General features: G+C 63.9%; 51 protein-coding genes and 1 other RNA gene (1 of these 52 only partly in view). 19 read left to right on the forward strand and 33 right to left on the reverse strand.

The window, feature by feature from the left end; translation table 11 throughout:
- Window positions 1-142 precede the first annotated feature (142 nt).
- Together ACCD07_RS00005 and ssrA are read right to left on the reverse strand one after the other, a co-directional pair.
- On the reverse strand, window positions 143-1,459 hold the full coding sequence (locus tag ACCD07_RS00005; RefSeq protein WP_353403653.1) for a hypothetical protein: 1,317 nt from the start codon (window positions 1,457-1,459) through the stop codon (window positions 143-145).
- Between the two features lie 181 nt (window positions 1,460-1,640).
- Window positions 1,641-1,968: a transfer-messenger RNA gene (gene ssrA / locus ACCD07_RS00010) on the reverse strand.
- Between the two features lie 113 nt (window positions 1,969-2,081).
- Between ssrA and ACCD07_RS00015 the strand changes: the two genes are divergently transcribed.
- Window positions 2,082-2,861 carry a hypothetical protein gene (locus ACCD07_RS00015; protein WP_413446108.1) on the forward strand — a complete coding sequence of 260 codons (780 nt, stop codon included), beginning with the start codon at window positions 2,082-2,084 and terminating at the stop codon, window positions 2,859-2,861.
- A gap of 266 nt (window positions 2,862-3,127) precedes the next feature.
- Complete coding sequence (locus ACCD07_RS00020) at window positions 3,128-6,358, forward strand: di-heme oxidoredictase family protein (RefSeq protein WP_413446109.1); 3,231 nt, start codon at window positions 3,128-3,130, stop codon at window positions 6,356-6,358.
- Window positions 6,359-6,408: 50 nt separating this feature from the next.
- On the opposite strand, the gene ACCD07_RS00025 is transcribed toward ACCD07_RS00020, so the two are convergent.
- The 9 genes from ACCD07_RS00025 to ACCD07_RS00065 form a co-directional block, all read right to left on the reverse strand.
- Complete coding sequence (locus ACCD07_RS00025) at window positions 6,409-9,543, reverse strand: efflux RND transporter permease subunit (protein WP_413446110.1); 3,135 nt, start codon at window positions 9,541-9,543, stop codon at window positions 6,409-6,411.
- Complete coding sequence (locus ACCD07_RS00030) at window positions 9,540-10,715, reverse strand: efflux RND transporter periplasmic adaptor subunit (RefSeq protein ID WP_413446111.1); 1,176 nt, start codon at window positions 10,713-10,715, stop codon at window positions 9,540-9,542. Before ACCD07_RS00030 ends, ACCD07_RS00025 begins: the two co-directional genes overlap by 4 nt.
- 95 nt (window positions 10,716-10,810) lie before the next feature.
- Window positions 10,811-12,097 carry a TolC family protein gene (locus ACCD07_RS00035; protein ID WP_413446112.1) on the reverse strand — a complete coding sequence of 429 codons (1,287 nt, stop codon included), beginning with the start codon at window positions 12,095-12,097 and terminating at the stop codon, window positions 10,811-10,813.
- 78 nt (window positions 12,098-12,175) lie between these two features.
- Entirely contained in the window at window positions 12,176-12,583 is a 408-nt protein-coding gene (locus ACCD07_RS00040) for a hypothetical protein (RefSeq protein WP_353403645.1), read from the reverse strand.
- 39 nt (window positions 12,584-12,622) lie between these two features.
- A complete protein-coding gene (locus tag ACCD07_RS00045) occupies window positions 12,623-13,552 on the reverse strand; it encodes a hypothetical protein (RefSeq protein WP_176650683.1) in 930 nt (309 codons plus the stop codon).
- An 82-nt stretch (window positions 13,553-13,634) separates the two neighbouring features.
- Complete coding sequence (locus tag ACCD07_RS00050; protein ID WP_413446113.1) at window positions 13,635-14,330, reverse strand: CPBP family intramembrane glutamic endopeptidase; 696 nt, start codon at window positions 14,328-14,330, stop codon at window positions 13,635-13,637.
- A 22-nt stretch (window positions 14,331-14,352) separates the two neighbouring features.
- On the reverse strand, window positions 14,353-15,744 hold the full coding sequence (locus ACCD07_RS00055) for a multicopper oxidase family protein (protein WP_413446114.1): 1,392 nt from the start codon (window positions 15,742-15,744) through the stop codon (window positions 14,353-14,355).
- Window positions 15,741-17,099, reverse strand: coding sequence for a TolC family protein (locus ACCD07_RS00060; RefSeq protein WP_413446115.1), 1,359 nt, complete (start codon window positions 17,097-17,099; stop codon window positions 15,741-15,743). The genes ACCD07_RS00055 and ACCD07_RS00060 overlap by 4 nt, the downstream gene beginning before the upstream one ends.
- Window positions 17,100-17,152: 53 nt before the next feature.
- Window positions 17,153-17,521 (reverse strand): hypothetical protein, encoded by a 369-nt coding sequence (locus ACCD07_RS00065; RefSeq protein WP_413446116.1) that lies wholly within the window; start codon window positions 17,519-17,521, stop codon window positions 17,153-17,155.
- A gap of 94 nt (window positions 17,522-17,615) precedes the next feature.
- Here ACCD07_RS00065 and ACCD07_RS00070 point away from each other — a divergent pair, with 94 nt between their 5' ends.
- On the forward strand, window positions 17,616-17,873 hold the full coding sequence (locus ACCD07_RS00070; protein ID WP_413446117.1) for a VOC family protein: 258 nt from the start codon (window positions 17,616-17,618) through the stop codon (window positions 17,871-17,873).
- On the opposite strand, the gene ACCD07_RS00075 is transcribed toward ACCD07_RS00070, so the two are convergent.
- Window positions 17,851-18,030, reverse strand: coding sequence for a hypothetical protein (locus tag ACCD07_RS00075; protein ID WP_353403638.1), 180 nt, complete (start codon window positions 18,028-18,030; stop codon window positions 17,851-17,853). The genes ACCD07_RS00070 and ACCD07_RS00075 overlap by 23 nt on opposite strands.
- On the reverse strand, window positions 18,027-19,121 hold the full coding sequence (locus tag ACCD07_RS00080; RefSeq protein ID WP_413446118.1) for a PepSY-associated TM helix domain-containing protein: 1,095 nt from the start codon (window positions 19,119-19,121) through the stop codon (window positions 18,027-18,029). Before ACCD07_RS00080 ends, ACCD07_RS00075 begins: the two co-directional genes overlap by 4 nt.
- A gap of 94 nt (window positions 19,122-19,215) precedes the next feature.
- Here ACCD07_RS00080 and ACCD07_RS00085 point away from each other — a divergent pair, with 94 nt between their 5' ends.
- Window positions 19,216-21,387, forward strand: coding sequence for a TonB-dependent receptor (locus tag ACCD07_RS00085; RefSeq protein WP_413446119.1), 2,172 nt, complete (start codon window positions 19,216-19,218; stop codon window positions 21,385-21,387).
- Between the two features lies 1 nt (window position 21,388).
- Here the strand turns inward: ACCD07_RS00085 and ACCD07_RS00090 are convergent, their stop codons facing one another.
- The 5 genes from ACCD07_RS00090 to ACCD07_RS00110 form a co-directional block, all read right to left on the reverse strand.
- On the reverse strand, window positions 21,389-21,892 hold the full coding sequence (locus ACCD07_RS00090) for a TPM domain-containing protein (protein WP_413446120.1): 504 nt from the start codon (window positions 21,890-21,892) through the stop codon (window positions 21,389-21,391).
- Window positions 21,893-21,894: 2 nt separating this feature from the next.
- Entirely contained in the window at window positions 21,895-22,743 is an 849-nt protein-coding gene (locus ACCD07_RS00095; RefSeq protein WP_413446121.1) for a TPM domain-containing protein, read from the reverse strand.
- Window positions 22,740-23,372 carry a LemA family protein gene (locus ACCD07_RS00100; RefSeq protein ID WP_413446122.1) on the reverse strand — a complete coding sequence of 211 codons (633 nt, stop codon included), beginning with the start codon at window positions 23,370-23,372 and terminating at the stop codon, window positions 22,740-22,742. Before ACCD07_RS00100 ends, ACCD07_RS00095 begins: the two co-directional genes overlap by 4 nt.
- A 113-nt stretch (window positions 23,373-23,485) precedes the next feature.
- Complete coding sequence (locus tag ACCD07_RS00105) at window positions 23,486-24,880, reverse strand: DUF2799 domain-containing protein (protein WP_413446123.1); 1,395 nt, start codon at window positions 24,878-24,880, stop codon at window positions 23,486-23,488.
- 79 nt (window positions 24,881-24,959) lie between these two features.
- On the reverse strand, window positions 24,960-26,627 hold the full coding sequence (locus ACCD07_RS00110) for a hypothetical protein (RefSeq protein WP_413446124.1): 1,668 nt from the start codon (window positions 26,625-26,627) through the stop codon (window positions 24,960-24,962).
- Between the two features lie 376 nt (window positions 26,628-27,003).
- Between ACCD07_RS00110 and ACCD07_RS00115 the strand changes: the two genes are divergently transcribed.
- A complete protein-coding gene (locus ACCD07_RS00115) occupies window positions 27,004-27,990 on the forward strand; it encodes a hypothetical protein (RefSeq protein ID WP_413446125.1) in 987 nt (328 codons plus the stop codon).
- A 38-nt stretch (window positions 27,991-28,028) separates the two neighbouring features.
- On the opposite strand, the gene ACCD07_RS00120 is transcribed toward ACCD07_RS00115, so the two are convergent.
- From ACCD07_RS00120 to ACCD07_RS00135, 4 genes are all read right to left on the reverse strand, one after another.
- Window positions 28,029-29,813 (reverse strand): EAL domain-containing protein, encoded by a 1,785-nt coding sequence (locus tag ACCD07_RS00120; RefSeq protein WP_413446126.1) that lies wholly within the window; start codon window positions 29,811-29,813, stop codon window positions 28,029-28,031.
- Between the two features lie 14 nt (window positions 29,814-29,827).
- Window positions 29,828-31,489, reverse strand: a complete 1,662-nt coding sequence (locus ACCD07_RS00125; RefSeq protein WP_413446127.1) for a methyl-accepting chemotaxis protein — start codon at window positions 31,487-31,489, stop codon at window positions 29,828-29,830.
- A gap of 189 nt (window positions 31,490-31,678) precedes the next feature.
- Window positions 31,679-33,049: an ATP-binding protein gene (locus tag ACCD07_RS00130; RefSeq protein ID WP_413446128.1), complete on the reverse strand. Its 1,371-nt coding sequence runs from the start codon at window positions 33,047-33,049 to the stop codon at window positions 31,679-31,681.
- A gap of 7 nt (window positions 33,050-33,056) precedes the next feature.
- Window positions 33,057-33,713 (reverse strand): response regulator transcription factor, encoded by a 657-nt coding sequence (locus tag ACCD07_RS00135; RefSeq protein WP_413446129.1) that lies wholly within the window; start codon window positions 33,711-33,713, stop codon window positions 33,057-33,059.
- Between the two features lie 178 nt (window positions 33,714-33,891).
- Here ACCD07_RS00135 and ACCD07_RS00140 point away from each other — a divergent pair, with 178 nt between their 5' ends.
- The 6 genes from ACCD07_RS00140 (at window position 33,892) to ACCD07_RS00165 (ending at window position 41,138) form a co-directional block, all read left to right on the forward strand.
- Window positions 33,892-36,639 (forward strand): TonB-dependent receptor, encoded by a 2,748-nt coding sequence (locus ACCD07_RS00140; RefSeq protein ID WP_413446130.1) that lies wholly within the window; start codon window positions 33,892-33,894, stop codon window positions 36,637-36,639.
- Complete coding sequence (locus tag ACCD07_RS00145; protein WP_413446131.1) at window positions 36,626-37,795, forward strand: DUF5009 domain-containing protein; 1,170 nt, start codon at window positions 36,626-36,628, stop codon at window positions 37,793-37,795. The genes ACCD07_RS00140 and ACCD07_RS00145 overlap by 14 nt, the downstream gene beginning before the upstream one ends.
- A 12-nt stretch (window positions 37,796-37,807) precedes the next feature.
- Window positions 37,808-38,869: an acyltransferase family protein gene (locus tag ACCD07_RS00150; protein ID WP_413446132.1), complete on the forward strand. Its 1,062-nt coding sequence runs from the start codon at window positions 37,808-37,810 to the stop codon at window positions 38,867-38,869.
- A 176-nt stretch (window positions 38,870-39,045) separates the two neighbouring features.
- A complete protein-coding gene (locus ACCD07_RS00155; protein WP_176650666.1) occupies window positions 39,046-39,768 on the forward strand; it encodes a PEP-CTERM sorting domain-containing protein in 723 nt (240 codons plus the stop codon).
- A 69-nt stretch (window positions 39,769-39,837) separates the two neighbouring features.
- A complete protein-coding gene (locus ACCD07_RS00160; protein ID WP_413446133.1) occupies window positions 39,838-40,650 on the forward strand; it encodes a sterol desaturase family protein in 813 nt (270 codons plus the stop codon).
- Window positions 40,647-41,138 carry a hypothetical protein gene (locus tag ACCD07_RS00165; protein ID WP_176650665.1) on the forward strand — a complete coding sequence of 164 codons (492 nt, stop codon included), beginning with the start codon at window positions 40,647-40,649 and terminating at the stop codon, window positions 41,136-41,138. The genes ACCD07_RS00160 and ACCD07_RS00165 overlap by 4 nt, the downstream gene beginning before the upstream one ends.
- Here ACCD07_RS00165 and fusA read toward each other — a convergent pair.
- Window positions 41,135-43,237 carry an elongation factor G gene (gene fusA, locus ACCD07_RS00170; RefSeq protein ID WP_176650664.1) on the reverse strand — a complete coding sequence of 701 codons (2,103 nt, stop codon included), beginning with the start codon at window positions 43,235-43,237 and terminating at the stop codon, window positions 41,135-41,137. The genes ACCD07_RS00165 and fusA overlap by 4 nt on opposite strands.
- A 155-nt stretch (window positions 43,238-43,392) precedes the next feature.
- Between fusA and ACCD07_RS00175 the strand changes: the two genes are divergently transcribed.
- Window positions 43,393-44,550: a phospholipase A gene (locus ACCD07_RS00175; protein WP_176650663.1), complete on the forward strand. Its 1,158-nt coding sequence runs from the start codon at window positions 43,393-43,395 to the stop codon at window positions 44,548-44,550.
- On the opposite strand, the gene ACCD07_RS00180 is transcribed toward ACCD07_RS00175, so the two are convergent.
- The 3 genes from ACCD07_RS00180 to ACCD07_RS00190 all read right to left on the reverse strand — a co-directional run bounded on the left by ACCD07_RS00180 (window position 44,547) and on the right by ACCD07_RS00190 (window position 46,106).
- Complete coding sequence (locus ACCD07_RS00180; protein ID WP_176650662.1) at window positions 44,547-44,744, reverse strand: hypothetical protein; 198 nt, start codon at window positions 44,742-44,744, stop codon at window positions 44,547-44,549. The genes ACCD07_RS00175 and ACCD07_RS00180 overlap by 4 nt on opposite strands.
- A 131-nt stretch (window positions 44,745-44,875) precedes the next feature.
- Entirely contained in the window at window positions 44,876-45,124 is a 249-nt protein-coding gene (locus tag ACCD07_RS00185; RefSeq protein WP_353403619.1) for a hypothetical protein, read from the reverse strand.
- Between the two features lie 58 nt (window positions 45,125-45,182).
- Window positions 45,183-46,106: a methyltransferase domain-containing protein gene (locus ACCD07_RS00190; protein WP_413446134.1), complete on the reverse strand. Its 924-nt coding sequence runs from the start codon at window positions 46,104-46,106 to the stop codon at window positions 45,183-45,185.
- Window positions 46,107-46,291: 185 nt separating this feature from the next.
- On the opposite strand from ACCD07_RS00190, the gene ACCD07_RS00195 reads away from it, so the two are divergent.
- Window positions 46,292-47,089 (forward strand): alpha/beta fold hydrolase, encoded by a 798-nt coding sequence (locus ACCD07_RS00195; RefSeq protein WP_353403617.1) that lies wholly within the window; start codon window positions 46,292-46,294, stop codon window positions 47,087-47,089.
- A gap of 11 nt (window positions 47,090-47,100) precedes the next feature.
- Here the strand turns inward: ACCD07_RS00195 and ACCD07_RS00200 are convergent, their stop codons facing one another.
- Both ACCD07_RS00200 and ACCD07_RS00205 read right to left on the reverse strand, forming a co-directional pair.
- Window positions 47,101-47,772 carry an ankyrin repeat domain-containing protein gene (locus ACCD07_RS00200; protein ID WP_413446135.1) on the reverse strand — a complete coding sequence of 224 codons (672 nt, stop codon included), beginning with the start codon at window positions 47,770-47,772 and terminating at the stop codon, window positions 47,101-47,103.
- A 7-nt stretch (window positions 47,773-47,779) separates the two neighbouring features.
- A complete protein-coding gene (locus ACCD07_RS00205; RefSeq protein WP_413446136.1) occupies window positions 47,780-48,559 on the reverse strand; it encodes a TatD family hydrolase in 780 nt (259 codons plus the stop codon).
- 66 nt (window positions 48,560-48,625) lie between these two features.
- Here ACCD07_RS00205 and ACCD07_RS00210 point away from each other — a divergent pair, with 66 nt between their 5' ends.
- Together ACCD07_RS00210 and ACCD07_RS00215 are read left to right on the forward strand one after the other, a co-directional pair.
- Window positions 48,626-49,642 (forward strand): alpha/beta fold hydrolase, encoded by a 1,017-nt coding sequence (locus ACCD07_RS00210; protein ID WP_413446137.1) that lies wholly within the window; start codon window positions 48,626-48,628, stop codon window positions 49,640-49,642.
- A gap of 65 nt (window positions 49,643-49,707) precedes the next feature.
- Window positions 49,708-50,298, forward strand: a complete 591-nt coding sequence (locus ACCD07_RS00215) for a DNA-binding protein (RefSeq protein ID WP_176650656.1) — start codon at window positions 49,708-49,710, stop codon at window positions 50,296-50,298.
- On the opposite strand, the gene ACCD07_RS00220 is transcribed toward ACCD07_RS00215, so the two are convergent.
- The 5 genes from ACCD07_RS00220 to mltG are packed head-to-tail and all read right to left on the reverse strand — an operon-like array spanning window position 50,273 to window position 53,887.
- Entirely contained in the window at window positions 50,273-50,788 is a 516-nt protein-coding gene (locus ACCD07_RS00220) for an N-acetyltransferase family protein (RefSeq protein WP_413446138.1), read from the reverse strand. The genes ACCD07_RS00215 and ACCD07_RS00220 overlap by 26 nt on opposite strands.
- A gap of 15 nt (window positions 50,789-50,803) precedes the next feature.
- Window positions 50,804-51,184: a PilZ domain-containing protein gene (locus ACCD07_RS00225; protein WP_176650654.1), complete on the reverse strand. Its 381-nt coding sequence runs from the start codon at window positions 51,182-51,184 to the stop codon at window positions 50,804-50,806.
- Between the two features lie 3 nt (window positions 51,185-51,187).
- Window positions 51,188-52,228, reverse strand: coding sequence for a DNA polymerase III subunit delta' (locus ACCD07_RS00230; protein ID WP_176650653.1), 1,041 nt, complete (start codon window positions 52,226-52,228; stop codon window positions 51,188-51,190).
- Between the two features lie 47 nt (window positions 52,229-52,275).
- Window positions 52,276-52,893, reverse strand: coding sequence for a dTMP kinase (tmk, locus tag ACCD07_RS00235; RefSeq protein ID WP_176650652.1), 618 nt, complete (start codon window positions 52,891-52,893; stop codon window positions 52,276-52,278).
- Window positions 52,894-52,897: 4 nt separating this feature from the next.
- A complete protein-coding gene (gene mltG, locus ACCD07_RS00240) occupies window positions 52,898-53,887 on the reverse strand; it encodes an endolytic transglycosylase MltG (protein ID WP_176650651.1) in 990 nt (329 codons plus the stop codon).
- 168 nt (window positions 53,888-54,055) lie between these two features.
- On the opposite strand from mltG, the gene ACCD07_RS00245 reads away from it, so the two are divergent.
- From ACCD07_RS00245 to ACCD07_RS00260, 4 genes are all read left to right on the forward strand, one after another.
- Window positions 54,056-55,066 carry a YgfZ/GcvT domain-containing protein gene (locus ACCD07_RS00245; protein ID WP_413446139.1) on the forward strand — a complete coding sequence of 337 codons (1,011 nt, stop codon included), beginning with the start codon at window positions 54,056-54,058 and terminating at the stop codon, window positions 55,064-55,066.
- 1 nt (window position 55,067) lies between these two features.
- The gene (locus ACCD07_RS00250) at window positions 55,068-55,355 is read left to right on the forward strand and encodes a DUF4936 family protein (protein ID WP_176650649.1); all 288 of its coding nucleotides are present in this window, start codon (window positions 55,068-55,070) and stop codon (window positions 55,353-55,355) included.
- Entirely contained in the window at window positions 55,346-56,089 is a 744-nt protein-coding gene (locus ACCD07_RS00255) for an NRDE family protein (protein ID WP_176650648.1), read from the forward strand. Before ACCD07_RS00250 ends, ACCD07_RS00255 begins: the two co-directional genes overlap by 10 nt.
- Before the next feature lie 73 nt (window positions 56,090-56,162).
- Window positions 56,163-56,487, forward strand: partial view of an inorganic phosphate transporter gene (locus ACCD07_RS00260; RefSeq protein ID WP_413446140.1) — the beginning only. 1,274 nt of this gene lie beyond the right edge of the window; 325 of the gene's 1,599 nt are visible here — the first part of the coding sequence; the start codon lies at window positions 56,163-56,165; its stop codon lies off the right edge, out of view.

A 56,487-nucleotide genomic window follows, 5' to 3' on the forward strand; every position in this document is an offset into this window, starting at 1 on the left:
CCCCCACACCCCGCCCCCCCCCGCCCCCGCGGGGCCCTAGCCCCCCCCGGTCCCCCAACACCAATAATATACCGCTGTCTAAAAAAAAACGGGGGGCCTGCACCTTCCAAAGTCCAGGCCGCCGTTGTGCTGGCGCGTTGAATCAGGCCTGTGTTGCGACGGGAGTCTCCTCACGCATCCGGCGTACCGCGTCGACCAGCTTCGCATCGACCGCAGGACCGAACGCGAGCACCGCGGTCCAGGCAGCGTTGATCGGCGACAGGCTGGCGGCGAACACCAATTCCTTGGCGGCGGCGACCGCCAGATCGGACGCTCCATGCTGCGTCATATAGGTGCCCAGCTGGTTCGAGGCAAAATTGCTGAGACCTATCCCGACGCTCCAGATGGCGGCGCTGGCCACGGTTGATGCCGGCTGGTCGCGCAGCTGGTGGACACCGTCGCGCAGGCCCTGCACCAGTTTTTCTCCAAAGTCGTTGCCTACCTGGCGCGCGCCGCCTGCCAGTGTCGCCGCCGTGCGGTCGCTCCACGCGGGCATATCGTGGCGCTGCCTGAGTTGCTCAAGCTGCGTTTCCCAGGTTTGACTGGCCAACAACAGCGCCGGACCGCTGCGGCTGTGTTTTTCCTCGACGGTCTTGTCGATGCCCGCCACCACCGAGCCGCCGATGAGAGCGGTCACCGGACCGCCGACGCTTTGCGCGATCATTCCCGCCCTTGGGCTGTGCACGTGCGCCAGGGTCGGCAATTCGCCCACCGTGGCGAACGACGCCGGGAAGCCCTGGAAGCTGGCCATTTCCTTGTATTTTTGTACCGAGCCGGGTTGCAGCCCGGCGACCGCCTCGGCCATGGCCGGATGCAGATCGGTCGGGTGCAGCCATGGCGTATGGGCCGTCGTCCGGCCATTGACGCCGCCGCCGACGTGCACCAGCAAATAGGTCAGGAAGCCGGACAGCAGGCCGACGTTGATGTCCCTGACCTTCGGCAGCCAGGTGGACAGCTGGCCGCCTACCGCGTTGGCTACGGCAAACGGCAATGCGCCACTGCCGCCGGCCGCCATGTGCGCGCTCAGGTCGATGGCGTGCGCGTAAGCAAACAAGCTCTGCAGATTTGCCACCGTCTCGCCATTGCCATGCAGCGCAGCGGCCCGGTTGGCGGCCAGTTCGTCGATGGCTGTATCGTTGGCGCCATTTTTATACGGTGCGAACAGCGCGTTGACATATTCGTGCATGGCACGTTGGGCGTCGGCCGCATGCGGCGTCACGCCGCTGATCGAGGCGGCGTCGGCCGACGATACCGATTGGCGCAAACGGTTTGCGATGGAGTTGTCGCGCGCGCTCGGCTGTGGCGGGGTGGACGGCGATGCCGGCAGCTGCGCTTCATTGGCAGGCAGCGGGGCCGGTTTGGCGTCGTCGTGAGACAGCGACGCCAGGGAAAAACTATTGGAGGGGGTTACAGCAGCCATGATCGTATACTTTCAATGTGGGTTATCGGGATTGCGGTCTCTTGCCGGCATGGAGGCGGCGCAGCGGCTGGCGCGTCGCCGAAAAAAACAGTGCGCCCAATGTACAGGTTGCGCCCTCTACGGCTGCCGACTATGGGAATGTCCGAAATTCCCGCTTGCGCACGGCATCTCTCGCTGCAAACGACAGAGTTGGTCCGGCCATTCTGTTCCCAAGCCTTCTTGCGAAGGGGCCGGTGTCTCGGCTTAACGGTGTTTAGGTGCCGTAAGCAAGAAATTGCGATTCATTTGCAATTATCGATTTGCGCTATTTACGTCAGACGCCTGACGTGATGTATCGCCGATTACTGGCCGCCCTGTCGAAACCTGTACACCCCCGTCAGATGCCGGCGCCTTCCGCCACGCGGAAGATCACCGGCATTTGGTGGAGGTGGGGGGAATCGAACCCCCGTCCAGCACGGTTTTGGCCTTTGAGTACGCGTTGTTCCGCACACACCAATACTGGTATGTGTAGGCTGCCGGTACCCAAGTTCCATGATTCGCAAGGCAGTCGTGGCGTGGAACCGTCGTCGATCCCGGGGTTACTCAAGGACACGTATGACGTCGTCTTCACGGGGAAGGATGCATGGGAATATTTGCGCGATTTGGCGTCTCCACGGATGCGTATGTCGCACCTGACCCGCTGTCCCCTGCTGCCCCGTCCAGATCAGGCGCGGCGCCCGCTGTCGTGCCGCCTTTGTCCGGGCACGTCTATGCGCAGGCATCCGCTCCCCCTAAAAAGAACGCCTTGCAAATCAAGCTGCTGGCAACGCTCAATCACACATCCTCGGCAGGCATTCGAAATCTTGATGCGGCAAGCGCCGCGAAGACGATGGTCCGCGAGGACTTTTACACGAAAGAAGGCAACTTCAAATCCGCCAACAAATACAGCGCGAAGAAGGCATGGAGCGAAGAGAAGACCCGGCTGCTCGCATCCAATAGCGCAGTCAAGCAAATCAGGGCGGTCAAGGGCGACCGGCCAGCGATGGTACGGGCCGCGCTGGCATCGAAGGGGCACAATTGCTTTGATCTGTCGCTCATTGCACAAGACTATTTGCGCAGCTCGGGCAAGCAGGCAATACTCGGCGGCACGCCCGATCACGTCTTTGTCGTGGTCGGCGCGATTGAGCCGGGCCCCATGCCGAAAGACATGACGAAATGGCCCAAAGACCTGGCCATTTGCGACCCCTGGGCCAATATTGCCTGCCTGGCCAAGGACTATCCGGAGAAATTTACCGAGAAGATGGGGAAATGGGACTCGAAAGAAAAGTTCATCCTGGATAAGGACGTTCAACATCTCAGTCCAACCTCCGATCAGTGGTTAAAGCGCCAGCTTGAAGGCGACAAAGACGTCGGTGATGCCTAGCCGATGCCGATGTGCGGGCGCCGGCGGATACGATATGTCACCATATCAAAAAATAAAATGTGCTGTTCTCCCGGCAAAATTCCGTAACATCGTGCTATTTGACGCTTACAAAGTTTCTTGGCGCGCACGCTTGACATGCGCGATAACGCAAGATATCTTCATCGCCATTGCCTCATTGAAAGTTTTATAAAACCTCAAGTCCGGGATGGAAACGTTTCCTATTATCGGAATGCTGCCGTAACAAACCACGTATAGGGTATAAAAAAATGAATACACCTCCGTATCGACAGCGCTTGCCGCTGCAACAGCTACGCAAGCTTCCCATCCAGGGCTTGCCACTGGCCCTGACCTTGCTGCTGGCCGCTTGCGGCGGCGGCAGCGCCGATTCCACCGCCAACGCGCCGCGCACCTTGAGCGCAATGAAAGTCCAGGGCGGCGCCGTGGCGTCGGCCGAGACCGCGTTGACGCCGGTCAGCGCCATCGCCAGCTCGTCCGAGCGCGGCGACCTGTCCGGAGCGGCAGCCATCGACCACAACGAAGGCACCCGCTGGAGCAGCGGCTTTAGCGACGACCAGTACCTGACGCTGGACTTCGGCAGCACGCAGACCATCACCCGCGTGCGTATCGACTGGGAAAACGCCCACGCAACCCAGTATCTACTGCAAGTGTCCGACGACAACTCGACCTGGACCACCATCAAGACCGTCGACAACAGCCAGGGCGGCACCGAGGACTTGACCGGACTGAACGGTCAAGGCCGCTACCTGCGCATGAAGGGCGTCAAGCGCTCGACCAATTACGGCTATTCGATCTTCGAGATCCAGGCCTTCACCGGCAGCCCTGCCACCACGCCGCCGCAGGACCCGATACCCGATCCGCCGCCGACGGTGCCGGTCGACGTGAGCAAGCCCGGCGTGGCCATCAAGCCGGTGGCGGCCACCTCGTCGGCCACGGAAAACGGCGGCCTGTCCGCCGCCATGGCGATCGACGGCCAGACCAACACCCGCTGGGCCAGCGCCTCCGAGGACGGCGCGTGGATACAGTTCGACTTCGGCGCCAAGGCCCAGGTCGGCTACATGAAGCTGCTGTGGGAGAATGCCTACGGCAAGCAATACAACCTGCTGGTGTCGGACGACGGCCAGAAATTTACGACCATCCGCACGGTGACCGCCGGCCAGGGCGGCACCGAGGAGTTCTTCAACCTCGGCGTCAACGCGCGCTACATCCGCCTGCAGGGCGTGGCCCGCGCGACGCAATACGGCTACTCGCTGTTCGAGGTCGAGTTCAAGACCCCGGGCAGCGACAACACCCTGTCCAGCGCCGCCACGTCGGCCTTCAAGTTCCCCGCCAGCGGCGCCGGCCTGGCGCCGCTGCCCGCTGCCGAAGCACTGGAGTCGCTGCAGTTCACGCTGCCCGACGGCACGCTGGTGACCCGCTTCGGCGCTCGCGGCCTGGCCCGCCACGGCCGCGAGCGCGGCGAGGAATGGAATGAAATCGGCTACGGCCCGAACGAGACCGTCGATCCGGTCACCGGCCTGCCGGTCGACAAGGGCCCGGGCAACTACCTGACCTTCGTGCCGCAATACTTCAAGAACCGCAGCTGGGGTGTCGAGGTCATCGACAACAGCCGCGTGGCCGGCGTCACCAAGCCCACGCTGACCGTCAACCAGTACACCACCGTCGACTTCCTCAAGGGCGGCGTGGCGTTCTTCCGCGCCATCGACCGGCCCGGCGTGACCGGCTACGGCTGGATGGCCCCGGGCCAGCTGGTCGACGACAACATCGCCATCTGCAAGCCGACCGCCTACCCGGCCAACAACCGCCTGACCAATGCCAACGGCATCAACGGGGGCTGCACCATCCAGGTCAGCAACTATCCCGGCATGACCGCGCTGGACGCCAACGGCTTCCCGAACGGCAAGGACATCCCTGCCCGGCCGCTGGTCGTCGGCGACGTGATCGAGGTGTCGCCGTCGATGTTCAGCACCACCGCGTCGATGACGGCCAAGGGCGACACCGGCGGCATCCGCTACTACTCGCAGGAATGGGTATACGTGGTCGGCTCCGGCCTGAAGCCGTGGTACGGCGTGCAGCCGCGCTTGAACTCGGTGCCGCTGCCGGATGAAACGCTGTCCGGCGGCCAGGGCTCGGTGTCCTACAACTACTCGGACAACGCGCTGTTCATGTTCCAGCAGCCGCACAACAACATCGGCATGCAGAACATGCAGCGCTTCGTCGAGGGACGCCGCCTGTTCCACACCAACTTCACCACCGGCGACCACAACGAGCCGGGCAACGACCGCTACGACGGCGCCGTCGGCCTGCAGGGACAGCGCTACAACCAGTCCTCGTGCTTCGCCTGCCACGTCAACAACGGCCGCAGCCCGGCGCCGACCGCGCTGAACCAGAAGCTCGACAGCATGTCGGTGCGGGTGGCGTCGATCGACGCCAGCGGCAACCAGCTGGCGCATCCGCAGTACGGCGCTGCCGTGCAGATGAACGCGGTCTCGCCGACCGGCGCGGCGCAGAACTGGGGCACCAACGTCAAGGTGGCCGCGTTTGAAACCAGCACGGTGACGCTGGCCGACGGCACCAAGGCCGAGCTGCGCAAGCCGACCTTGGCGTTCGAAGGCCCGGTGCCGGATGCGTATTCGCTGCGCGCCGCCCAGCCCATCATCGGCGCCGGCCTGCTGGAGGCGGTGCCGGAAGCCGACATCCTGGCGCGCGTGCGCAGCACGCCGGACGCCGACGGCGTCAAGGGCACGGCCAACTTCGTCTACGATCCGGAAAGCTCGGCCGTGCGCCTCGGCCGCTTCGGCTGGAAGGCGTCCAAGGCGACCTTGCGTCAACAGGCATCCGCCGCGCTGCTGCAGGACATGTCGGTGACCTCGCCGGTGTACCGCAACCGCAGCTGCGGCACCGATCCGGCCGGCTGCTCGACCGCCGTCGCGCAGAAGGGCATTTCGGAAGCGGACCTGCAATCGATCTCGCGCTACCTGGCGCTGGTGGCCGTGCCTGCGCAACGCAGCCTGGCCAGCGGCTTCCCGAAAGGCGTGGCGCCTATCGACGAGCTGAACGTCAATCCGGCGCTGGTGTCGGCCGGCGCCAAGGTGTTCCAGGGCATGCGCTGCGTGGCCTGCCACACGGCGGAGATGAAGACCGGATCGGGCCACCTGTTTGCCGAGCTGCGCAACCAGACCATCCGTCCGTACAGCGACCTGCTGCTGCACGACATGGGCACCGGCCTGGCCGACAAGCTGGTCGAAGGCCAGGCCAAGGGCGGCATGTGGCGTACCGCGCCGCTGTGGGGCATCGGCTACACCGACAAGGTGATGGGCAACAGCGCCAAGGTCGGCTACCTGCACGACGGCCGCGCCCGCAACCTGACGGAAGCCATCCTGTGGCACGGCGGCGAGGCGGACGTTGCCCGCCAACGCTTCGAGAAACTGTCGAAGGCCGACCGCGACAGCCTGCTGGCGTTCCTGAAGTCGCTGTAACGTAGCATTCGCCAGCCGCAGGACAGTCCAGCTGTCCGGCGGCTTTTTATTTACGCCGCCACTCGGATGGACCTGCGCCGCAACAACAGGAACACCGCCGGCACCACGAACATCGACAACAAGGGCGCGGTGATCATGCCGCCCACCATCGGCGCCGCGATGCGCTGCATGACCTCCGCCCCCGTGCCCGACCCGATCATGACCGGCACCAGGCCGGCGATGATGACGGCGACCGTCATCGCCTTCGGCCTGACGCGCAGCACGGCACCTTCGCGTATGGCGTCAAGCAGGTCCGCCTCGCCCGGAACGCCTTGCGCCAGCCGGGCTTCCCACGCGTGCTTCAGGTACAACAGCATGATGACGCCGAACTCGGCCGACACGCCCGCCAAGGCGATGAAGCCGACGCCGCTGGCGACCGAAAGGTTATGCCCCAGCGCCCACAGCAGCCAGATGCCCCCGGCCAGCGCGAACGGCAACGTCGCCATGATCAGCACCGCCTCGTCGACGCGCTTGAAGGTCAGGTACAGCAGCACGAAGATGATCAGCAAGGTCATCGGCACGACGAACTTGAGCTTGGCCGTCGCGCGCTCCAGGTATTCGAATTGTCCGGACCAGGACACCGAATAGCCGGCCGGCAGCACCACCTCCCTGGCGACGAGTTGCTGCATCTCATGCACCGCCGAGCTGAGATCCCGGCCCCGGATATCGACATACACCCAGCCCGACAGGCGCGCGTTCTCGCTCTTGAGCATGGGCGGACCGTCGTCGATGCGGATGGTGGCGACGTCGCCTAGCCGTATCTGCGCGCCGCGCTCGGTCTGCATCGGCAGCTCGCGCAATTTCTCGACCGAGTCGCGCACCTCGCGCGGATAGCGCACATTGATCGGAAAGCGCTGCAAGCCCTCGACCGTCTCGCCGATGTTGTCGCCGCCGATGGCGCTCGACACGACGCTCTGCACGTCGGCGATGTTCAGGCCATAGCGCGCCGCCGCGTCGCGGTCGATATCGATATCGACGTAGCGCCCGCCGTTGAGCCGCTCGGCAAGCGCCGACGACACGCCCGGCACGCGCTTGACGACCCGCTCGATCTCGCCGGTGATGCGGTCGATCTCCCGCAGGCTCGCGCCGGCCACCTTGACCCCGACCGGGCTCTTGATGCCGGTGGCCAGCATGTCGATGCGGTTGCGGATCGGCGGCACCCAGATATTGGACAGCCCCGGCACCTTGACGATGCGGTCGAGCTCGTCGACCAGCTTGTCGGTGGTCATGCCGGGCCGCCACTGATCGCGCGGCTTGAACTGTATCGTCGTCTCGAACATCTCCAGCGGCGCCGGATCGGTGGCGGACTCCGCCCGGCCGGCCTTGCCGAACACCGATTGCACTTCCGGCACGGTCTTGATCAGCCGGTCGGTCTGCTGCAGCAGCTGCGCCACCTTGCCGGCGCCGATGCCGGGCAAGGCGGACGGCATGTACAGCAAGTCGCCCTCGTCCAGCGGCGGCATGAATTCACCACCCAGGCGCGACATCGGCCAGATCGTCAGCAGCGCGATCACGCCGGCCGCCACCAGCGTGGCTTTGGGACGGCGCAGCACCACTTCCAGCAGCGGCCGATAGAGCGCGATCAGCCACCGGTTCAGCGGATTTTTTTGCTCGTCGGGGATGCGTCCACGGATCAGGTAACCCATCAGCACGGGGATCAGCGTGACCGCCAGGCCGGCCGCCGCCGCCATGGCGTAGGTCTTGGTGAAGGCCAGCGGCGCGAACAAGCGTCCCTCCTGCGCCTCCAGCGTGAACACCGGAATGAAGGACAGCACGATGATCAGCAGCGAGAAGAACAGCGCCGGGCCGACTTCGGCCGCGGCGTCGCCGATCACGGTCCACTGGGCCTCGCCTGCCAGCCTCCGGCCGGGGTGGGCGTGGTTCCATGCCTCGATATGCTTGTGGGCGTTCTCTATCATCACGACCGCCGCGTCGACCATGGCGCCGATGGCGATCGCGATGCCGCCCAGCGACATGATGTTGGCGTTCACGCCCTGGTAGGACATGACGATGTAGGCGATCAGTATGCCCAGTGGCAGCGAGACGATGGCCACCAGCGCCGAGCGGATGTGAAACAGGAAGATCGCGCAGACCACCGCGACGACGATGAATTCCTCGATCAGCTTGTGTTCGAGATTATCGACCGCGCGCTTGATCAGGTTGGAGCGGTCGTACACAGGAACGATCTCCACCCCGGGCGGCAGGCTGGCTTTCAGTTTGCCGAGCTTGGCCTTGACGGCCTCGATGGTTTCCAGCGCGTTCTTCCCGGAGCGCATGACGATCACGCCGCCGGCGACTTCGCCTTCCCCGTCGAGGTCGGCGATGCCGCGCCGCATCTCCGGCCCCAGCCCCACGCGCGCCACGTCGCCCAAACGCACGGACACCCCGGCATCGGTGGTCGCCAGCGGAATTTTCCGGAAGTCGTCGAGCGACTGCAAATAGCCGGACGCCCGCACCATGTACTCGGCCTCGCCCAGCTCCATCACCGAGCCGCCGGTTTCCTGATTGGCGCGCTGCACGGCCTCGATCACCTTGCCGTGCGGGATGGCATAGGCGCGCAGCTTGTCGGGATCGAGCACGATCTGGTATTGGCGCACCATGCCGCCGACGCTGGCCACTTCCGACACGTTCGGCACCGCCTTGAGCTCGGACTTCAGGAACCAGTCCTGCAGCGAGCGCAGCTGCGACAAGTCGAGTTTGCCGCTGCGGTCGACCAGCGCGTACTCGTAGATCCAGCCGACGCCGGTCGCATCCGGACCGAGCGCCGCCCGAGCCTGCGCGGGCAGACGGGATTGCACCTGGTTCAGGTATTCCAGCACGCGCGACCTGGCCCAGTAGGGATCGGTGCCGTCCTCGAACAAGATATAGACGAAAGAATCGCCGAAGAAGGAATAGCCACGCACGGTCTTCGCCCCCGGCACCGACAGCATGGTGGTGGTCAGCGGATACGTCACCTGGTTTTCGACGATTTGCGGCGCCTGTCCCGGATAGGTGGTGCGGATGATGACCTGCACGTCGGACAAATCCGGAATGGCGTCGAGCGGCGTGCGCGCCAGCGACCATACGCCCCAGGCGGCGATGAACACGGTCGCCAGCAGCACCAGAAAGCGGTTGACGATAGACCAGCGTATCAGTCTGGCGATCATTTGCTCGCTCCCGCCGGCGCCATGGGCATCGTCGCGTCGTCCATGCGGCTCGTGGTTCCCTTCAGGCTGGCCTCGGAATCGAGCAGGAACTGGCCCGACAGGACAATTTTCTGCCCCGCGGCCAAGCCCTTGCGGACTTCGGTCAAGCCACCGCCCTCGCCGCCCAGTTCCACATCGACCGGCTGGAATTTGCCGCCGTCCCGGGCCAGCACCACCACGCTGCGGGTGCCGGTCTGGATCACCGCCTCCGACGGCACCAGCAGGACATCGGCAGCGCGGTTGGACGCGAACGTGATCGTGGCGAACATACCGGGAACCAGTTGTCCGCCGGTGTTGGCCAGTTCGATACGCGCCTTGAGCGTGCGCGTCGCGGTGCTCACTTCCGGCAGAACCGCGCCGACCTTGCCCTTGAACAGGCTCCCCGGAAGCGCCGGCGCGCGCGCCTCGACGGTATCGCCGGTTCGCACTCTGGCCGCCATGTTCTCGGGCACGTCCGCGTTCACCCAGACGGTGGAAAGGCCGTTGATGCGGAACAGCTGCGCCCCCGGCGCCACGGTCATGCCTTCGCGGGCGCCAAGCTCCGTGACCACGCCGCCGGTGGGCGCGTAAATGGTGGTGCGCGGCTGAACCTTGCCGTTCGATTCGACCAGCCGGATCTGCCCGTCGGACATGCCGGCCAGCCGCATGCGCTGGCGCGCGCCATCGACCAGCGAGGCTGTGTCGCCGCCTTGCATGCGCCGGGCCGCCAGGTACTCCTCCTGCGCCGCGATCCAGTCAGGCACGTACAAGTCGGCCAGCGGCTGTCCCTGCCTGACAGGATCCAGCGGAGCGCGCACATACAGGCGCTCGACAAACCCGTTGCTGCGGGCCTGGACCAAGGCCACGTCGCGTTCGTTGTACGCGACGCTGCCGACCGCGACCACACCGGAGGGCAGCTTGCCCGCAGTGACTATCGCCGTCCGCACGCCCAGGTTTTGCTGGACCCTCGGGCTGATGGCGACGCCACCATCGTCGCTGTCGGCGCCGGCATAGACCGGCACCAGCTGCATGTCCATGAACGGCGACTTGCCCGGCTTGTCGAACTTTTGGCCGGGCACCATCGGGTCATGCCAGTAGAGCGGCTTCTTGCCGGTGGGCCCAGTGGCCGCCGTCGCTTCGTCATGTTTCGGCATGGCTTGCATGCCCTGATGCACGCCAAATTGATAGATGGCGTAACCGCCGGCGGCGACGGCGATCGCGATCAACAGCGCGAGCGTTTTCTTGTTCTTCATTTGGATTCCTGTGGAAAGAGGAAATTCAGTTGTGCCCACAGCCGCGCGGTATCGAGCTCAAGCTGCAGCGCCTGCATGCGGGTTTCCGATTCGTTGCGTCTTGCGGCCAGCACCTCGGCCAGCGTCGCCTTGCCGCCACGGTAGGCGGCCAGCACCGCCTGACTGCGTTCGCCGGCCAGTGGCAGCACTTCGCGCGCATACCTGGCAACCCGCTCCTTGCCGCTCTGCCACTCGACGATCATGGCGCGGGTCGCGGCGACATGGTCGCGCAGCATCTCGTCGCGCTCGGCCTTGGCCTGCTCGGCCAGGGCGAGCTTGGCGGCCAGGTCGCGGTCCTGCCGGTTCTTCCTGTCCCATTGCAGCGGCACCGAAATGCCGACCGACACCATGTTCGAATAGGCAGGGCCGCGCTGTTGGAACGCGACCTCCACGCTCCAGTCGGCGCGCCGGTTGGCCTGCGCCAGCTTGACGTCGGCTTGTGCGATGTCCTCCTGCCGGTTCAGCACCGCGATCTGCGAATGGTGAGCGAGGTCGCCGTCGAGCGAGGCCGGATCCAGACGGATGTTGTCGATGTCGGGCGCCCCGGCCACGGTGGTCTCGCCGCCGGTCCACCGGGCCAGCATGGTGCGCGCGACGCGAAGGCGGCGTCCAATTTCGCTGCCGCGGTCGTCGAGTATGAGCAAGGCGGAACGGGCCGCGAGGATGTCGGCCTGACTGCCGCGCCCGCCACGGTGGGCGGCCTCGGCGGCCTCGATCTCCTGGCGCGACAGGGCCGTCTGCTTGATAACGGCCTCGGCCATCTGTTCGGTGTAGAACACCTCCAGCCAGGAGATCGCGGTGTCGCGTTGAACGGCGGCCGTTGCGGCCTCTTTTTCGGCCTGCGCCTTGTCCGCTTCACGTTCAAGGCGCGCGGAACGCCAGTGCAATTTGTCGGCGCTCGTCAATTCCTGCGATACACCGACGCGCCGCATGGTCATGAAGTCATTGCCCAGACTGAACCGGTCGGCACCGCTGACCGGCAGATTATCGACGCCCAGCTTGAGCACGGGATCGGGCAGTTGGCCGGCCGCGACCGCCATCTCATGTGCGGCGGCCGCCGCCTGATCCTGCGCGCTCAGCTGGCGCGAGCGGGCGACTGCTTGTTGTTGGGCCTGGGCCAGCGTCAATGGCTGGGGCGCCGCCTGCGCAACGTGGGCGGCGGCGAGGAATACGAGCGCGGTCGTCGACGACAAGCGAAGACGGCCGGCGCGCGCATAAAAATGCACGAATAAGGGGGATGACATGGTAGCTCCAGAATGCGACGGACAACATCGCGCTCGCCGGTCCCGGCGACGCGATGACGAACTAGGCGGTCTGGAGTTTTAAATGCGGAAACAGCAGTTGCGGATGGCGACGGGCGGCGCCGTGCTTCGCGTCAGCGCGACCGGCGGATAGGGCTTTGCTTCAGGAATCAAGGCGGCAGCGAAAAACTGCAAATCCAGCACGAGCGCGGCCGGCACGAACGGCGGCACGTCGGGCGTTGGTGTTTTATCGAGCGACTGTTTGGACGGCTCGCCATGCGCGTACAGGTGGCAAAGCGCCGGCCGCGCAGCATCCATGCCTTGGCAGTTTGGCATGTCGGCCATGACGGCCTGCGCCGATGCCGCACTACCATTGCTTCCCGCCGGCATTCCCGGACACACGTACGATGCCACAGCAAACTGCATATACAGCATGCTGAGCATCGCGACGATGGCCGTCAGAAAGCGCGAGAAACGGGAAGTTTTCATTGATGAGAAGGCACTATTCGGATAATTATTTCAAGCCTATCATAGTTCGGGGCGGGGGCCATCAGGCCGCCTGCCCGCGCGCTTATCGACCGGCCTCTCCAGCCAGGACTCGCGCCAATAAAGATCGCTCGAGCGAGGACAATTTGCCACGCACGGACCGCCACACTGGATGCCTTTAAGGACCACGGTATTTGCGAGGGGGATCATCTTGCCGGTCTTTTCCAGTATCATTTTCCGGATCGGGAAGGCCACTTCGTACTGTTTGCCAATGGCAGGCAACATGGTCGGCACGAAGCCCAGGCCCTTGTTCTTACCTTGGGGATCGAGTTGCCGGGCGATCTCCGGAGCGGACTTGACGCGTACGATGTCGCCGGCCGCCAGGGCGAGGTCGCCCCTGGTGGGATGGGCGTTCTCGCCCAGGATGGCGTTGGGCTCCTCCCCATCCGACAAGCGTCGCCGCAGCGTTAGCCACACCAGAGTCAGGAAGTCCCTCAGCCGGACCTCGCCGGTCCACACGTCGCGGGCGAAGGCAGCGACTGCCCAGCGCGACAAGGGTTTGGTGGCCGCGAGCAGCTCGGTGGATTGGCAAATATAGCGCTCGCCGTCACGGGTGACGAAACGTTGGGCCGGGACGGCGGGCGGAGCATGGGCGGCTGCCGGCTTGGCCCCGGGAGCGGGTACCAGCCACCGTTCGTGCCAGAAAAGCAGGCAACGCCGTTCGCACCCGTCGTGAAACTCGCCGCCGCAACGGGACGCCTCCAGGAAGACGGCTTTGCCCAAGCGGCGCATGCCGTAGCCCTCCACACAGGTTTTGTCCGCGCGCCGATGCACATTCAGCACGGCGCCGCAGAAACGGACCATCTCCGGCATGAACAGGATGCCATCGCATTTACCCTTCCCGTCGAGCGTTGCCAATATCTCTTCGAGAGAACGTACTTGCACCGGCATACCATGCACCAACCGCTTCATGTTGCCTCCCCAGGCAAAGGTCCAGTGACGATTTTCGACCTTTCTCCGACAGAGGTTTTGACCTTGCGCATGCGACGCGTTTTCATGGTGGAGCGCCCCGTTCGCGCGCTCGCGCCAGTTGAGTGCGCATCCAGGTAAGCACCAGCGCGGCGCCCAGCAAGTGAAACGGAATGCGCAGGATATCCGGCGGAGGATGCGCCACGATCGGTCCCAGCGACCACATGGCGTCGTAAGCCGCATGCAGCGCTATCGGTGCCAATAGCGAGCCGGTCACGCTGTACATCACGCCCAAGACGCAGCCCATCGCAAACAGTTCAATAATTCCGCTTGCGGTGAATGGATGCACGCCGTAGTGATAAAGGACGAATGCCGCGTTCGAGACCAGCAAAGATACCAGCAAGCCAAATCGTCGCTCCAGAAGGCCCTGTATCACGCCCCGGTAAAACACTTCCTCCCGCATGGCCACCACGACGCTGGTCAACGCAAAGATGACGCGGTATGTGTAATCCGCGGGATAGCCGCCATGGAACAGCAGCGGCACCATGAATAGCAATGCAATCCCGCACCAGAGCAGCATCGTCGGACGCGATGCACGCTGAATGCCCGCCTGCGCAAGGAAACCCCGAAAAAGCAGCCAGTCCGCACACAACGATACGAGGCGACATGCCGTTACCCACATCTCAAGCTCGACGCCGGAAAAATGCGCGCGCAGCCAGGTTCGTGTGAAAACCAGATAAACGATTTCAACAGTGACGGCGGCCACCAGACGCAGGTACATATCTCAGGTCTCTTCCTGCGCTTTAGTGGCCGCTATGTCCGGTCGGCTTACGCACGGTCATTTCGACATCCGGCTGGTTCACGGCCGGCATCGACTGCCCGCCCGCGCTGTAGTTGCGCGCCGGTTCGGGCAGCGCGCCAGTCCATTCACGGGCCACCGTGCCGGGCGGATGCTTGTACCAGCCCGGATCGGTGTAGTCGCCCCGCTTCTGGTCCCCGCGCACCTTGACCACCGTGAACATGCCGCCCATCTCGACGCCGCCGAACGGTCCCTCGCCCATCATCATCGGCAGGGTGTTTTCCGGCAGCGGCATTTCCATGCCGCCCATCGAACCGCCCTTGTCGCCCATGGTCATGTAGGACGGGACGATCTTGTTGATCTTCTCGGCAATGCCGCTGTGGTCCACGCCTATCATGTTCGGCACGTTATGGCCCATCGCGTTCATCGTGTGGTGCGACTTGTGGCAGTGGAACGACCAGTCGCCCGGTTCGCTGGCGACGAACTCGATCGCGCGCATCTGGCCGACCGCGACGTCGGTGGTCACCTCGGGCCAGCGCGCCGCCGGTGGAATCCAGCCGCCGTCGGTGCCGGTCACCACGAACTCGTGGCCGTGCAGGTGGATCGGATGGTTCGTCATCGTCAGGTTGCCGACGCGGATGCGCACCTTGTCGCCCTGACGCACCGGCATCGAGGCGATGCCGGGGAACACGCGGCTGTTGAAGGTCCATAGGTTGAAGTCCAGCATCGTATTGGTCTTGGGCGTGTAGCTGCCCGGATCGATATCGTAGGCATTGAGCAGGAACACGAAGTCCCGGTCCACCGCGTGCAGCGTGTGGTCCTTCGGATGCGTGACCCAGAAGCCCATCATGCCCATCGCCATCTGCGTCATTTCGTCGGCGTGCGGGTGGTACATGAAGGTGCCGGGCCGCCTGGCGACGAACTCGTAGACAAAGGTCTTGCCCGGCGCGATGCCAGGCTGGGTCAGGCCGGTCACGCCGTCCATGCCGTTCGGCAGACGCTGGCCGTGCCAGTGCACGCTGGTGTGTTCGGGCAGCTTGTTGGTGACGAAGATGCGCACGCGGTCGCCCTCCACCACCTCGATCGTCGGTCCCGGCGACTGGCCGTTGTAGCCCCACAGATTGGCCTTCATGCCCGGCCCCATCTCGCGCACCACCGGTTCGGCGATCAGGTGGAATTCCTTGACGCCGTTATTCATGCGCCACGGCAGCGACCAGCCGTTGAGCGTGACCACCGGATTGAACGGACGGCCGTTCGGCGGCAGCGGCGGCACATGGGTGTCGGCGTTGTTCATCGTCACCGCCTCCGGCAAGGTGGCCGCGCCGGCCTTGCTGACGGCGGCCGCGCTGACGGCCACGGCGCCCGCGCCCTTAAAGAAATCTCTGCGTGAAATCATCGTGCGTTCCTTGTGTCGTTGTTGCCGCCGCCGTTGATGGCGCCTTGCAGTTGCGTTTCGGCGATCCAGAAATCGCGCTGGGTGTCGATGGCGGTGTTGACGCTGGCGAGCTGCTCGCGCGCATCGGTCAGCAGTTCGAACACGCTGGCCAGCATGCCGTTGTAGCGCAGCAGCACCTCGTCCGATATCTGCTTGCGCAGCGGCACCACTTCGTCGCGGTAGTGGCGCGCGATGTCGTACGTGGTGCGGTAGGCGGAATACGCCACCCGCACGTCGGAGCGGGCGCGCAATGCCGTGTCGGCGGTGCGGTGCACGGCCTGCATGTACTGCGCCTGGGCGCGGGCGACCTTGGCGCCGCCCCAATCGAACAGCGGCAGTTCCAGCGAGACCTGATAGCCGTTCTCGCGCGGCTTGCCGCTGGTGCTCTTGTTGGCGTAGCCGGCGTCGAACACGTTGATGAAGCCGGTGGCCCTGGTCAGGCCGAGGGCGTCGGCGGTGGCTTCGGTATCGCGCCGCGCGGCCAGCACATCAAGGCGCTGCGCCAAGGCCTGGGCTTCTGCGTTATTCATTTCCTGCGGCTGCGGCGGCAGGTCCGGCAAGCGATCGGGCAGCGTGAAGCTCTGCTGCTCGCTGGACAGGCCCAGCAGGCGGACCAGCTGTTCGCGCGAGGCCAGCGCTTCATGGCGCGCGCGCGCCAGCTGGGTCACCGCCTCCTGATGGAAGGCGCGCTCCCGGGCCTGATCGAGCTTGCTCCAGTTGCCGGCCTTGGCCATCTGGGCCGCCAGCTCGGACGAGGCTTCGGCGGCTGCCTGCACCTGCTCGGCAAACGCCGCCGATTGCGCGGCCGCCACCGCCGTGAACCAGGCGCGGCGGGTGTCGCCGGCCAGTTGCACCGCTTGCGCGGCGGCCTGCAGCTTGGCCTGCTCGAAGCGGCCGGCTTCGATGCGCGAGCGTGCCGGCAGCGTCAGCAGGCCGGCGATGTCGAACATGATGCCGCGGTCGATTTCGGTTTCGCCGCCGCCGCGTATGCGGCCAAAGCTCAGGCTGGGATTGCGCAGGCGGCCTGCCTGCACCAGGTCGGCCTCCGACGCGCCCAGCTCGGCAAACGAGGCTTTCAATGCCGGGCTGTTCATCAGCGCGATGCGCACGGCGCTGTCGGCCGTCAGCGGCTGGGCCAGCAGGAGTTGGACTTGTTGATCGTTGTTGGCGCCATCCCTGGCGAGGGCTGCGGGCTGCCCGATGCGCTCGGCCGTCAGGCGTGAAACGTCGTTCATGCCGCCGTCGGCGGACAAGCTGGCACAGCCGCCAAGCAGCAAGGCGCCGGCCGCCAGCAGCGGTAGTCGAAAATGAGTCATGTTGATTCCTGGAAAATGTCGAACAAACGGGCTAACCCGTGGCTACGGCAAGCTCAGGACAGGCGGGGAGGACGCTCGAGCGTAGCGGGAATGTAGGCGGTCATGGCCGGTTCTCCGGCGCTGATACCGCTGCCGGAATATACGGCCGGCAAGGTGACGGCCGGCACGCCCGGCGGCGCCGACGCACCGGCGCAGCAGCCGGCGCAATGATTGCATTTGCCATGCTCGACGGCGCTTGCCTTGCTCTTGCCGGCCTCGGCGGACGCGCAATGGCCGGCATGCGCCGCCGGCTGCGCCGCCACCGGCGCCGGCATCGTCAGCGCGGCGATGGGCATGACGGCCGCCGCCACGGCCTGCAAAGGCAAGGCGGCGATCAACATCCACAACAGGAACCGAACGAGTGTGCGCATAGTGGTCAGCATGGTACCGCAGTCACTCCGACCACGGCAAGTATGCAAGAATACACCTTCCTATTGCGGGAAGGTCAAGCGAAAGCGAGGAAATTATGAAACGCATATGGACTATCATCGGCGTTGCCAATGTCGCGCTGAGCTTCAGGTGGTACCAGTCGCTGTTCGGCTGCGGCTGTTCTTCCGCGTGGATGACTTCGATGAAGCCCTGCTGCGCGCAAGCACGCTGGCCCCAACACTGGAAGAAGAACCTCATCTAAACCCCGCCACGGGTACCCGGGAATTCGCACTCAGCGATCCCGACGGCTACTACGTCATGGTCAGCGCGCTCACCGCCTTCGTCACTTCGAGCGGCGGGTTCTGAGGCCGTACCAGGCGCCCGCCAGCACCGGTATGCCCAGGGCGACGGCGGACAGGTAGTCCCACACGCCGTCGCCGACCAGCGCCGAAATCAGGCCGATGATGGTGAGGACAGCCAGCACAATCGGCGCGCCCCACAGCCGCATGAAGGCGCCGTTCATCGCCCGCCTCCCTTTCTCTTCAACCACAGATACAGGCCGCTGCCCAGCACGATGATGGTGGCGATGTCCAGCATCGCCCACAGGAACTGCATCCATCCGCCACCGTAGTCGCCGAAGTGCAGCGGCTGCGAGATCAGCATGGCGGTCAGATACCACGGCAGCGCGCGGCGGTCGGTGACCTGGGTGGTTTGCGCGTCGATCAGCACCGGCTTGTACAGGCGCGAAGTCAGCGCCTCGTCGCCGCGCATGAAGACGCCGTAGTGATGCGGACTGGCGAACGGCGTGCCGGGGAAGGCGACGAAGCCTATCTTCATGCCCGGTTCGGCCGCGCGCGCGTTGACCAGGGACTTCTGCATCGAGCCCAGCTTGGCCGGCGGCGGCTGGCCTTTGTACGGCGCGATCATCTCGGCCATCTCGGTGAACTGCCAGTACTTCAGCAGCAGGTCGGCCCAGGTATTGATCATGCCGGTGGCGCCGACCACCAGCGCCCAGGTCAGCGTGACAACGCCCAGCAGGTTGTGCAGGTCCAGCCACTTCAGGCGCGGGCCGCGCTCGCGCCGCACCTCGCCGAAATCCAGCTTGCGCATGAACGGCGCATACAACACCACGCCGGAGACGATCGCGGCCACCAGCAGCAATCCCATCAAGCCGAGGAACAGCTTGCCCCACAAGCCGGCGTACAAATCCACGTGCAGGTGGAACATCACGCCGATGAAGCTCCCCTCAAGACTGGGCTGCGCCAGCACCCTGGCGGTGCGTGCGTCGACCGCGATGGACTTGTAGCCTTCGTCGGTGGGATGGTCGCCCAGGGTCAGGTTCCAGATGTTCGGCTCGTCCGCTTCCTGCGAGATGTACATCATGATCTTGCCGGGATACATGGCCTTGCCGGCAGCGATGATGGTGTCGAGGTCCGCCTTTGGCGCGTCGGGCGCCATCTCGGGCGCCTGCACGCCGTTGCCCAGCAGATGGTCGATTTCGTGGTGGTAGATCAGCGGCAGGCCGGTCAGGCACAGCAGCAGCATGAAAACGGTGCAAACCAGGCTGCTCCATTTGTGTATCCATGCCCAGCGGCGTACGGTATTGGTGTTCATTCCGCAATGATAATGCAAATCACTCTCATTTAGTGGCGAAAATCGCCCGCCGCCGATATAATGAGAATCAATCGCATTTAAATGAAAAATAAATATGCCCTCGTCCGCTCTGAAACTGTCCCCGTTCGCCCTTGCCGCCGCCCTGCTGATGCATGCCGCGGCGCAGGCTCAATCCGCATCCGCCGCATCCATTCAGACCGTCGTCATCAGCGCTTCGGCCGATGCATCGGCCGATGGCCTGTCCAAGGACTACGCCGGCGGCCAGGTCGCGCGCGGCGGCCGCCTCGGGCTGCTCGGCAATGTCGACATGATGGACACGCCTTTCAACACGCTGAACTTCACGCAAGCGCTGATCCAGGACCAGCAAGCCCGCAGCGTCGCCGACGTGCTGCAGAACGATCCGTCGGTGCGCGTGGCGCGCGGCTTCGGCAACTACCAGGAGCTGTATGTGATCCGCGGCTTCCCGGTCAATTCGGACGACCTGGCCTACAACGGCTTGTACGGCCTGCTGCCGCGCCAATTCGTGGCGTCGGAACTGCTGGAGCGCGTGGAAGTCTTCCGCGGCGCGAACTCCTTCCTGAACGGCGCGGCGCCGGGCGGTGGCGGCGTGGGCGGCTCGATCAACCTGCTGCCCAAGCGCGCCAGCAACAACCCGCTGACCCAGCTGACGCTGGGCGTCGAAACCGGCGGTCAGGGCTATGCGGCGGTTGACATCGGCCGCCGCTTTGGCGCAGACGGCAACACCGGCGTCCGCGTCAACGCCGCCCGCCGCGACGGCGACACCGGTGTCGACCGCGAACACCGCGAACTGTCCGTGGCATCGGTCGGCGTCGACTTCGAAGCACGCGATTTCCGCCTGTCCGCCGACGTCGGCTACCAGGACCACAAGCTGAAAGGCGCGCGTCCCAGCGTGACCGTCAACACCGACATCGCCCTGCCCGCCGCGCCTGACGCCAGCAGCAACTGGTCGCAGAAATGGACGCACTCGAACGAGCGCGACACCTTCGGCACCCTGCGCGGCGAAGCCGACCTGGCCAGGGACGTGGTCGCGTGGGCCGCGTTCGGCGCACGCAGCGGCGACGAGTCCAACATCCTGGCCGCGCCCACCGTCGCCAAGGCCGACGGCAGCGCCAGCATGTACCGCTTCGACAACGAGCGCCACGACAGCGTGCGCACCGGCGAGATCGGCGTGCGCGCCAGGCTGAGCACCGGCGCCGTCGGCCACAACCTGAGCGCGACCGCATCCAGCTACTGGCAGGAATCGCGCAACGCCTATGCCTTCAGTAATTTCAGCGGCTTTGCGACCAGCATCTACGCACCGGTCGACGTGGCAGCGCCGGCTGCCGACTTCTTCGCCGGCGGCGTGTTGAGCGATCCCAAGCTGACCAGCAAGACCATCCTGTCCAGCTACGCCGTGGCCGATACGCTGTCGCTGCTGGACGACAAGCTGCTGGTGACGATCGGTGCACGCAACCAGACCATCAAGACCGACAGCTATGACTACAACAACACCGCCACGCTGTCGCACTACAATGAAAGCAAGGTGACGCCGGTGGCCGGCATCGTCTACAAACCATCGAAGAACGTTTCGCTGTACGCAAACTATATCGAAGGCCTGCAGCAAGGCGCCGTCGCTTCCGGCCAGAACATCGACAACATCGGAGAAGCATTCGCGCCGTTCACGTCGAAGCAGAAGGAAGTCGGCGTCAAGTACGATGGCGGCACGCTGGGCGCCAGCGCGGCGCTGTTCACCACCAACCAGCCGTCGGCCTATGTGCAGAACAATCACTTCGGCGTGTTCGGCGAGCAGCGCAACCAAGGCCTGGAGCTGACGGTGTTCGGCGTTCCGCTGCACGGCCTGCGCGTGCTGGGCGGCCTGACGCTGCTCGATGCAACCCAGCGCGTGACGGCCGGTGCGGTCAACCAGGGCAAGGACGTGATCGGCGTGCCGGATACGCAGCTGAACATCGGCGCCGAATGGGATGTGCCGGGCGTTCGCGGCCTGGACCTGAATGCCCGCGCCCTGTACACGTCGTCGCAGTACGCGGACGGCACCAACAAGCAGCAGCTGCCGTCGTGGAACCGCCTGGACATCGGTGCCAGCTACGCCACCCGCATCGCCGAACGCAACGTGACCTTCCGCGCGCGCATCGACAACGTCGCCGATAAAAACTACTGGGCCTCGGCCGGCGGCTACCCCGGCTCCGGCTACCTGGTACTGGGCGCACCGCGCACGATCGTGGTATCAGGCTCGGTCGATTTCTGATCTACAGCAGCACGACCTTGTCGGGCAGCTCGTTGCGGCGGGCGCCGTGGGAGGGGAAATACGTCGTCAACAACCGGGTGATCGCCTGGATGCCGTCGATGACGCCTTGTTCGTAGCGTCCGCCGCGAAACGCGGTTTCCATGCCGCGGCAGATTCGCTCCCATTCGGGCGCGCCGGTCTTCGCGTGCACGCCGCGATCGGCCACGATTTCCACCGAATGATCGGCCAGCAGCAGGTAGATCAACACTCCGTTGCGCTCATCGGTATCCCATATCCGCAGCAGCGAAAACATATCGATCGCGCGCTCCCTCGCGGATTGACCGCGGTACAGAAGCGAAGCCGGCAGGCCTCCTTCCACGGCAAAGCGGATTTCACCCAGGTGTGCCGCTTCGCTGGTCTTGATCTCCTGTTCAATGGCGGCCAATGCGCGTGGAGGGAACGCGCGCTCCACCTGCCAATGCGTCAACACTGCATGCCGCAAGATGCGCTTCATGTTGATCTTCATGTTCACCACCGTCCCGAGGCGCCGCCACCGCCGAAGCTTCCGCCTCCGCCGTGAAAGCCGCCCGATCCACCGCCGAAGCCGCCACCGAGGCCGCCGCCATAATGCCGTCCGGCCATGCCGAGCGCGCGTCCACCCACCAAGGTGAAGAACAAAGCCAGCACGCCAGCAATCACGGCGGCGGACAACGCTCCCGCAAACAACCAGGCAAGGAAGGCCACCAACCCGCCTGTCATGATCGCGCCAGGCAGCCTGCCCAGCAACGCGCGCAGGATGCCGCCCACGACCAGCGCCAGGACCAGCAGCACAGGCAGGTATGATCCCACGCCGCCATCCTCTGCCGGTCGGGCCGGCGCAGGCAACGGCTCACCCTCAACGACGCGCAGCATGCCGTCGATGCCGTCGCGAATGCCGCCATAAAAGTCGCCCTGCTTGAATTTCGGCGTGATGACTTCACTGATGATGCGCTTGCACACCGCATCGTTGAGCACACCCTCGAGGCCATAGCCGACCTCGATCCGCATGGTACGGTCGTCCTTGGCGACGATCAGCAACGCGCCGTCATCCACTTTCTTGCGGCCCAGCTTCCATTGCTCGGCCACGCGCAGGGAATACTGCTCGATGGTTTCCGGGGCGGTGGAGGCAAGCATCAGCACGCCGATCTGGCTGCCCTTCTTCGCTTCGAAGTCCTGCAGCACCTGTTCCAGCGATGCCTTCTGGTCCGAGGTCAGCGTGCCGGTCGTGTCGGTCACCCGCGCCGACAACGGCGGCACAGCGACCTGCGCACCAGCGGCGACCGCCCAGCCCAGCAGGCAGACAAGCAACAGGACTCTTGCAAGACTAAGCGCTCTCACTGGCCGCCTCCCGGCGCGGGATTTGGCGGCGGACGCGTGGCAGGCGAAAAGTCGACCTTGGGCGGAACCGCGATGGCGCGCTCGTCCGCCACGCTGAAGTTGGGCTTGACCGTGTAGCCAAACGCCATCGCCGTCAGATTGGTGGGGAAGGAACGCACGGTCACGTTGTAGTCCTGGACTGCCTTGATGTACCGGTTGCGCGCCACGGTGATGCGGTTTTCAGTGCCCTCCAGCTGCGCCTGCAAATCGCGAAAGTTGGCATCGGCCTTCAGCTGCGGGTAGTTCTCCGATACCGCCAACAGGCGGGACAGTGCACCGGAAAGCTCGCCCTGCGCACGCTGGAATTTCTCGAATGCCTGCGGATCGTTGAGCAATTCCGGCGTGGCCTGGATCGTCCCCACGCGCGCCCGCGCCTGCGTCACCTCGGTCAGCACGGTGGCCTCGTGCGACGCGTAGCCTTTGACGGTGTTCACCAGGTTGGGAATCAGATCCGCGCGCCGCTGGTACTGATTCACCACTTCCGACCAGCCGGCCTTGATCTGTTCGTCCTGCGCCTGCATCGCGTTATAGCCGCAGCCGCTCAAGCCAAGCAGCAGCATCGCTAGCGCTACAAATTTCCAATATTTCATGAGATTGCCTCCGGTCATCGGCTTATCTCAATGATATGGCTCAAAACATCGACATTCCTTGATGTGAATCAAGCGCGGAAGTATGACCGGCGTGCCCAACCATAGACTTTCAATCAGTAAATCTCCCGGCGCAGGCGCTGCATTTGCAGGTCGTGACGCTCCGCCCAGCGGCGGGCGTCGTCCAGCTGGCGCTCCAGGCGCTGGATATAGTCGGACAGTTCACGGCGCTCCTGCTCGCGGCGGGCGTCCTGCCTTTTCGTGTCGTCGTTGACGACGCGGTCCTTCGCTTCCAGATTGGCGCGAATCTCGCGCTCCAGGCGTCCCAGGCGATTGCGGTTGTCGCGTACGCGGCTCGACAGTTCGTTCACGTCGCTGACGGCCTGGCGGTATTTGACGGCGGCCACCTCGTAGTCCTGGCCGCTGACGTAGGCGTGCTTCAACTGGTTGCGCAGCTCGGCGCGGCAGACATCCACCGCCATGCCGCTGTTGGCGCGGCCGCGTTCGAAGGCGTTGTCCGGCACACAGTACCTGGCGTTCTGTTCTTCCCAGGCCGCCGTGTACACGCTGCGCGTGGCGGGAATGACGAACACGCCGTTGCGGCCGGCGTTTGCGATGCGATCTTCCAGCAGGAAGGGCTTGCCGTAGCCGTCGTCCTCGCCGGCCTGGCGCCAGTAGTCCGTCAGGCGCGCCTCCCACGCCAGGCGATATTCGGTTTCGTAGATCTTCAGGCCCTTGGCGCGGGCTTCCTTGCCGCGCGCGGTGAAGTCCTTGCCGCTGACCGCGTCCTGCGTGCCGAGATTGCGCCAGTAGTTGATGATCTCCGCGTTCCACGCGGCGCGGTAGGCTTCCTCCTGCACCTGCACGCCGGCAGCGCGGGCGGCGGAGGCGCGGTCGCGGAACTCGCTGTCCGGCGTGCCGTTGCGGGCGTCGGTATAGCCCGCGTCCTGCCAGAAGGTGCGGTTGCCGATCTGCCAGCCGTCGCCATACGCGGCATCGTCGTAGCGCAGTTGCATGGCGGCGGCCTTGGCGCGCGCGGCCTCCCGTTGCGACAGCGGCTTGCCGTCCGTGCCGTCGCGCCGGCCCAGCGTTTTCCAGTATTCCGAATTCCCTAGCGCCCAACCCGCGTCGTAGGCCGGACGGTTGAGCGGCGTCCTGTGCTTGCGTACCTCGTCGCCGACCACGTGGACATCGTAATGCGACGGCTGCATGCCCGCCGCGCCGTCCTTCTGGCCCAGCACCGACCACAGGTCCCAGTTGCCCTGAGCCCAGCCGTTGATGTATTGGGCCTCCGAGCCGGTGGCGGCAGGCTTCTTGTCGTCGGCGTGATCGTCGCAGAAGTCCTTGCGCTCGACGTAGTCCGGCGGATCGCCTGCCAGGCCATCCTTGTGGCCGATGGCGGTCCAGTCGCCGACCTTGCAGTCGGCGATGCGCTGGGCCGTGGATTGGCAACCGGCCAGCAGCAGCGGCGCGATCAGGATCAGGGCGTGAAGTCGGTTCAGTTTTGTCATTGCCCGATTATATGGCAAAGATGACAAAAGAAAAAAGGCCGCTTGACGGCGGCCTTCAATGGGAGATCATCAAAAATATTCAGGGATTCGGTGCAGGGTAAGTGAACGCCGTTTCCTTCTGGCTGACGCATAAATTGATGTATGGCTTGGCGGTGGCATCAACGCAACTTCCGCCAGGCAGGCAGGTAGTCATCGACAGATTGGTCGGCTTGCCGAACCAGCCCCTGGAAATATAGCCGGGATTACAGCTTGCCTCTTGGGCGCCGTTACTGCCCTGGAAATAAGCGTCGGTACTGGTCCCGCAGACGATGACCCAGTGCAGCCCCTTGGTGCTCGCACCGTTCAGCCCATTGTACGATTCCGTGGTCGTGAACGAGGCCAGATAACTATAGCCTTCCCGGCAGTAGTTTGTTGGCGATGCCGCTGGTGCGTAGAGGGGGTCCTGGCCATTCGGGTAAATATACCAATCCTGCTCGACGGTGGTGTTTTCCAGGTAAAGCATCTGGCCCGGCGGCGCGGTGGACGAACCGCCAAAGGACACGCCCTTCGCATCGGCCCCGCTGCCCGGCGGAATGAAACCGCCGCGGTTATGCGGCAGCGTCAGGTCGCCGGGAGTCGAGCGTAGTGTCAGCTTGGGATCGTTCTGCGGCTTGTATGCCGGCAGCAAGGCGGTGTCATACCATGCCTTGACCGTCTTACCCTGCTGCGCATCCAGCGCATTGGTGAACGCATTGTAGTGAGAGGTGATTTCTATCAGCAAATCGGCATCACCGCACTCGCCGTTGGCATGTCCGGCGGGAGGAACGCCATTCGTGCATTTGGCGTATGGATGACTGTAGTAGTCGAACGAACTCTGGAATCGGATCATGCCGAAATAGTTATAGCTGCCATCTGCGCGCTTCTGCCGCGCGTAATCAAATTTCTCCCACCAGGTGACCGCCGAGCCCACTTCTTTCCTTAACACGACCTCGAGGATTTCCAAGGGCGTCGAGGGCAACTGGCCCAGACCCGCATTGACCCAGGCGCCATTTTCGGCGGGATAGTATCGTACCACCACGGAGTTGGTACTGCCGATCAGCGTAGTGCCGGTCTTGGCGCCACTTGGCAGTATGTCGTCGTGATCGCTGCCGCTCCAGGTGCGTGTGGCGCTGACCCATTCCGCCGGATTGGCCGGATTTTTGACGACGTCAAACAATTTATCGGACCAGAAGTAGCCGCGGTTGATCCACTGCATATTCGGTGCCGATTCGCGCTGCGCGAAGCTTTTCCATCCACCATTGTCATACGGTTCGGATTGCACGTACATGGCATTGTCGAGCCCAGCGGCCCAGCGGAATACTTCCAGCGTCCCGCCGGTATTGGTTCCGGTCTTGGAATGAAGCAGCACATTTGGCAGCGACGGGTGATTCATGAAACCCTGCTTGACAGTCACGTCGGCAGTGCCGAACTTTAGGGTATTGCTGTCGTAATCGTAGATGCTGTTGCCTTCCTTGCGGATAAATCGGAAGGACGATGTGCTGGCTGAATTGGCTGCCGCCGAGAGATTGGTGGAGTCCGATGTGTACGTCTTGCCGCCGATCGTCCAATTAAATTGCGATTTCATAAAATCAGTCAGATCAATTTTGCAGGTCTGCGGCGTGGAAGTCGGCGTACATGCCGGGGCGTTGCCGCTGTACGGCGCTGCCTGCGCAACTGACCAGCAGGCCATAACGAGGGTACCTATGCATTTAATATATGAGTGCTTCATGCGAACCTTTCTAACGACGAGGCCGAAGTGGCAGATGCCGATTTTGCGTCACCAAAATCTTTATTTCAAGATAAATTTACCTATTTAATAAATTTAACCAATATGCAATAATTGGTGAGAATTCTTGGCGAAAAAAGAAAAAAAGCCGCCTCAAGGCGGCCTTCAGTGGAACCTCCGGAAAATGGACTAGGCGGCGGGCCTTATGGCCTGGATGGCTGTCAAAGGCCATTCAGCGATCAGCTGAGCGGCTTTTTTGTTTACAACTAGATAAAATTGTTTTTGTGGAAATTTGATAGTTTTCAGTCAAAATTAGCCGATACACTACAAAACGCAGCGCGACAGCTCTGCCTTTTTTCCACATCCACCCGGAGTAAAGATGAAAAAGTTTCTTGCACTGGCAACCCTGCTTGCAATGAGTTCGGCACACGCCGACTGGCGCCCCACGGTCCTCGACCGCTACTACACGCTGACCATCAACTATGGCGGCGGCAGCCGCAGCATCATGGAATTCGAGACCGCCAACGGCCCGCTGCGCAGCGTGGCCGAGCAAGTTGTCTCGATTCCCTATGGTTTGGAACAAGGTTTGAACACTTACGTTGCGCAACTGGTCAATAGCAATGGCGCACACTTCCTGCAAGGCCATCTTAGTGGCAGCATCAACGCATCGATCCGCCCGCAGTCTTCGGGCGTTACCTATCTGGGCCTGAACGGATTTAGTTACTATGCGCTGAGCAGCTACAGCGGCTCGAAGTTCGGCATTCTCAACTACACCTGCCAGAACCAGCTCTACCTGAACAACGTCTCGGTGACGGCGCAGTATGGCTCCGTCAACGGCGCCCTCGGCAGCAATGTCGGGCTCACTTTCAGCCCGACCTCCAACACGGACTGCGATACCAACCTCGGCTGGATCATTCCGGGCGTCGACCGCCTGGTCAATTCGGTCGCGACCAAGGTCGACGCCGGTATCGAAGCCACGCTGCTCAATTCCGCAGCCAAAGTCAAGGACAGCCTGTTCTTCGCCCGCGACCAAAACTTCTTGGTCGGCCTGAACAAACTGGTGCCGGCCGACACCGTCATCGCCTTGCCAGGCGGCGGCACCTTCGCGCTGGGCCAATACGTTCAAAACAATATGGCCTACCTGTTGGCCAACAGCCAGATCAACGCCAAGATCGACCGCGGTGCGGTGGTCGACAACGTTGTCGGCAACGACTTCCCCGGCGCCGATATCACCGGCAATGTGATTACGCTGGCCGTGACCACCCCAGGCACCTCGTTCAGCGTGCAGTTGCAGCAGACTTCCGATATTCGTTGGAACTGGGTGTGCAACATCGCTCAACCACAGGCGGTCTGCGAACAGCCTTAATGCTATATTGCGCCGCGCTGGCTTTCAATACATGCGACTTACGCGCCCACAGCGGCATTGCTGCCGCTGTATAGCACGACGTGTTGCAGGAAGGCCGGCGCGGCCAACGGCTTGGCGAAGTGGTAGCCCTGCGCGATATGGCAGCCCCACTCCCGGATCAGGCCCAGCGACTGCTCAGTCTCCACGCCCTCCGCCACCACCTGGTAATCCAGCTCCCTGGCCAGCGAGATCAGCGAGCGTACGATGCGCTGGTCGCGCGGGTTGGCGTGGACGTTACGGATCAGCGACTGGTCGACCTTGACCACCGTGGCCGGCACTTTTTGCAGGTAGGCGAAGTTGCTGTAGCCGGTACCGAAATCGTCCAGCGCCAGGCTCATGCCGAGCGCGCGGATGTCGTGCAGCGTTTTCAGGATGCCGCTGCCTTCCATCCAGATACCTTCGGTGCATTCGATCTCCACGTAGCGCGGATCGACGTTGAATTCGCGGCAGACGTCCGACAGCCGCTGCACGATGTCCGGCTCCTCGAAGTTGTAGGCCGACAGATTGATGGCGACTTTGACCCGGTGACCATCCGCATGCCACTCCGATACCTGCTTGATCGCCGTGCGTATCACCCAATGCGTCAGGGGACCGATCAGCGCGGTCTTCTCGACCAGCGGGATGAATTCAGCCGGCGATATCGGTCCCAGTTCGTCGTGATTCCAGCGCAGCAGCGCTTCCGCCGACAGGCAGGCACCGTTCGCCAGATCGTGTTTGGGCTGGTACACCAACTGGAACTGGTCGGCCTCGATACCGGCCTGCACGTCGTTCAGCAGGCGGAAGGCGCGCTGCTGCCGCTCATCTTCGGCGTTGTTGTATACACTCCATCGCTGCTGCTTGATCAAGGCCTGGTTGACGGCCGCCGCGGCCTTGCGTGGCGCATCCTTGGCGGCGGTCGGGCACAGTTCGAAGGCGACGATGCCGCCGAAGCTGGGCAGGTTCAGCGGAATATTCAGGTTGAGCAGCGGCGCCTGCAATTGCGCTTCCAGTCCCTGCAGATAGTCGATGAAGCCCTGCGTGTCCTCGTCGTTGGAGAGGATGGCGAAGCGCGCGTCGGTCAGATGATAGAGGTGCGCCCGGTTCTCGAACAGCAGCTTCAATCTGTCGCCGACGGCACGTATCAACTGGTCGTAGACGGCGACGCCAAGCACGCGGACGATTTCGAAAGCGCGGGCGGAATCCGGCATGTCGATCGCCACCAGCACCCGCTGCTGGCCGGCGTGACGTTTGCCGAGCGCGTCGAGGTCGTCGGCCATCTGGTATTTGTTCGGCATGCCGCTGACCGAGTCCACGTGGCCTACCGCGCGGCCCAGCATGATGTGCGACATCACCAGCGCCGCCATCCCGGTCATGCGGTCGCGATCGGCCTCGCTCAAGGCGCGCGGCTTGGTGTCGATGACGCACAGGGCACCGATGGCGTAGCCTTCCGGCGTCACCAGCGGCGCGCCGGCGTAGAAGCGCACGCCGGTCGGACCTGTGACCAGGGGATTGTTGGCGAAACGCGGATCGAGCAGCGTGTCCTCGATCATCAGCACCCTGCCCTGGCGGATCGTATGATCGCAAAAGGTCTGGTCACGCTGGTTGGCGCTGGGCGGCGGACAAAAGCCTACCGTCGATTTGATCCACTGCCGGTCGCTGTCGATCAGCGAGATGTATGCGCCGGACATGCCGAACATCTCGGCCACCAAGCGCGTGACGGCATCAAAGTATTCGCTGGTGTTGGTGTTCAGGATACCCAGCTGGTGCAGCGCCGCGATGCGCTCCGGCTCGGAATTCCTCAGCATAATCTCCTGCATCATCACACACCCGCCGGTGCCGGCAGCATGGCGCGCTGGCGCGCGCCGGCGGCCTGTTTGCCGCGCGCAGGCGCAGCATGGTGCGATGCCGGCTCGGTCTTGAACACGCCGACCGCGTGGTTCAGTTGCCCGGCCTGGTCCTGCAGCGTCTGCACCGCGCCCGCCGCCTGCTCCACCAGCGCCGCATTCTGCTGCGTGACCTGGTCCATCAGCGAAATGGCGCGGTTGACTTCCTCGATGCCCTGGCGCTGCTCGTTGCTGGCGGTGGTGATCGCCTCGACCATGCCGCTCACTTTCTTGACGCTGTCGACGATGTCGCGCATGGTCGTGCCGGCGTGCTCCACCAGCTGGGTGCCGGCGTGGATCTGGCTGACCGATTCGTCGATCAACGCCTTGACTTCGCGCGCCGCCGTCGAGCTGCGCTGCGCCAGGTTGCGCACTTCGGAGGCCACCACGGCAAAGCCGCGGCCCTGTTCGCCGGCGCGCGCCGCCTCCACCGCGGCGTTCAGCGCGAGGATGTTGGTCTGGAAGGCGATGCCGTCGATGACGCTGATGATGTCGACGATCTTGCGCGACGAGTCGTCGATGGAGTTCATCGTGACCACGACTTCCTCGACGATCTGCCCGCCCTTGCTGGCGATGTCGGAAGCGCACTGCGCCAGTGTGTTGGCTTGCTGGGCGCTGTCGGCGTTCTGCTTGACGGTGGCGGTCAGCTGCTCCATCGCCGACGCGGTTTCTTCCAGCGAGCTGGCCTGGTCTTCGGTGCGGCCGGACAGGTGCTGGTTGCGCTCGGAGATCTGACCGCTGATGTCGCTGACGGCGTTGGCGCTTTCATGTACTTCGGTGACGGTGGTGCGCAGGTTGCCGCTCATTTTTACCAGCACGGCCATGATGCTGTCCCTGTCGCCATCGCGCAGGTCGACGTTGTGATACAGCTCGCCGCGATCGACGGCGTTGGCCAGCGCCTTCACTTCGGCCGGCTCGGCACCCAGGGCGCGCAGCAGATATTGGGTCACGCGCCATGCCACCACCGCGCCGAGGGCCACGGCCGCGGCCAGCAGCGCCAGCATCAACGACTGGAAGTTGTGCGCGGCCTTGCGCGCCAGTTCCGATTCGGCTTCCGTCATCTTTTCCTGCTGATCGATGAAGCCGTTGATGGCGGCCAGCCATTCGACAAACGCCGGCTTGGCCTGCGCCAGCATCATCTGGCGGGCGCCTTCGATGTTGCCGGCGCGGCGGGTGTCGATAATCTTCTTGATCATCGGCGTGGTGCGGCTTTCGCTTTGCTTGATCTTGGCCAGCCAGTCGCGTTCTTCGCTGCCGATCTTGGCGCCGGAGGCGGAGAACAGGCTGTCCAGCGGCTGTGCGGATTTCTGATAGTCCGCGTCCAGCTTGTCGATCAGGCCGGTGACGCCGCCGATGTCGCCGTCGGCCACCAGCGTCACGTCGCGCAATGCGATGGCGCGGTCGTGCACACTGCCCCGGAAGTTGATGGCGTAGCGCTGCTTGACGTTGTTGACGTCGCTGATGTGCTGCAGGCTGGCGTCGATGGCGTTGACTTTGTAGATGCTCAGCACCGTCAGCACCAGCATCATGGCCAGCAAAATGCCAAAGCCGACCGTGAGACGCGTCGCAACGCTGATTTCATTCTTTGAGGATTCCATGCTGTTTCCTTAATTCTTACGTGGTGAACGCAATCATATTCCATACGGCAAATGTTCGTGAAATTTATTAATTAAATAAATTCAATAGATATTGACTATACGAAATGTCGATAAGTTAATCCAATTAAAAATTTACTACCAATTGGCAACGAAAACGACCCTCGAAAGAGGGATTGTGCGGAATGGGCGTCAGGTGATACCGGTACCAAAAACCACCAGTACCCTCAGGCCGGGGCCGTCGTCGCGGTTGTCCAGCCGGATAGTGCCCTGATTGCGCGCGGCGGCGCGTTCGGCGATGGCCAGGCCCAGGCCGCTGCCCGCCTGGTCCTGGTCCGGCAGGCGGAAGAAGCGTTCAAACACCTTGCGCAGCATGTCGGCCGGGATGCCCGGCCCCTGGTCGGCCACGGACAGCGTAACCCCGCCGTCCAGCTCCTCGATGGCGATCGACACCCGCCCGCCCGGCGGCGAATACTTGACCGCGTTGCTGACCAGGTTGTCGATCAGCGAGGCCATGCTTTCCAGATGCATGGGCAGCAGGCAGCGCTCGGGCGCCTGCAGTTCGATCTCGATGCCGCGCGTGGCGGCGATCTGTCCGGCCAGCGCCAGACGGTCGGCCACCAGTTCCACCAGGTCGCGCGGCGCCAGGCTGGTGTGATCGCGGTCGCCGCCGGATCGGGCCAGCGCCAACAGTTGATGCACCGTATGGGTGGCGCGCTGCACGCCTGCGCGCAGGCCCTCCCCCGCCTGTTCCACGCGCTGTACTGTCCGTGTAGTGGTCAGTGTATCGGCGTTGATCTGGATGATGGACAGCGGTGTTTTCAGCTCGTGCGCGGCGTCGACCAGGAATTCCCGTTCACGCTCCAGGCGCTCGGTCAGCCGCTCCATCAACTTGTTGACGGAGCCGACCAGCGGCGACAGCTCCTGGTACGGCGACGCCGCCAGCGGCGACAGGTCCGTCGCCGAACGCTCCTCGATCTCGCCGACGATGTACTTCAGGGGACGCAGGCCGACGCGGATGATGAACCACGCCGGCAGCAACAGGAAGGGAATACTGAACAGCAGCGGCGCGAAGTAGTAGCCGATGCTCGACACCTGCAGCATCCACTCGCCGATCACCTCCGTTGCCATGCGCACGGTGACGCCGGTTGCGGGATCGTCCTCCACCGAGACGACCCAGCCTTCCCGCAGCGGCTGGCCGTACGGACCGGCGGCGGCGTCGGTCGGCGGCAGGCCCGGGTCCGGCGATGCATAAACCAACTGGCCGCGCTTCCAGACCTGGGTCTGCAGCGCCGGAATGTACCAGCCCAGTTCCTTGTAGAGTGCGTAGTGCAGCCCTTCCATCTTGCGCACCACCGGCTGGATCTGTTCCGGCGGACGTTCGCCGATGGTCTGCATCACGACCAGGATGCGCAAGGCGCTGGCGCGCAGTTCGCGCTGCATGTCGCGCCGCTTGGCGGTGCGGGTTTCGTAGACGTCCAGCGCCAGATTGGCCAGCCACACGAGCAGCATCACCGAGATGAAGCCCAGCAGCAGGCGGCGGAACAGCGAGCGGTTCTTCATCGGCTATTCATTTGTCGACCACGTAGCCGACGCCGCGCACGGTGCGGATATAACCTTCGCCGATCTTCTGGCGCAGGTGCGACATGTGCACGTCCAGCGCCGCGCCTTCGCTGTGCGGCAGCGCGCGCGACTCCAGCTCGCGCCGGGTCAGCACCCGGTCCGGGTAGCGCATCAGCGCATGCAGCAAGGCGAATTCGGTTTTCGACAAGACCACATTGGTTCCCGCGCGCGTCAGCAGCATGCGCTTGTCGTCCAACACCAGGTCCTTGACCTTCCATACCGGCTCGCCCGATTCGCTCCAGCCGGTGGCCCGCCGCAGCACCGCGCGCAGCCGCGCCAGCAGTTCGGTGATGACGAAAGGCTTGACCAGGTAATCGTCGGCGCCGCGATCGAGGCCGTTGAGGCGGTCCTCCAGGCTGTCGCGCGCGGTGATGACGAGGATGGGCAGCGTGTGGCCGGCGGCGCGCAGGTCGCGCAGCACGTCGATGCCGTTCCCGTCGGGCAGGCCGAGGTCCAGCAGCACCGCGTCGAACGGCTCGGTCTCGACCCAACGACGGGCGTCGCCGGCGCGTCGCACCCATACCACTTCCTGTCCCGCGTCCTGCAAGGCCGACTGCAGCGCCTTGCCCAACTCCAGGTCGTCCTCGACCAGGCATATCTTCATGACTCTTTGCTCCACTGCGTGAAGTCCGTATCTACGCATCTTCTTGCCGATGTGTCAATCGCCTGCGCGCCACAGCCTTAGGCAAACGTTAAGGTTTCTTTTGGATTTGCTTAAGGAAGACTGTGGAGAATCCGGCAACAGTAGTTCGAATAAATCCAATCAATACAAGGGAGAGTAGATGGACAGCAAAGCAGGGATGAAAACGGTGCCGACGCCTATCGCGTCGGCTGTGGCATTGATGCTGGCGTCGATGGTGACGTGCGCATCGTCGCCGGCGCTGGCGCAGCAGGCCGCGGCCGACGGCCAGCCGATGGAACAGGTTGTGGTGACCGGCATCCGCGCCTCCCTGCAGCAGGCGCTCACGCGCAAGCGCAACAGCGACACGCTGTCCGAAGTGGTATCGGCCGAGGACATCGGCAAGATGCCGGACAAGAACGTGGCTGACGCCATCCAGCGCGTGCCGGGCGTGAACATCTCCTCCTCCGCCGGCGGCGAAGGCGGCTTCGCCGAGAACGACCGCGTCAGCATCCGCGGCACCAGCTCCAGCCTGACGCAAACGCTGGTCAACGGCCACACCATCGGCACCGGCGACTGGTTCGTGCTGGACCAGGCGGGCGCCGTCGGGCGCAGCGTCAGCTACGCGCTGCTGCCGTCGGAAATCGTCAGTGCCGTCACGGTCCAGAAAAGCCAGCAGGCCGACATGGTCGAAGGCGGCGTGGCCGGCTCGGTCAACATCGAAACCCGCAAGCCGCTCGATTTCAAGAAGCAGCTGACGCTGGAAGCCTCGGTCCAGGCGATCCGCGCCGACCTACCGGGCAAGACCGACCCGCAACTGAATGCGCTGATCGGCTGGAAGAACGACGCCAAGACCTTCGGCGTGCTGCTGCAGCTGTTCTCGGAAAAACGCCACGAGCGCCGCGACGGCCAGGAGTTCTACGGCTATGCGCCGATCGACGCCGAGAGCAACGCCGCCAAGGCGCACCCCGAACTGGCGGGCGTACTGGCGCCGGCCGGCATCAGCGCCTCGCTGTTCGAGCAGACCCGCAAGCGCACCGGCGGCGCCATCGACCTGCAGTTCAAGCCGAGCAGAGACTTCAGCTTCGACATCAACGGCTTCAGCTCGCAGCTGGACGCGGCCAACTACAACCGCAGCTTCTACAACAACATCGCCGGCAACCTGAACGCCACCGATCCGGACACCGGCGCCTCCGTCGGCGTGGTGCCGTCGGCCTACACGGTCAGGAGCGGCACGCTGGTGTCGGCCACGATACCGGCCTCGCAGTACCCGGCGGTCAGCGCCACGAAGCCGTACAATTCGTCGCTGTACTCGGCCTTCGGCGACCAGATCTATCGTCCCGGCTCCTCGTCCTCCTCGGCCTACATCGATCTCGATGGCGCCTACAAGGTCAACCAGGACTTGCGCATCACCGGCAGCGCCGGCTACACGCGCGGCACCGGCAAGACCCCGGCCGATATCGGCTACGAGGCCGGCCTGACCGGCGCCGGCTCCAGCTACACGCTGAACGGCATGTCGCCGGCGACGATATCCTTCCCTGGCGCAGACACTTCCAAGTTCACCAACTACGTGACCGCCTCCGCCTGGGGCTCGCACGTGGTCACGCTGGATACGGAAAAATACGGCCAGCTTGACGGCGAACTGAAACTGGACAAGGGCGTCATGGAGTCGGCCAAGTTCGGCGTGCGCTACGCCGAGCACCACCGCAACGTCAGCCAGCCCGAGAACCGCAGCTGCGCCGTGTGCGACGGCACCACGTCGGCGCCGCTGCCGGTGTGGGATGGCGCGACGTATCCGTCCAACTTCGGCAACGGCATTTCCGGCAGCAGCGGCTTCCTGCGCAACGTGTGGCAGATCAGCCCCGCCAACATCGCGGCCTGGGCCACCAGGTACGACCTGGCCGGCGGCCCGAATACCGAGAACTGGGCCGGCGAGATGGATGTCAAGGAGAAGACCAGCGCCGTCTACGGCATGGTCAACCTGGCCGGCGACGGCTGGCGCGGCAACGTCGGCCTGCGCTACGTGCACACCAACCAGGCGACGATCACCAACATCCCGGGCGGCGACAATCCGATCGGCCAGAACAACGTCAACGGCGTCTACACGCCGACCCTGAACCGGCGCGGCTACAACGACGTGCTGCCTAGCGCGAACGTCAAGGTCGACCTTTCGCCGACGCTGGTGGGCCGCTTCGCCGTGGCCAAGACCATGGCCCGCGCCGACTACAGCGCGATGGTGGGCGCCGTCACGCTGAACGACACCAACCTGACCGGCAGCAGCGGCAACCCGAACCTGAAGCCGGTCCGCTCGACCAACTACGACGCGGCGCTGGAGTGGTACTTCTCGCCGAAGTCCCTGCTGTCGGCCGGCCTGTTCTACATGGACATGTCGTCCTACGTCACCTACGGCACGGCCAACCTCACCTACTTCAACAACTCGTTCAAGCGCTTCGACAGCTACACGATCTCGTCGCCGACCAACATCGGCGCCAAGAACAAGGGCGCGGAGCTGGCCTACCAGCAGGACCTGTTCGGCGGCGTCGGCGTGGTGCTGAACTACACCTACACCGACGGCAAGGCGGACGACGGACTGGCGGTGGTGGGCAATTCCAAAAACACCTACAATGCCGAGACTTACTACGAGGACGACAAGCTGAGCGCGCGCCTGGCCTACACCTACCGTTCCAGCTTCTCCGGCGGCTTGTACAACAGCTTCCCGCAGGTGATGGCGGGCACCGGCAACCTGGCGGCGTCGGTCAGCTCCAAGATCAACGAGAACCTGTCGGTCACCTTCGATGCGCTGAACCTGAACAACGCCGTGCTGCGCTACTACGGCATGAACAAGGACCAGCCTATCGCATCGTATTCGAACGGCCGTCAATACTATCTGGGCTTGCGTGGCAAACTCTAAACCACAACGGGTGCTGGCGATCGATGCCTTCCGGGGCATCACCATACTGGTCATGATCTTCGTGAACGCGCTCGCCGGCGTGCGCGGCGTGCCGGCCTGGATGGATCACGCCCCGGCCGGCGTGGACGGCATGACCTTCCCCGACGTCGTGTTCCCGGCGTTCCTGTTCATCGTCGGCATGTCGATCCCGTTCGCTGCGGCGCAGCGGGTGGCGGCGGGCGACTCCACGTGGCGGCAGTGGCGCCACATGCTGTCGCGCGCCGCCGGCCTGCTGGTGCTGGGTGTCTTCATGGTCAATGCCGAGGAAGGCTACAACGAGGCGGCGATGGGCATGTCCATCCATGTGTGGTCGCTGCTGTTCTACGTCTGTGCGATCCTGGTATGGGCGGTGTACCGGTTCGAAAACAAGGCGCTGGCAATCGGTTTGCGCCTGCTCGGCGCGGCCGGTCTGGTCGCGCTGGCGCTGGCTTTCCGGGGAGGCCCGGACGGCAGTCTGCGGCTGGCGCCGCAGTGGTGGGGCATATTGGGACTGATCGGCTGGGCCTACCTGTACGCCAGCGTGGCATTCCGGCTGACGCGCGGCAGTCTGGTGGCGGTGGCCCTGCTGGTGCTGGGCTGTGCGGCGTATTACTGCCTGGCCCGCACCGTGGCGGCGCCGTCGTGGTTTGGCGCCCAGGCCGAGAACGCGGTGCACACGTCAATCGCCTTGTGCGGGCTGCTGACGGCGCTGATCTTCTTCGGCGATGGCGGGCGGGCCGGCCGGGCATTCGGCATGGCGGCGGCGCTGGCCGCCGTGCTGGCGGTCATCGCCTTCTTGCTGCGCCCTGCCTTCCACGTCTCCAAGATCGACGCCACACCCAGCTGGGCCTTGTACAGTTCCGCCATCTGCGTGCTGCTGTTTGCGGCGCTGTACTGGCTGGTGGACGTCCAGCGGCGGCAGCGCTGGACCGCGCTGGTGCGCCCGGCCGCCGCCAATCCGCTGCTGACCTACATCATTCCCTACATCGTCTACGCGCTGATGCAGTATCTGCATCTGTCGTTTCCCGCCGTGCTGGGCGCAGGCTTGCCCGGCCTGCTCTGGGCCGCCGCCTATGCCGTTATCGTCATGGCGCTGGCAGCAGTTCTCAACCGCATGCATATCAAACTGCAGCTATAAACTTAAAAATCTATGCGCATCAATTCTATCGACGCAGTGCGCGGCCTGACGGTGGCCGCCATGCTGCTGGTGAACGACGCCGGCGACTGGTCGCACGTCTACCCCTGGCTGGAACACGCCGAATGGCACGGCTGCACGCCGCCCGACTTCATATTCCCCGTCTTCCTGTTGATCGTGGGCGTGTCCATCAACCTGGCGCTCAGCCCTCGCCTGAATGCAGGAGCGGCCACGGCGCCGTTGACGCGCGCCGTGCTGCTGCGCGCCGTGCGCATCGTGCTGCTGGGCCTTGCGCTGCACGCGGTGGCGATGCTGCTGCTGAACGGGCGGGGCTTCCGCCTGTTCGGCGTGCTGCAAAGGACGGGCATCTGCTTCGCCGCGGCGGCGCTGCTGACGATCCATGTGCGCAGCGCCCGCGCACAGTGGGCGATATGCGCGGCCATCCTGCTCGGCTACTGGGCGCTGTTGGCCGCCGGCGGATCGCTGGAGCCCGGCCTGAACCTGGCGGACCGCATCGACAGCGCCTTGCTGGGCCACCTGGCCTACCAGTACGACGCCGCCACCGGCATCGGCCACGATCCCGAGGGCATCCTGGGCACGCTGCCGTCGCTGGCCACGGTGATCCTCGGCCTGCGCGCCGGCGACTGGTTGCGCAAGGGACAGACCCGCAACCTGGCGCTGGCCGGCGCGGCGGCGATGCTGCTCGGCGGCCTGTGGTCGCTGGCACTGCCGTTGAACAAGCAGTTGTGGACTTCCTCGTTCGCGCTGTGGACCGGCGGCTTCGGCATGTTGGCCATTGCGCTGGCGCACCAGTTGATCGATGTGCGCGGCTGGCCGGCGCTGGGCCGCGCGATGGGCGTGAACGCCATCGCCGCCTACGCCGGATCGTGGATCGCGACTTGCGTGATTGAAGGCAGCGGGGTCATGGCGCCGCTGTATGCCCATGTTTTCAGCCGCCCGCTGGCACCGCTTTTCGGTCCCTGGGTGGCGTCCGTGGCCTTCGCGGCGGCCTTCACCGGCGTGTTCTGGCTCGCTATGGCGTACGCCTACCGACGCAACTGGCGCATGACGATCTGACGGGCGCGGTTTGCTCAGGCCGCCGTGGCAGCGCTTCCAATTTTTAGCATAAGACTTAAACTAGTGGCAACTTACTTTACAAATTAAAAATATTCCTAAAAAAACTATTCTTAAGCATAATGTCGTTCAGGCAAGTTATTGCTTTTATTACTAGTGAACTTTATCTGGAGCCATCTATGCGTTTGAAATCCTTACTGCTGGCTGTTACCGCCGCCGCTGCCCTGTGCAGCGGCGTTGCCAGCGCATCCACCGAGCTGATCGTCAACGGCAATTTCGAATCCGGCGACTACGGCCAGATCAACTGGGGCGGTCATCAGCTGCAAGGCTGGACCACGGCCGGCTACAACTTCCTGTTCAGCGGCTCTAACGTCGATCACGGCGGCACGCCCGGCAGCTACGGCAACCTGCAATTGTGGGGCCCGAACAATGGTTCGGCCAATGGCCTGCAGGCCAGCCCGGTCGGCGGCAATTTCGTCGCCTCCGATGGCGCATTTGAAGTCTCACCTCTGTCGCAGACGGTCAATGGCCTGGTGGCCGGCCAGCAATACAACCTGACCTTCTACTGGGCCGGCGCCCAGCAGTCCGGCTTCAGCGGCGCCACCACCGAACAGTGGAAAGTCTCGCTGGGCGGCGAAACCCAGTCGACCGCCGTGAAGAACAACGTCAACCACGGCTTCACCGGCTGGCAGAAAGAAACCTTCACCTTCACCGCGACCGGCACCAGCGAACTGCTGAGCTTCCTGGCCGTGGGCACGCCTGCCGGCGTGCCGCCGTTCTCGCTGCTGGATGGCGTGTCGATGACCGCCGCCGTACCTGAGCCGCAGACCTGGGGCATGCTGGGCCTGGGTCTGGGCCTGGTTGGTTTCGCCGCACGTCGCCGCAAAGCCAAGGCTGCGTAATATACTGTCAGCCGCAACCGATGCCGGACGCACGCGTCCGGCATTTTCTTTTCCGCTATCATTCCAGCCATGACACTGATAAACGACATCCTCGCCTACCTGCCCACCTTCGCCGTCAACGTTGCGCGGCTGTGCCTGTGGCTGGTGCTGCTGTCGCTGGTATTCGTGCCGCTGGAACGCTGGCTGGCGGTGCGCAAGGCGCGACTGACACGGCGCGCGCTGGCGCTCAATCTCGGCCTGTATTTTCTCAACAGCCTGCTGCCGGCCGCCATCCTCGGCGCGCTGATGGCGGTGGTGGCCGTGGCCGCGCAGGCGGTGCTGCCGGCCGCCGTGCCCGCCGCCATGGGCGCGCTGCCCTTGGCGGTCAAGCTGCCGCTGTCGATGCTGATCGCGGAAACCGGCTTTTACTGGGGCCATCGCCTGAGCCACCGCTTGCCGTGGCTGTGGCATTTCCATTCGGTGCATCACAAGCCTCAGCACCTGTACTTCCTGATCAACACGCATGCGCATCCGGTGGACATGATCGTCACCCGCCTGTTCGGCATGACGCCGCTGTACGCCCTCGGCCTGGCCGGCGCCAGCGCGGGCGGCAGCGCGGCGCCGGCGCTGGTCATCGTCATCGGCACGGCATGGGGATTTTTCATCCATTCGAACTTGCGTGTCCGTCTCGGCCCGCTGGAATCGATCATCGCCACGCCGGCCTTCCATCACTGGCACCACACCAGCGTCGCGCCGCTGGACCGCAACTTCGCGTCGACCCTGCCCTTCCTCGACCGCGTGTTCGGCACCTGGCATCTGCCGGCCGAATGGCCGGAAGCGTACGGCCTCCACCGGGACGCTATAATCCGTCGTCCTCAACATGACGAAGAAAGCTTCGGATGATCAAAAGTTTGCGTATTGCCGGCGCGGTGATGCTGGCCTGCCTGTCCGGTGCGGCGGTGGCCGACACCTTTGAAACCATCGAATCGGCGCCGCTGAAGGAAGTGTGGCTGAACGGCGGTTTCTACTCCTACCACTTTCAGCGCGACAAGGGACTGAACGACAGCAACCCCGGCCTGGGCGGCGAGTACCGCTTTTCGACGGTGGCGTCGGCCACGGCCGGCCGCTTCTACAACAGCGACCGCGGCTACTCCAATTATGTGGGCTTGTACTACCAGCCATGGAAAATCGGCCCGGTGCGGCTGGGCGCGGTGGTAGGCGGCTTCGACGGCTACCCGAAGATGCGCGACGGCGGCTGGTTCCTGGCGGCGATCCCCACCGCCAGCTTCGAATACAAGAGCGTGGGCGTCAATGTCGCCATCGTGCCGACCTATAAGGACCGGCTCTACGGCGCCATTTCCGTCCAGCTCAAGCTGAAGGTCTTCGACTAACGGCCCTTGACGGCGACCTGGTCCAGGATGTGCTTCGGCACGGCGGCGTAGTGCTTGAACTCCATCGTGTACGTCGCCCGGCCCTGGGTCAGTGAACGCAGCGTGGTCGAATAGCCGAACATCTCGGCCAGCGGCACCAGCGCGCGGATGATCTTGCCGCCGCCGCCCGGGATCTCGTCCATGCCCTGCACCATGCCGCGCCGCGCCGTCAGGTCGCCCATGGCGTTGCCCATGAACTCTTCCGGCGTTTCCACTTCCACCTGCATCATCGGCTCCAGCAGCACGGGATCGGCGCGCTTCATGCCGTCCTTGAAGGCCATCGAGCCGGCCATGCGGAAGGCGTTTTCGTTCGAGTCCACGTCGTGGTACGAGCCGAACGTCAGCGTGACCTTGACGTCCACCACCGGATAGCCGGCCAGCACGCCGCTGCGCAAGGTTTCCTGCACGCCCTTGTCGACGGCTGGAATGAACTCGCGCGGCACCACGCCGCCCTTGATGGCGTCGACGAACTGGTAGCCCTTGCCCGGCTCCAGCGGCTCCAGGGTCAGCACCACGTGGCCGTACTGGCCCCGTCCGCCCGACTGCTTGACGAACTTGCCCTCGATATCGCTGGCCGTGCGCTGGATGGTTTCACGATAGGCCACCTGCGGCTTGCCCACCGTCGCCTCGACGCTGAACTCGCGCCGCATGCGGTCCACCAGGATCTCCAGGTGCAGCTCGCCCATGCCGGACATGATGGTCTGGCCCGATTCCTCGTCCGTGTGCACGCGGAACGACGGGTCTTCCTGCGCCAGCCGGTTCAGGGCGATGCCCATCTTTTCCTGGTCGGCCTTGGTCTTCGGCTCCACCGCCTGCGAAATCACCGGTTCCGGGAAGATCATCTTTTCCAGCACGATCACGTGATCGGGCGAACTGAGCGTATCGCCGGTGGTCACGCCTTTCAGCCCGACCGCCGCCGCGATGTCGCCGGCGTAGACTTCCTTGATCTCCTTGCGCTCGTTGGCATGCATCTGCAGGATCCGGCCCAGCCGCTCCTTCTGGCTCTTGGTCGGGTTGTAGACCGTGTCGCCGGAATTGACCACGCCCGAATACACGCGGAAGAACGTCAGCTGGCCGACGAACGGGTCGGTCATGATCTTGAACGCCAGCGCCGAGAACGGATCGCTGTCGTTCGGATGGCGCTCGATCGGATTGTCGTCCTCGTCGGTACCGGCGATCGCCGGCACGTCCACCGGTGACGGCAGATACTCGACCACCGCGTCCAGCATGGCCTGCACGCCGCGGTTCTTGAACGCGCTGCCGGCCAGCATCGGCACGATCTCGTTGCGGATGGTGCGCTGGCGCAGCCCGGCCTTGATTTCCTCCTCGGTCAGCACGCCACCGTCCAGGTATTTTTCCAGCAGCTCGGGCGAGCCTTCGGCGGCGGCCTCGACCATCTTGTCGTGCCACTCCTGCGCCAGCGCCTTCAGGTGCTCCGGAATGTCCTCGTAGGTGAACTTGACGCCCAGGCTCTCGTCATCCCAGTTGATGGCGCGCATCTTGACCAGGTCGACCACGCCGTGGAAATTGTCCTCTGCGCCCAGCGGTATCTGGATCGGAATGGCGGCGCCCTTCAGCCGCGTGGCGATCTGCTCGCGCACGCGGAAGAAGTCGGCGCCCACGCGGTCCATCTTGTTGATGAAGGCGATGCGCGGCACCTTGTACTTGTTCGCCTGGCGCCACACGGTTTCCGACTGCGGCTGCACGCCGCCCACGGCGTCATACACCATGACGGCGCCGTCCAGCACCCGCATCGAGCGCTCGACTTCGATGGTGAAGTCGACGTGGCCCGGGGTGTCGATGATGTTGATGCGGTGCTCGGCGAAATTGCCGGCCATGCCTTTCCAAAAGGCGGTGGTGGCGGCCGACGTGATGGTGATCCCGCGTTCCTGTTCCTGCTCCATCCAGTCCATCGTCGCGGCACCGTTATGTACCTCACCGATTTTATGGTTGACGCCGGTGTAAAACAGGATGCGCTCCGTGGTCGTGGTCTTGCCAGCGTCGATGTGGGCGCTGATGCCAATGTTGCGGTAACGCTCGATGGGGGTCTTGCGGGTCATCACAATTCTCCTTGAACACAATTCTGTTGGATGCAGGTGCGGCGGTTTATGGCGAATTCAAGTGCTGCCTTAGCGTGCGACATGACTAGAGGCAAGTAATATAGTCTGTGGAACAAACAGCAACCTGTATAGCTTACATCACCTGGAAAATCTGCATGCCGCTTCGACCGAAAATCTCATTTATCCTGACCTTGGGCGTGGCCCCTGGCTTGGCCCTGGCCCAAGCCGCATCACCGCAAGCCTCCGACCTGGAGATGCGGCTGGAACGCTGCGCGCTGCTCGGCGACGCCAGCGCGCGCCTCGCCTGCTATGACGGCCTGTCGAAAACCGGGCCCGCCGTCACCGCCGCCGGCGGCAACGCGGTCGGCAAACCCGATCCCGGCAAGACCAGCGCGCTGGTGACGGCGATCACCCAGCCATCCTCGGCGGCGCCCACGCAAGCGACGCAGCCGGCAGACCCTCCGGCCGAGCCCAAGCTGCCGTCCAAACTGGCGGCCATCACCACGATTCCGCCGGAAGACACGGTGTCGCGCATGGTGCAATGGTGGGAGCTGGACCGCTCGGCCAAGCGCGGCGTGTTCAATTTCCGCCCCCATCGCGACACCTACCTGCTGCTGGCCAACTACAGCACCAGCTCCAACGATGGGCCTTTTGAGGATTTCACGCCGGCCGGCGTCAAGTCCAAGCACGTGGAACTGACTTACCAGCTCAGCTTCAAGATGAAGTTGATCGAACAGATGCTCAATACGCCGGTCGACCTGTGGTTCGGCTACACCCAGAACAGCTTCTGGCAAGCGTACAACCGCGCCGCCTCCAGCCCCTTCCGCGAGACCAACTACCAGCCGGAACTGATGCTGACCACGCCGCTGAGCCTGGCACTGGGCAGCGCGCTGGACATCCGCTACCTGACCCTGGGCATGGTGCACCAGTCGAACGGGCAGACGTCCACGCTGTCGCGCAGCTGGAACCGGGTTTATGCGGAGGTGGGGGCGGAACACGGCAAGTTCGCCGCGCAATTGCGCCTGTGGAAGCGGCTGGACAACGCCCGTTCGGACAACGACAACATCGACATCACCGACTATCTGGGCCACGGCGACCTGAATCTGAGCTACCGCAGCAACGGCCACGAAGTCTCGCTGATGGCGCGGAGGAATTTTTCGACCCGCCACGGCGCCCTGCAGGCCGGATGGGCGTTCCCGCTGTCGGCCAACCTGAAGGGGTATTTGCAGGCGTTCACCGGCTACGGCCAAAGCCTGATCGACTACAACTATTCGCAGAAATCCCTGGGAGCGGGATTCCTGGTCGACTTTTAACGGGGCGAGCCGCGCAGTATGCGCGCCGGCAGCATGACGACGGCGCGCAGCAGCTCGAACACACCCTCGACGCCGATGCCGATCAGGCGGAATGGCAGACTGATCAGCCAGAGCAGCGGATACAGCACCAGCGCCAGCAAAGCCAGCGGCCAGCACAGGAATAACAGAACCAGCCACAGCACGAATCCCAGCATGAGATGCTCCCGAGTCAGTTAATGCGTTGTCAATGCTATCACTGTAATGCGCTGCCCGGCGACGGGCAATTGCCATGCGACCAACTGCAGAAAAGCGCGATCAATCGCGGGAATTCGCGGATGAATGGAGATTACTGGCCGACGCAGATGATCTTGGTGACGTATTCGTGGGCGTTCGGTTTCTTCTTGGCCGCCCATTCGATGGCCTGGTTGGCCTGCTCGATGGTCAGGATCGACGCTTTTTCCTTGGATTTGATGAAGGAAACGCCTTCGAACACGCCTTCCTTGCTGCGCATGACTTTGGCAAACACGGGCGGCTTGGTGTCGCCGTCGGCGATCTTGTTCTGCTGGATGAGGTAGCGCTGGTCGTTCTGTTCCATATATTTCTCTGTGCAAAAGACGAAATATACGCTGCGGAACGACCTTCGTGGAGACTATTTACGCGTAGGCGGGAACAGATTGAAAGAGCTGCATTGCCGCCTCGTAGAGGATGTCGGCGCGCAGCGAAGCCTGCAGCGACGGGATCGAACCGCCGGCGCGGTACTGGAAAGTGACCTGCAGCACGTCGCCCTCGCGCGCCTGGACCGGCGTGGCCAGAGGCAAGGTCATGTAGTGGTTCAGCCAGTCGATGGTGGACGAGCGCTCGCTCACCACGGCCAGGATGTTCTTGGTGACGAAGCGCATGGCGTTGATCTCGCCGCTGCGTTCGACCACGAACTTGCCCTGCCACGAATAGGTCAGCTCGTTGGGCTGGTTGAAGTCGATAATGCTGTAGACGGCCGGCTGCGCCATCTCCACGGTGCCGGGATAGATGACGGTGGTTTCCTGGAACTGCACGATGGGCGCGTAGAAACCTTCGAAATCGTATTCCTGCTGCAGCGGCTGCACCGCCATGATGACGGCTTCCGGCAGGAACACCGGCAGCGGGCCGCCGAAGCGTTCGGTATAGCGGCGCTTGAACGATTCGATGACTTCGACCTGTTTTTCGCGCAGCATGCCGACGTGGATCATCTCGCAGATGACGACGTCGACCGGTTCCGGCGGCAGGTATTCGAAGGCGTCGGCATGCACCACCTCGACCTTTTCGCCGTTGGGGTTCAGCGCCAGCATCTTGCGCGCTTCCTTGACCATGTCGGGATTGAACTCGACGCAATAGACCTTGTCCGCCTTGGCCGCCGCGAACCACGACAGCACGCCGGTGCCTCCGCCCAATTCCAGCACCTTGGCGCCGGGCTTGACCGCGTAATCGATCGCCGACTTGAAGCCGTGCATGCGGTTTTGATCCATCAGCATGTTGTGATGGTAGTGGACTGGAATGAATTGCCCCAGATAGCAGCTTTCAATCTCGCGTTCGTTCAGCATGGGTATCCTTGGTTGATGCGCATTGTGTCTGGGAGCAATGCACTGGAGCCATTATCGTCAACAATGTTGACCCGCCAAGCTGGGAACTGGAGCCCAAAAACCCGTCAATTCGGGCGTTGTTGAAAAGCCAAGCACCAGCCGCCATTGGTGTCTATACTAGCGCCACCATAACCTCCGGAAACTTCATGACCATTCAACGCCGGAACAATGTGCACTGCCTGGGCTCCGGCCCGAAAACCATCATGTTCGCGCACGGCTACGGCTGCGACCAGCAGATGTGGCGCTTCCTGGCGCCGGCGTTCGCCGAGCGCTACCAGGTCATACTGCTGGACCTGGTCGGTTGCGGCGAATCCGACCTGAGCGCCTACGATCACGAGAAATACGGCAGCCTGCACGGCCACGCCAATGACATCCTCGATGTCATCGAGGCCTGCGCCACCGGGCCGGTGATCTTCGTCGGCCACTCGGTCAGCGCGATGATCGGCATGCTGGCTTCGATCGAGGCGCCGGAGCGGTTCGCCGGACAGGTCATGATCGGACCGTCCGCCTGCTACATCAACGATGACGACTACGTCGGCGGCTACAATCCCGAAGACATTGAAGGATTGCTGCAACTGATGGAAGAAAACTATCTGACGTGGATAAAAAAGATGGCCCCGGCCATCATGGGCGCGCCGCGGTTTCCCGCGCTCTCCATGGAGTTGCTGAACCGCTTCGAGCGCAACGACCAAACCATCGCCAAACATTTTGCCCGGGTCACGTTCACCGCCGACCATCGCGCGGACTTGCCCAAGTCCACCGTGCCGGCCCTGATCCTGCAGTGCAGCGACGACCTGATCGCGCCGCGCGAGGTTGGCGACTATCTGCATGCGCACCTGCCGCGCAGCCGGCTGCAAGTGATCGACAATACCGGCCACTGTCCGCATCTGAGCGAACCGTCGACCAGTTCGGCTCACATCCACGATTTCCTGGCCAGCCTGTAGCTGCCGGACAGCTAGCGCTTGGCCTTGGCGGCCAGGTGGGCGTTGATGGTCTTGGCGATCCAGGGCTTGTCGGCCTTGGTCGCGAATTCGGCGGCGGTCAGGTGGAAGCCGCCGTCTATCAGCGAGGCGTCGGCGCCCTGCTCCAGCAGCAGTTCGACGACTTTCTCCTGGCCTTCGCGGGCGGCGATCATCAGCGGCGTCATGCCGGACGGCGCTTCGGCGTCGATGTAGGCGTAGTTGTCCAGCAGCAGCTGGGTGACCTCGACGCTGCCGGCGGCGGCCGCGTAGTGCAGCGCGGTCCAGCCTTTCTGGTTCACCTGGGCGCCGCGCTTGATCATGTCCAGCACTACCGCCTTGTTCTGGCGGAACGCCGCCATCATCAGCGCCGTGTTGCCGTTGGGCGCCTTGGCTTCGAGGTCGATGCCGGGCTGGTCCATCAATATCCTGGCCACGTCGTAGGCTTCATAGCGCATGGCGACGATCAGGGCGGTCTCGCCGGCCGGTTCGCGCAGGTTCGGGCTGAGGCCACGCGCCAGCAGCTTCTTGATGCCGGAAGTGTTGTTCAGCTGGGCCGCGCGGAAGAAGTCGACTTCGTCATCGCTCTGCTCGGCGGCCCTGGCCGGCGCGGCCAAGGCGCATGCCAGCATGGTCAACAGCAGGCGCCGCTTGGATAGAATCAACATGAGAAAGTCACGCTACCACGTTGAATAGTTTGAAGAAATTGGCGCTTGTCTGCTCTGCGACCTGCTCCACCGGGATGCCCTTCAGCTTGGCGATATACTCGCCGACGTGGGCGACGAAACCCGGCTCGTTCATCTTGCCCCGGTGCGGCATCGGCGCCAGGTAGGGCGAATCGGTCTCGATCAGGATGCGCTCGAGCGGCACTTCCAGCGCCACCGCCTGCAGGTCCTTGGCGCTCTTGAAGGTCACGATGCCGGAGAATGAGATGTAGAAACCCAGGTCGATCGCCGCGCGCGCCACTTCCAGCGACTCGGTAAAGCAGTGCATGACGCCGGCCACGCCGCCCGCCTCCGTGCCCGCACCCTCTTCGCGCATGATGCGGATGGTGTCCTCGCTGGCGCTGCGGGTGTGAATAATCAAGGGCTTACGCGTGATTCTTGATGCTTTGATGTGAGTGCGGAAGCGCTCGCGCTGCCATTCCAGATCACCTTGCAGGCGGAAATAATCCAGCCCGGTCTCGCCGATGGCGATGATCTTCGGATCGTTGGACAGCTCCACCAGCTGTTCGACGCTCGGTTCGGGCGTGTCTTCATAGTCCGGATGCACGCCGACCGAGGCGTAGATATGCGGATACTCGTGGGCCAGCGCCAGCACCTGGGGGAAATCCGGCAAGTCCACCGACACGCACAGCGCGTGGGTGACCTTGTTGTCGGCCATCTTGGCCAGGATTTCGGGCATGCGAGCAGCCAGCTCGGGGAAATTGATGTGGCAATGGGAATCGATAAACATGCCGTGATTGTAACCTATGCGTAGCTGGCCTAGAATCGGCGATCCGAATCCAAGAGGAGTCCCCGCATGCCCCGCCGCATCCTTCCCGCCCTCGCTCTCGCTCTCCCCCTGTCAACAGGCCTGGCCGCCGAAGCGCCGCCCCAGCAGTTTGCCGACCTCGGCGACGTGCGCCTGGAAAGCGGCGCCGTCATCAAGGATTGCAAGCTGGGTTACCGGACCCTGGGCACCTTGAACGCGGCCCGCTCCAATGCCGTGGTGTTCCTGCCCTGGCATACCGGCAAGAGCGCCGAGGCGCTGGGTCTGCTCGGAGCCAAGGGCTTGTTCAACACCGCCGGGCATTACGTAATAGTCATCGATGCGATCGGCAACGGCGTGGGCTGTTCGCCGTCCAACAGCGCCAGCCAGCATGGCACGGCGTTCCCGGTTTTCAACATCCGAGACATGGTGGAATCCGAATACCGGCTGCTGACCGAGAAGCTGGGCCTGAAGCAAGTCCATGCCATCGTCGGCTACTCGATGGGGGCGACGCAGACCTTCCAGTGGATGGTCAGCCATCCCGATTTCATGAAGGTGGCCGTACCCATCGCCGGCACGCCGCGCCAGACCAGCTACGACCTGCTGTTCTGGCGTACAGAGGAAGCGGCCATGCTGGCCGACCCGGAATACGCCAACGGCGGCTACAAGCAAAACCCCAGGCTGCCGCTCTACCACCAGATTTTTTCGCTGAATTTCGATACGCCGGCCTACCGCGCGGCCAAGACCAGGCCTGCCGAGGTTGAAAAGTTCATCGCGGAGACGGTGGAATACGATCCGGACGCGGCCGACGCCAACGACACGCGCTGGCAGATGCGCGCCTTCCTGGCCCAGGATATCGGCGACGACGCGGCGAAAAAAATCAAGGCCAAGGTCCACATCATCAACCCGCGCACCGACCTGATCGTCAATCCGGCCCCTGCCCTGGCCCTGGCCCGGCAGATCCGCGCCACCACCACCGTGCTCGAGGGCGATTGCGGCCATTCGGCCGTATTCTGCGCGGCGGACCAGATCCGCCCCGCCGTCGACCGCGCGCTCAAGCAGCCTTAGGCGGTCGGAGAGACATCTATCGACGCCAGGCTGTTACAATCCTCAACTACGAACTTGAACCACGGATGACGAGACCAATGGCGCGTACAGGATTAAGCAAGTCCCAAGTCAGGGCAAGCCGCGATCAGCTGCTGGCGGAAGGACGCTACCCGTCCGTCGACGCGGTGCGCCTCATGCTGGGCACCGGCTCCAAGTCGACTATCCACAAGTATTTGAAGGAACTCGGCAGCGAGGACGCCGGCGCCGGCATGACGCGGGAGGACACCGCCCGCACCCTGCTCGGTGTGGTCGAACAGCTGGCGGACAAGCTGCACGGCGACGCCGAACGCCGCCTGGATGCGCTGCGCGCCGAGCACGAGCAGGCGCTGCGGCAGAAGGAAGAGGAACTGGCCGAGCTGCGCCGCACGGTAGCCAGGCTGGCCGCCCGGGTGGAAGAGCTGGGCGGCGACCCCGTCCCCGGCGGCTACACCAACCCGCCGCCGCTGGCCGACGGCTTCGGCAATTTCAGCAATCTGCAATCGTCCTCGCGCGACGGCCGCAGCGAAATCTCACCATTCGGCATGAGCCTTGCCGGCGGCCGCTCCGCGGTATTCGATTTCGACGGCCTGCGCCCGGCAGGCCAGATCCAGCTTACGCCACGCGTTTTCCCAGGATAATCAGGTCGCGCTCGACGCCGTCGAGGTTGGCCACCTTGGGCAGGTTGGCCCAGGTTTCAAAGCCGTACTTGGCGAACAGGCCCAGGCTGGGCTTGTTGTGGCCGAAGATGAAACCCAGCAAGGTGTGCACCTTGATGGCCGGCGCATACGCGATGGCCTGCTCGATGCAGTAGCCGCCTATGCCCTTGCCGCGCCATGCCTCGGCGATATAAATCGAGATTTCCGACGTGCCCGAATAGGCCGGACGGCCGTAGAAGTTGGAATACGACATCCAGCCCAGCGTTTCCGGCCGCTCCGACACGTCGTCGGCCTTTTCAATGATCCACAGCGGACGCTTCTCCGGCGTATGGTCGTGGAACCACGGCAGGCGCGATTCGACCGACACCGGTTCGGTATCGGCGGTCACTTCGCGCGAGGCGATGGTGGTGTTGTAGATGGCTACGACGGTTGGCAAGTCTTCAAGCGTGGCGAGGCGATGGCGGAAAGTCATGGCATAAAAGCAAGGTTACAGGGTATGGGTGGCGCGCGATGAACGCAACGCTGCGCCGAGGATCTCTTCGATGCGCAGGCGGGCGCGCTGGCCGCTTTCGTCTTCGGGGAAATGCACGCCTATGCCCTGCGCCTTGTTGTTGTGCGCGCCGGCCGGCGTGATCCAGGCGACTTTGCCGGCGATCGGGTATTTGTTCGGGTCGTCCATCAGCGCCAGGATCAGGTAGATCTCGTCGCCGATCTTGTACGGTTTCTGGGTCGGCACGAAGACGCCGCCGTTCTTCAGGAAAGGCATGTAGGCCGCGTACAGGGCCGCTTTTTCCTTGATGGCCAGCGACAGCACCGTCGGCCGTGCCAGCGGCACGGTGTTCGGATCGATAGGGCTGGCAGCAGACATGGGTTACCTTTCAGCGCAGCAGGCGGCGTAGTCCAGCAACATATCCTCCAGGAACAGCTTGGGCGACAGGGGATGATCGGCCGTCGCGCGGCGTTCGTTAGCTCCCTTGATCGCGGCCAGCAGGCGGCTGACGTGAATCTTGTCGGCCAGACTCGCCAGTTCCTTCTGGTAACGAGGATAGTACCGGATGTTACCTGCCAGTTTGTAGGAAAACACATCATAAAGCCAGCGCTGCAACCAGGAAACTTGGGCACTCAGCGGCACTTTTTGCAGTTTGTCGGCAACTTTCAACGCGCCTTCGACGCTGGGACGGGCCAGCAGCTGCAGCAGTACCTCCAGATCGTCGCGGTTGCCCACTTCGGCCTGCGCCATCGCGGCCAGCGGCGCGCCGCCCTGCTCGCGCAGCCAGCTGTCAGCGTCGGCCACGCCTTGCGCCTTGAGCCAGGCCAGCGCTTCGGCATGGCTGGGCATGGGCAGCGCGAACTTGCGGCAGCGCGACAGGATGGTCGGCAACAGGCGGTCCAGGCTGTTCGACGCCAGCAGGAACACGGTGCCCGGCGGCGGCTCTTCCAGCGTCTTCAGCAAGGCGTTGGAGGCAGGCATGTTCAGCGCCTCGGCCGGATACAGCACCACCACCCGCAGCCCCTGGCGGTGGGTGGAAATGTTCATGAAATCCGCCAATGCGCGGATCTGCTCGATCTTGATTTCCTTGGACGGCGCCTTGGTCGACTTGGCGGTCTTCTTACTCTCGCCCTCGCCTTCTTCGCCTTCGGCGGCAGGCTCGTCTTCCAGCGCCTCCGGCCGCACGCGGCGGTAGTCCGGATGGTTTTGCTGGGAGAACCAGCCGCAGGAGGAACATTGGCCGCAGGCGTGACCGTCGGGCAATACCGCTTCGCACAGCAAGCCCTGGGCGAAGCGTTCGATGAAGTCGGACTTGCCTATGCCGGCCGCGCCGTGGAACAGGATCGCGTGCGGCATGCGCTGGCGCAGCAGTTGCAGCTGCTGCCAAGACGCTTCCTGCCACGGGTAGATGGAATTGCTCATTATTAGTATTCTGTTTTAAAACAAGCGCTTATGCAATGCTTTTAAAGTTAAAGTAACTCGTCGAGGATGGCGCCGATCTGGGTTTGAATCTCGGCGATGGTCTGGGTCGAATCGATGACGCGGAAGCGCTCGGGGAATTGCGCGGCGCGGCGCAGGTATTCGTTGCGGGTGGCGGCGAAGAAATCGGCCTTTTCCTGCTCGAACTTGTCCAGCGAGCGGGTGGCGTCCAGCCGCGCGCGCGCCACTTCCAGCGGCACGTCGAACAGCAAGGTCAGGTCCGGCTGCAGGTGCGGGTGCACCCACTGCTCCAGCGCTTCCAGCTTGGCCAGGTCCATGCCGCGCCCCCCGCCCTGGTAGGCGAAGCTGGCGTCGGTGAAGCGGTCGGAAATGACCCAGGCGCCGCTGTGCAGCGCCGGCGCGATCACCTGCGCGATGTGCTCGCGGCGGCTGGCGAACATCAGCAGGGCTTCGGTTTCCAGGTGCATCTTTTCGTGCAACACCAGGTCGCGCAGCTTTTCGCCCAGCGGCGTGCCGCCCGGCTCGCGCGAGCTGACCAGTGCTATGCCGCGCGCCTTGATGTAGTCGCCGACGAAGGCGATGTGGGTGGATTTTCCGGCGCCGTCTATGCCTTCGAAGGTGATGAATTTACCGCTGTGTTGAGTCATGTGCTTATCGTTGATACTTGTTTACTGCCCGATTGTGGTCGGTCAAATTGTCCGAGAACTGGCTGGTGCCATTGCCCTTGGAGACGAAATACAGGGCCGGCGTCTTGGCCGGGGCCAGCGCGGCCGACAACGATTGCACGCCCGGCAGGGCGATCGGCGTCGGCGGCAGGCCGGTGCGGGTATAGGTATTGTAAGGGGTGTCGGCTTCCAGATCCGATTTGTGGATCTTGCCGTCGTATTTGTTGCCCATGCCGTAGATTACAGTCGGGTCGGTCTGCAGCAGCATGCCGATCTTCAGGCGGTTGACGAAGACGCCGGCGATCATGCCGCGCTCGGACTTTTGCCCGGTTTCCTTTTCGACGATGGAGGCCATGGTCAGCGCCTCGTACGGCGTCTTGTACGGCAGCGAAGGATCGCGCTTGTCCCAGGCCTCGGCCAGGTGGCTGAGCATCATCGCGTGCGACTGCTTGTAGATCTGCAGGTCGCTGGCGCCCTTGGCGAACAAATAAGTATCCGGGAAGAACAGGCCTTCCGGCAACTTGTACTCCGAGGCGATCGCGCTCATCACTTCCTTGTCGGACAGCGCCACGGTGTCGTGCTTCAAGCCCTTGTGGGCGGCGATGGCGGCCCGCATCTGGCGGAAGGTCCAGCCTTCGATGATGGTCAGCTGCTCTTGCGCGAACTCGCCGCGCACCAGCTGGTCGATCAGGCGCAGCGGCGTGGTGCCCGGCTTCAGCTCGTAGGCGCCGGCCTTCAGCTTGCCGCTCTTATTGGTCACGCGCGCCAGCAGGTTGAACAGCAGCGGCTCGATCGGCACGCCGGCCTCGGCGATCTGCTGGCCGGCCGCATGGGCGCCGCTGCCCGGGGTGATATTGAATTCGATAGGCTCGATCTCGTCGCCGATGATCGGGTGCTGCGACCAGTACATGAAATAGCCGCCGCCGGCGATCGCCAGCATGATGCAAAGAGTGATGATTTTTTTTATAAAAGCCATTGTTAAAGCCGTTGGGTTGGATCAAGTGTTGGATCAAGTCGCACAGCTTGCCACTTCTTGGCACAGTCCGCCAGTGCCGCGTTTTGCGCAGCATCCGACGCGATCCGTCCGACATCACTATAATGAGCCCGTAATGATAATGCTTTAATCGTCAAATTATTGGAAATTATGTCTTCTTGGAATGAACTTTCAGCATCGCAGGTGCTGACGACCACCCAGCTGGCCGTGGGTTTCGCCGCGCCGATCGCCGACCAGGGCCTGATCGCGCTGGACGGCGAGGAATCGGCCGCCTTCCTGCACAACCAGCTGACCAACGATGTCGAACACCTGGGCACGGGCGAAGCGCGCCTGGCCGGGTATTGCTCGCCTAAAGGCCGCCTGCTGGCCTCGTTCCTGATGTGGCGTAGCGAGACCACCATCTTCCTGCAGCTGCCGCGCGAGATCCAGGCGCCGGTGCAGAAGCGGCTGGGCATGTTCGTGCTGCGCGCCAAGACCAAGCTCAGCGACGCCACCGAGGCGCCGGCCAACCAGGTCGTCATCGGCCTCGGCGGCGGCCTGGCCGAAGCGGTCCTGCAAAACTGGTTCGACACCCTGCCCGCGCAACCGTTCGCCAAGCTGGACCATCCGCTGGGCACGCTGATCCGCGTCGCCGACGCGTTTGGCGCGCCGCGCTACCAGTGGCTGATGTCCGCCGAGACCGCCCACACGGTGGCGCCGGTGCTGGCCGACAAGCTGGCCGTGGGCCGCACGGACGCCTGGCACCTGTCCGAAATCCACGCCGGCGTGCCGCAGATCACCAAGGCCACGCAGGAACAGTTCGTCCCGCAGATGATCAATTTCGAGCTGCTGGGCGGCGTCAATTTCAAGAAAGGCTGCTACCCGGGACAGGAAATCGTCGCCCGCAGCCAGTATCTGGGCAAGCTCAAGCGGCGCACCACCCTGGTGACCATCGCCGACGCGGCCGCCGCGGCCGGTGTTGAAGTGTTCGCCACGGCCGACCCCGAGCAGCCTTGCGGCATGATCGTCAACGCCGCGCCGAACGGCCACGGCGGCATCGACGCACTGGTCGAAATGAAGCTGGCCGCCATCGAAGCGGCCTCGGTCCGCCTCGGCTCGGCCGACGGCGCGCCGCTGATCTTCCTCGACATGCCATACCTGCTGGACCCGCTCGATCTCTAGCATGGATCTCTATATTTACTACCAGGTCAAGGACGCCGACGCGGCGCCCTTGCAGGCGGCGGTCGTCTCGATGCAGGCGGAACTTGCCGCGCAGCATGGCGTGACCGGTCAGCTCAAGCGCCGTCCGGAAGCGAAGGACGGCATGCAGACGTGGATGGAAGTGTATGCCGCCACGCCTGACGGATTTGCGGCGGCGCTCGGCGCCGCGGCAGAACAAGCCGGCTTGTCCGCATGGATAGCCGGCGCGCGCCACACCGAAGTTTTTACGGATTTAGCCCCATGTGCCTGATCGTTTTTGCCTGGCGGGTCATACCGGGAGTACCGCTGGTGGCCGCGGCCAACCGTGACGAGTTTTACCAGCGTGCCACCGCGCCGGCCGGCGTGTGGCCGGAGCATCCGCAAATCTACGCCGGCCGCGACCTCAAGGCCGGCGGCAGCTGGATGGGCATCACCCAGCCGTCCGGCGACAACGGCCCGTCGCGCTTTGCCGCCATCACCAACATCCGCGCTCCGGCCGAGCACCGGGACGACGCGCCCTCGCGCGGGCACCTGGTGTCCGACTTCCTGGCCGGCAGCATGACGCCGCAGCAATACGTCGACGCGATCCGCCCCGGCGCCGGCGCCTACAACGGTTTCAACCTGGTGCTGGGCGACCGCGACACGCTGATCTGGTTCTCCAACCGCGGCGACAACGACCCGCGCAACGGCAAGCCGCTGGAACCGGGCGTGTACGGCCTGTCGAACGCGCTGCTGGACGCGCCATGGCCGAAGGTGCTGAAGACCAAGGCCCAGTTCGCCAGCCTGCTGTGCCTGGGCGCGCCGGACGACGCCTTCTTCGAAATGCTGGCCGACACCACGCCGGCCCCCGACCAGCGCCTGCCGGAAACCGGCGTCCCGCTGGACCTGGAGCGGACGCTGTCGGCGGTGCGCATCGAAAGCCCGAGCTACGGCACCCGCACCTCCACCGTGGTCAAGCTGTACGCCAACGCCCCCGCGACCTTGCAGGAGATGCTGATCCACTAACGGAAAGTCGTCATACCTCTGTCACATTCGGCAAGTACATTCAGTTACCAAATTTATACCGGAGCTGAATGGCATGAATACGATAGTCCAAGCTGCGCGCGTCAGCCCCGCTGACAGCAAGAACACTCCCCTCACCGCCGCCATCTTCGTCGTGCTGCTGGTCGCCGGCCTGCTGTTCAGCGCCTACAGCCTGAGCGCCGACGTCACCGAGGCCGGTCCGGTCGCCACCAGCTGGCTGCCGTACATCCTGCTCGGCGTCGCCCTGCTGATCGCGCTCGGTTTCGAATTCGTCAACGGCTTCCACGACACCGCCAACGCCGTCGCCACCGTCATCTACACCAACTCGATGCCGGCCAACGTCGCCGTCGTGTGGTCCGGCTGCTTCAACTTTCTCGGCG

This window comes from Duganella sp. Dugasp56 (genome assembly GCF_047304105.1).
GTDB lineage: Bacteria > Pseudomonadota > Gammaproteobacteria > Burkholderiales > Burkholderiaceae_D > Rugamonas > Rugamonas hordei.

Bases quoted from the DNA above. Each gene is read 5' to 3' on its own strand.
- ACCD07_RS00020 (WP_413446109.1), top strand. From the start codon at position 3,128: ATGAATACACCTCCGTATCGACAGCGCTTGCCGCTGCAACAGCTACGC.
- tmk (WP_176650652.1), bottom strand. From the start codon at position 52,893: ATGACTCAACACAGCGGTAAATTCATCACCTTCGAAGGCATAGACGGC.
- ACCD07_RS00155 (WP_176650666.1), top strand. From the start codon at position 39,046: ATGCGTTTGAAATCCTTACTGCTGGCTGTTACCGCCGCCGCTGCCCTG.
- ACCD07_RS00230 (WP_176650653.1), bottom strand. From the start codon at position 52,228: ATGAGCAATTCCATCTACCCGTGGCAGGAAGCGTCTTGGCAGCAGCTG.
- ACCD07_RS00245 (WP_413446139.1), top strand. From the start codon at position 54,056: ATGTCTTCTTGGAATGAACTTTCAGCATCGCAGGTGCTGACGACCACC.
- ACCD07_RS00015 (WP_413446108.1), top strand. From the start codon at position 2,082: ATGGGAATATTTGCGCGATTTGGCGTCTCCACGGATGCGTATGTCGCA.
- ACCD07_RS00215 (WP_176650656.1), top strand. From the start codon at position 49,708: ATGACGAGACCAATGGCGCGTACAGGATTAAGCAAGTCCCAAGTCAGG.
- ACCD07_RS00180 (WP_176650662.1), bottom strand. From the start codon at position 44,744: ATGCTGGGATTCGTGCTGTGGCTGGTTCTGTTATTCCTGTGCTGGCCG.
- ACCD07_RS00115 (WP_413446125.1), top strand. From the start codon at position 27,004: ATGAAAAAGTTTCTTGCACTGGCAACCCTGCTTGCAATGAGTTCGGCA.
- ACCD07_RS00205 (WP_413446136.1), bottom strand. From the start codon at position 48,559: ATGTTTATCGATTCCCATTGCCACATCAATTTCCCCGAGCTGGCTGCT.
- ACCD07_RS00210 (WP_413446137.1), top strand. From the start codon at position 48,626: ATGCCCCGCCGCATCCTTCCCGCCCTCGCTCTCGCTCTCCCCCTGTCA.
- ACCD07_RS00055 (WP_413446114.1), bottom strand. From the start codon at position 15,744: ATGATTTCACGCAGAGATTTCTTTAAGGGCGCGGGCGCCGTGGCCGTC.
- ACCD07_RS00185 (WP_353403619.1), bottom strand. From the start codon at position 45,124: ATGGAACAGAACGACCAGCGCTACCTCATCCAGCAGAACAAGATCGCC.
- ACCD07_RS00060 (WP_413446115.1), bottom strand. From the start codon at position 17,099: ATGACTCATTTTCGACTACCGCTGCTGGCGGCCGGCGCCTTGCTGCTT.
- ACCD07_RS00085 (WP_413446119.1), top strand. From the start codon at position 19,216: ATGCCCTCGTCCGCTCTGAAACTGTCCCCGTTCGCCCTTGCCGCCGCC.
- ACCD07_RS00040 (WP_353403645.1), bottom strand. From the start codon at position 12,583: ATGAAAACTTCCCGTTTCTCGCGCTTTCTGACGGCCATCGTCGCGATG.
- ACCD07_RS00025 (WP_413446110.1), bottom strand. From the start codon at position 9,543: ATGATCGCCAGACTGATACGCTGGTCTATCGTCAACCGCTTTCTGGTG.
- ACCD07_RS00105 (WP_413446123.1), bottom strand. From the start codon at position 24,880: ATGACAAAACTGAACCGACTTCACGCCCTGATCCTGATCGCGCCGCTG.
- ACCD07_RS00130 (WP_413446128.1), bottom strand. From the start codon at position 33,049: ATGAAGAACCGCTCGCTGTTCCGCCGCCTGCTGCTGGGCTTCATCTCG.
- ACCD07_RS00100 (WP_413446122.1), bottom strand. From the start codon at position 23,372: ATGAAATATTGGAAATTTGTAGCGCTAGCGATGCTGCTGCTTGGCTTG.
- ACCD07_RS00175 (WP_176650663.1), top strand. From the start codon at position 43,393: ATGCCGCTTCGACCGAAAATCTCATTTATCCTGACCTTGGGCGTGGCC.
- ACCD07_RS00225 (WP_176650654.1), bottom strand. From the start codon at position 51,184: ATGTCTGCTGCCAGCCCTATCGATCCGAACACCGTGCCGCTGGCACGG.
- ACCD07_RS00190 (WP_413446134.1), bottom strand. From the start codon at position 46,106: ATGCTGAACGAACGCGAGATTGAAAGCTGCTATCTGGGGCAATTCATT.
- ACCD07_RS00125 (WP_413446127.1), bottom strand. From the start codon at position 31,489: ATGGAATCCTCAAAGAATGAAATCAGCGTTGCGACGCGTCTCACGGTC.
- ACCD07_RS00150 (WP_413446132.1), top strand. From the start codon at position 37,808: ATGCGCATCAATTCTATCGACGCAGTGCGCGGCCTGACGGTGGCCGCC.
- ACCD07_RS00255 (WP_176650648.1), top strand. From the start codon at position 55,346: ATGTGCCTGATCGTTTTTGCCTGGCGGGTCATACCGGGAGTACCGCTG.
- fusA (WP_176650664.1), bottom strand. From the start codon at position 43,237: ATGACCCGCAAGACCCCCATCGAGCGTTACCGCAACATTGGCATCAGC.
- ACCD07_RS00070 (WP_413446117.1), top strand. From the start codon at position 17,616: ATGGACTATCATCGGCGTTGCCAATGTCGCGCTGAGCTTCAGGTGGTA.
- ACCD07_RS00135 (WP_413446129.1), bottom strand. From the start codon at position 33,713: ATGAAGATATGCCTGGTCGAGGACGACCTGGAGTTGGGCAAGGCGCTG.
- ACCD07_RS00165 (WP_176650665.1), top strand. From the start codon at position 40,647: ATGATCAAAAGTTTGCGTATTGCCGGCGCGGTGATGCTGGCCTGCCTG.
- ACCD07_RS00050 (WP_413446113.1), bottom strand. From the start codon at position 14,330: ATGTACCTGCGTCTGGTGGCCGCCGTCACTGTTGAAATCGTTTATCTG.
- ACCD07_RS00110 (WP_413446124.1), bottom strand. From the start codon at position 26,627: ATGAAGCACTCATATATTAAATGCATAGGTACCCTCGTTATGGCCTGC.
- mltG (WP_176650651.1), bottom strand. From the start codon at position 53,887: ATGGCTTTTATAAAAAAAATCATCACTCTTTGCATCATGCTGGCGATC.
- ACCD07_RS00195 (WP_353403617.1), top strand. From the start codon at position 46,292: ATGACCATTCAACGCCGGAACAATGTGCACTGCCTGGGCTCCGGCCCG.
- ACCD07_RS00200 (WP_413446135.1), bottom strand. From the start codon at position 47,772: ATGTTGATTCTATCCAAGCGGCGCCTGCTGTTGACCATGCTGGCATGC.
- ACCD07_RS00120 (WP_413446126.1), bottom strand. From the start codon at position 29,813: ATGCTGAGGAATTCCGAGCCGGAGCGCATCGCGGCGCTGCACCAGCTG.
- ACCD07_RS00075 (WP_353403638.1), bottom strand. From the start codon at position 18,030: ATGAACGGCGCCTTCATGCGGCTGTGGGGCGCGCCGATTGTGCTGGCT.
- ACCD07_RS00005 (WP_353403653.1), bottom strand. From the start codon at position 1,459: ATGGCTGCTGTAACCCCCTCCAATAGTTTTTCCCTGGCGTCGCTGTCT.
- ACCD07_RS00140 (WP_413446130.1), top strand. From the start codon at position 33,892: ATGGACAGCAAAGCAGGGATGAAAACGGTGCCGACGCCTATCGCGTCG.
- ACCD07_RS00160 (WP_413446133.1), top strand. From the start codon at position 39,838: ATGACACTGATAAACGACATCCTCGCCTACCTGCCCACCTTCGCCGTC.
- ACCD07_RS00045 (WP_176650683.1), bottom strand. From the start codon at position 13,552: ATGAAGCGGTTGGTGCATGGTATGCCGGTGCAAGTACGTTCTCTCGAA.
- ACCD07_RS00035 (WP_413446112.1), bottom strand. From the start codon at position 12,097: ATGTCATCCCCCTTATTCGTGCATTTTTATGCGCGCGCCGGCCGTCTT.
- ACCD07_RS00080 (WP_413446118.1), bottom strand. From the start codon at position 19,121: ATGAACACCAATACCGTACGCCGCTGGGCATGGATACACAAATGGAGC.
- ACCD07_RS00090 (WP_413446120.1), bottom strand. From the start codon at position 21,892: ATGAAGATCAACATGAAGCGCATCTTGCGGCATGCAGTGTTGACGCAT.
- ACCD07_RS00030 (WP_413446111.1), bottom strand. From the start codon at position 10,715: ATGCCGAAACATGACGAAGCGACGGCGGCCACTGGGCCCACCGGCAAG.
- ACCD07_RS00220 (WP_413446138.1), bottom strand. From the start codon at position 50,788: ATGACTTTCCGCCATCGCCTCGCCACGCTTGAAGACTTGCCAACCGTC.
- ACCD07_RS00065 (WP_413446116.1), bottom strand. From the start codon at position 17,521: ATGCTGACCACTATGCGCACACTCGTTCGGTTCCTGTTGTGGATGTTG.
- ACCD07_RS00250 (WP_176650649.1), top strand. From the start codon at position 55,068: ATGGATCTCTATATTTACTACCAGGTCAAGGACGCCGACGCGGCGCCC.